At 66.6% G+C, this 56,472-nt stretch carries 49 protein-coding genes (1 of these 49 cut by a window edge); 30 read left to right on the top strand and 19 right to left on the bottom strand.

The window, feature by feature from the left end; all coding sequences use genetic code 11:
- Nucleotides 1-10: 10 nt before the first annotated feature.
- The 5 genes from GT613_RS11425 to feoB all read left to right on the top strand — a co-directional run bounded on the left by GT613_RS11425 (nt 11) and on the right by feoB (nt 8,744).
- Nucleotides 11-943: a DUF4013 domain-containing protein gene (locus tag GT613_RS11425; RefSeq protein WP_009608738.1), complete on the top strand. Its 933-nt coding sequence runs from the start codon at nt 11-13 to the stop codon at nt 941-943.
- Nucleotides 944-1,049: 106 nt separating this feature from the next.
- A complete protein-coding gene (locus GT613_RS11430; RefSeq protein ID WP_009305028.1) occupies nt 1,050-3,110 on the top strand; it encodes a YgiQ family radical SAM protein in 2,061 nt (686 codons plus the stop codon).
- 105 nt (nt 3,111-3,215) lie between these two features.
- Nucleotides 3,216-4,622 carry a uracil-xanthine permease family protein gene (locus GT613_RS11435; protein ID WP_009305027.1) on the top strand — a complete coding sequence of 469 codons (1,407 nt, stop codon included), beginning with the start codon at nt 3,216-3,218 and terminating at the stop codon, nt 4,620-4,622.
- A gap of 16 nt (nt 4,623-4,638) precedes the next feature.
- Nucleotides 4,639-5,013, top strand: coding sequence for a VOC family protein (locus GT613_RS11440; RefSeq protein ID WP_009305026.1), 375 nt, complete (start codon nt 4,639-4,641; stop codon nt 5,011-5,013).
- Between the two features lie 1,154 nt (nt 5,014-6,167).
- Complete coding sequence (feoB, locus tag GT613_RS11445) at nt 6,168-8,744, top strand: ferrous iron transport protein B (protein ID WP_009608750.1); 2,577 nt, start codon at nt 6,168-6,170, stop codon at nt 8,742-8,744.
- Here the strand turns inward: feoB and GT613_RS11450 are convergent.
- Together GT613_RS11450 and GT613_RS11455 are read right to left on the bottom strand one after the other, a co-directional pair.
- A complete protein-coding gene (locus GT613_RS11450; RefSeq protein WP_009305024.1) occupies nt 8,741-9,649 on the bottom strand; it encodes an NAD(P)/FAD-dependent oxidoreductase in 909 nt (302 codons plus the stop codon). The two genes, feoB and GT613_RS11450, sit on opposite strands and share 4 nt — an antisense overlap.
- Nucleotides 9,650-9,793: 144 nt before the next feature.
- Complete coding sequence (locus GT613_RS11455; protein WP_009305023.1) at nt 9,794-10,960, bottom strand: MFS transporter; 1,167 nt, start codon at nt 10,958-10,960, stop codon at nt 9,794-9,796.
- Between the two features lie 307 nt (nt 10,961-11,267).
- On the opposite strand from GT613_RS11455, the gene ahpC reads away from it, so the two are divergent.
- Entirely contained in the window at nt 11,268-11,831 is a 564-nt protein-coding gene (gene ahpC, locus GT613_RS11460; RefSeq protein ID WP_009305022.1) for an alkyl hydroperoxide reductase subunit C, read from the top strand.
- Nucleotides 11,832-11,917: 86 nt separating this feature from the next.
- Here ahpC and GT613_RS11465 read toward each other — a convergent pair whose 3' ends face one another.
- The 5 genes from GT613_RS11465 to GT613_RS11485 all read right to left on the bottom strand — a co-directional run bounded on the left by GT613_RS11465 (nt 11,918) and on the right by GT613_RS11485 (nt 16,677).
- Complete coding sequence (locus GT613_RS11465; RefSeq protein WP_009305021.1) at nt 11,918-12,574, bottom strand: DUF6320 domain-containing protein; 657 nt, start codon at nt 12,572-12,574, stop codon at nt 11,918-11,920.
- The gene (locus GT613_RS11470; RefSeq protein WP_009305020.1) at nt 12,571-13,953 is read right to left on the bottom strand and encodes a hypothetical protein; all 1,383 of its coding nucleotides are present in this window, start codon (nt 13,951-13,953) and stop codon (nt 12,571-12,573) included. The genes GT613_RS11465 and GT613_RS11470 overlap by 4 nt, the downstream gene beginning before the upstream one ends.
- Nucleotides 13,926-14,948, bottom strand: a complete 1,023-nt coding sequence (locus tag GT613_RS11475) for an alpha/beta hydrolase (protein WP_009608742.1) — start codon at nt 14,946-14,948, stop codon at nt 13,926-13,928. Before GT613_RS11475 ends, GT613_RS11470 begins: the two co-directional genes overlap by 28 nt.
- A gap of 115 nt (nt 14,949-15,063) precedes the next feature.
- Entirely contained in the window at nt 15,064-16,092 is a 1,029-nt protein-coding gene (locus tag GT613_RS11480; protein ID WP_009305018.1) for an LCP family protein, read from the bottom strand.
- Between the two features lie 114 nt (nt 16,093-16,206).
- The gene (locus GT613_RS11485) at nt 16,207-16,677 is read right to left on the bottom strand and encodes a C-GCAxxG-C-C family protein (protein ID WP_009305017.1); all 471 of its coding nucleotides are present in this window, start codon (nt 16,675-16,677) and stop codon (nt 16,207-16,209) included.
- Nucleotides 16,678-16,799: 122 nt separating this feature from the next.
- Between GT613_RS11485 and GT613_RS11490 the strand changes: the two genes are divergently transcribed.
- From GT613_RS11490 to GT613_RS11505, 4 genes are all read left to right on the top strand, one after another.
- Complete coding sequence (locus tag GT613_RS11490) at nt 16,800-17,513, top strand: response regulator transcription factor (protein WP_009305016.1); 714 nt, start codon at nt 16,800-16,802, stop codon at nt 17,511-17,513.
- Nucleotides 17,514-17,622: 109 nt separating this feature from the next.
- Nucleotides 17,623-18,543 carry an ABC transporter ATP-binding protein gene (locus GT613_RS11495; protein ID WP_009305015.1) on the top strand — a complete coding sequence of 307 codons (921 nt, stop codon included), beginning with the start codon at nt 17,623-17,625 and terminating at the stop codon, nt 18,541-18,543.
- Entirely contained in the window at nt 18,540-19,313 is a 774-nt protein-coding gene (locus GT613_RS11500) for an ABC transporter permease (protein WP_009305014.1), read from the top strand. The genes GT613_RS11495 and GT613_RS11500 overlap by 4 nt, the downstream gene beginning before the upstream one ends.
- 25 nt (nt 19,314-19,338) lie before the next feature.
- Nucleotides 19,339-20,268, top strand: coding sequence for a sensor histidine kinase KdpD (locus GT613_RS11505; RefSeq protein WP_009305013.1), 930 nt, complete (start codon nt 19,339-19,341; stop codon nt 20,266-20,268).
- A 128-nt stretch (nt 20,269-20,396) separates the two neighbouring features.
- Here the strand turns inward: GT613_RS11505 and GT613_RS11510 are convergent, their stop codons facing one another.
- On the bottom strand, nt 20,397-22,094 hold the full coding sequence (locus GT613_RS11510; protein WP_009305012.1) for an FAD-dependent oxidoreductase: 1,698 nt from the start codon (nt 22,092-22,094) through the stop codon (nt 20,397-20,399).
- Between the two features lie 162 nt (nt 22,095-22,256).
- A complete protein-coding gene (locus GT613_RS11515; RefSeq protein ID WP_009305011.1) occupies nt 22,257-23,738 on the bottom strand; it encodes a helix-turn-helix transcriptional regulator in 1,482 nt (493 codons plus the stop codon).
- A gap of 705 nt (nt 23,739-24,443) precedes the next feature.
- Here GT613_RS11515 and GT613_RS11520 point away from each other — a divergent pair.
- The 4 genes from GT613_RS11520 (at nt 24,444) to cysK (ending at nt 31,207) form a co-directional block, all read left to right on the top strand.
- Nucleotides 24,444-26,981 (top strand): ribonucleoside-diphosphate reductase subunit alpha, encoded by a 2,538-nt coding sequence (locus tag GT613_RS11520; protein WP_009608748.1) that lies wholly within the window; start codon nt 24,444-24,446, stop codon nt 26,979-26,981.
- Nucleotides 26,982-27,341: 360 nt separating this feature from the next.
- Nucleotides 27,342-28,385 (top strand): ribonucleotide-diphosphate reductase subunit beta, encoded by a 1,044-nt coding sequence (locus GT613_RS11525; RefSeq protein WP_009608766.1) that lies wholly within the window; start codon nt 27,342-27,344, stop codon nt 28,383-28,385.
- A gap of 429 nt (nt 28,386-28,814) precedes the next feature.
- A complete protein-coding gene (locus tag GT613_RS11530; RefSeq protein ID WP_226844104.1) occupies nt 28,815-29,927 on the top strand; it encodes a DUF3810 domain-containing protein in 1,113 nt (370 codons plus the stop codon).
- Nucleotides 29,928-30,277: 350 nt separating this feature from the next.
- On the top strand, nt 30,278-31,207 hold the full coding sequence (gene cysK, locus GT613_RS11535; RefSeq protein ID WP_009608725.1) for a cysteine synthase A: 930 nt from the start codon (nt 30,278-30,280) through the stop codon (nt 31,205-31,207).
- A gap of 61 nt (nt 31,208-31,268) precedes the next feature.
- On the opposite strand, the gene proC is transcribed toward cysK, so the two are convergent.
- Together proC and GT613_RS11545 are read right to left on the bottom strand one after the other, a co-directional pair.
- Nucleotides 31,269-32,069 carry a pyrroline-5-carboxylate reductase gene (gene proC, locus GT613_RS11540; protein WP_009305003.1) on the bottom strand — a complete coding sequence of 267 codons (801 nt, stop codon included), beginning with the start codon at nt 32,067-32,069 and terminating at the stop codon, nt 31,269-31,271.
- Nucleotides 32,070-32,275: 206 nt separating this feature from the next.
- Nucleotides 32,276-33,256 carry a bile acid:sodium symporter family protein gene (locus GT613_RS11545; RefSeq protein WP_156732838.1) on the bottom strand — a complete coding sequence of 327 codons (981 nt, stop codon included), beginning with the start codon at nt 33,254-33,256 and terminating at the stop codon, nt 32,276-32,278.
- A gap of 160 nt (nt 33,257-33,416) precedes the next feature.
- Here GT613_RS11545 and GT613_RS11550 point away from each other — a divergent pair, with 160 nt between their 5' ends.
- The 4 genes from GT613_RS11550 to GT613_RS11565 all read left to right on the top strand — a co-directional run bounded on the left by GT613_RS11550 (nt 33,417) and on the right by GT613_RS11565 (nt 37,199).
- Nucleotides 33,417-33,920 (top strand): RNA polymerase sigma factor, encoded by a 504-nt coding sequence (locus tag GT613_RS11550; RefSeq protein WP_086414803.1) that lies wholly within the window; start codon nt 33,417-33,419, stop codon nt 33,918-33,920.
- The gene (locus GT613_RS11555) at nt 33,917-34,756 is read left to right on the top strand and encodes a hypothetical protein (protein WP_086414802.1); all 840 of its coding nucleotides are present in this window, start codon (nt 33,917-33,919) and stop codon (nt 34,754-34,756) included. Before GT613_RS11550 ends, GT613_RS11555 begins: the two co-directional genes overlap by 4 nt.
- Nucleotides 34,757-34,815: 59 nt before the next feature.
- Nucleotides 34,816-35,697: an ABC transporter ATP-binding protein gene (locus GT613_RS11560; protein WP_161172627.1), complete on the top strand. Its 882-nt coding sequence runs from the start codon at nt 34,816-34,818 to the stop codon at nt 35,695-35,697.
- Between the two features lie 236 nt (nt 35,698-35,933).
- Nucleotides 35,934-37,199: an ABC transporter permease subunit gene (locus tag GT613_RS11565; protein WP_114532966.1), complete on the top strand. Its 1,266-nt coding sequence runs from the start codon at nt 35,934-35,936 to the stop codon at nt 37,197-37,199.
- 171 nt (nt 37,200-37,370) lie between these two features.
- Here the strand turns inward: GT613_RS11565 and sufU are convergent, their stop codons facing one another.
- Genes sufU through sufC form a run of 5 tightly spaced genes read right to left on the bottom strand, consistent with a single transcriptional unit; the run spans nt 37,371 to nt 42,469 of the window.
- Nucleotides 37,371-37,805: a Fe-S cluster assembly sulfur transfer protein SufU gene (gene sufU / locus GT613_RS11570; protein WP_114538234.1), complete on the bottom strand. Its 435-nt coding sequence runs from the start codon at nt 37,803-37,805 to the stop codon at nt 37,371-37,373.
- Nucleotides 37,798-39,024, bottom strand: a complete 1,227-nt coding sequence (locus tag GT613_RS11575) for an aminotransferase class V-fold PLP-dependent enzyme (RefSeq protein WP_161172628.1) — start codon at nt 39,022-39,024, stop codon at nt 37,798-37,800. The genes sufU and GT613_RS11575 overlap by 8 nt, the downstream gene beginning before the upstream one ends.
- Nucleotides 39,021-40,250 carry a SufD family Fe-S cluster assembly protein gene (locus GT613_RS11580; RefSeq protein ID WP_114513604.1) on the bottom strand — a complete coding sequence of 410 codons (1,230 nt, stop codon included), beginning with the start codon at nt 40,248-40,250 and terminating at the stop codon, nt 39,021-39,023. The genes GT613_RS11575 and GT613_RS11580 overlap by 4 nt, the downstream gene beginning before the upstream one ends.
- Nucleotides 40,250-41,665 carry a Fe-S cluster assembly protein SufB gene (sufB, locus tag GT613_RS11585; RefSeq protein ID WP_009304993.1) on the bottom strand — a complete coding sequence of 472 codons (1,416 nt, stop codon included), beginning with the start codon at nt 41,663-41,665 and terminating at the stop codon, nt 40,250-40,252. The genes GT613_RS11580 and sufB overlap by 1 nt, the downstream gene beginning before the upstream one ends.
- 9 nt (nt 41,666-41,674) lie before the next feature.
- A complete protein-coding gene (gene sufC, locus GT613_RS11590) occupies nt 41,675-42,469 on the bottom strand; it encodes a Fe-S cluster assembly ATPase SufC (RefSeq protein ID WP_114513605.1) in 795 nt (264 codons plus the stop codon).
- A gap of 227 nt (nt 42,470-42,696) precedes the next feature.
- Between sufC and GT613_RS11595 the strand changes: the two genes are divergently transcribed.
- The 10 genes from GT613_RS11595 (at nt 42,697) to GT613_RS11640 (ending at nt 52,503) form a co-directional block, all read left to right on the top strand.
- A complete protein-coding gene (locus GT613_RS11595; RefSeq protein WP_015761046.1) occupies nt 42,697-43,131 on the top strand; it encodes an Rrf2 family transcriptional regulator in 435 nt (144 codons plus the stop codon).
- A gap of 116 nt (nt 43,132-43,247) precedes the next feature.
- Complete coding sequence (locus GT613_RS11600) at nt 43,248-44,741, top strand: NAD(P)/FAD-dependent oxidoreductase (RefSeq protein ID WP_015761045.1); 1,494 nt, start codon at nt 43,248-43,250, stop codon at nt 44,739-44,741.
- Nucleotides 44,728-45,606, top strand: coding sequence for a phytoene/squalene synthase family protein (locus GT613_RS11605; RefSeq protein WP_035586218.1), 879 nt, complete (start codon nt 44,728-44,730; stop codon nt 45,604-45,606). Before GT613_RS11600 ends, GT613_RS11605 begins: the two co-directional genes overlap by 14 nt.
- A complete protein-coding gene (locus GT613_RS11610; RefSeq protein ID WP_161172629.1) occupies nt 45,603-47,153 on the top strand; it encodes a DUF92 domain-containing protein in 1,551 nt (516 codons plus the stop codon). The genes GT613_RS11605 and GT613_RS11610 overlap by 4 nt, the downstream gene beginning before the upstream one ends.
- Nucleotides 47,154-47,506: 353 nt before the next feature.
- On the top strand, nt 47,507-48,640 hold the full coding sequence (locus GT613_RS11615; RefSeq protein WP_161172630.1) for a hypothetical protein: 1,134 nt from the start codon (nt 47,507-47,509) through the stop codon (nt 48,638-48,640).
- A gap of 148 nt (nt 48,641-48,788) precedes the next feature.
- Complete coding sequence (locus GT613_RS11620) at nt 48,789-49,319, top strand: hypothetical protein (protein WP_114538241.1); 531 nt, start codon at nt 48,789-48,791, stop codon at nt 49,317-49,319.
- Nucleotides 49,320-49,554: 235 nt separating this feature from the next.
- Nucleotides 49,555-50,313 (top strand): ThiF family adenylyltransferase, encoded by a 759-nt coding sequence (locus tag GT613_RS11625; RefSeq protein WP_161172631.1) that lies wholly within the window; start codon nt 49,555-49,557, stop codon nt 50,311-50,313.
- Entirely contained in the window at nt 50,310-51,125 is an 816-nt protein-coding gene (locus tag GT613_RS11630; RefSeq protein ID WP_009608761.1) for a TatD family hydrolase, read from the top strand. Before GT613_RS11625 ends, GT613_RS11630 begins: the two co-directional genes overlap by 4 nt.
- 113 nt (nt 51,126-51,238) lie before the next feature.
- A complete protein-coding gene (locus GT613_RS11635; protein WP_009304983.1) occupies nt 51,239-51,619 on the top strand; it encodes a hypothetical protein in 381 nt (126 codons plus the stop codon).
- Nucleotides 51,616-52,503 carry a patatin family protein gene (locus GT613_RS11640; RefSeq protein ID WP_009608713.1) on the top strand — a complete coding sequence of 296 codons (888 nt, stop codon included), beginning with the start codon at nt 51,616-51,618 and terminating at the stop codon, nt 52,501-52,503. The genes GT613_RS11635 and GT613_RS11640 overlap by 4 nt, the downstream gene beginning before the upstream one ends.
- 233 nt (nt 52,504-52,736) lie before the next feature.
- On the opposite strand, the gene GT613_RS11645 is transcribed toward GT613_RS11640, so the two are convergent.
- Nucleotides 52,737-53,318 (bottom strand): hypothetical protein, encoded by a 582-nt coding sequence (locus GT613_RS11645; RefSeq protein ID WP_009304981.1) that lies wholly within the window; start codon nt 53,316-53,318, stop codon nt 52,737-52,739.
- A gap of 98 nt (nt 53,319-53,416) precedes the next feature.
- Here GT613_RS11645 and GT613_RS11650 point away from each other — a divergent pair, with 98 nt between their 5' ends.
- On the top strand, nt 53,417-54,256 hold the full coding sequence (locus GT613_RS11650) for an RNA methyltransferase (RefSeq protein ID WP_009304980.1): 840 nt from the start codon (nt 53,417-53,419) through the stop codon (nt 54,254-54,256).
- Between the two features lie 7 nt (nt 54,257-54,263).
- Here GT613_RS11650 and GT613_RS11655 read toward each other — a convergent pair whose 3' ends face one another.
- On the bottom strand, nt 54,264-55,220 hold the full coding sequence (locus tag GT613_RS11655) for an L-lactate dehydrogenase (RefSeq protein WP_009304979.1): 957 nt from the start codon (nt 55,218-55,220) through the stop codon (nt 54,264-54,266).
- A gap of 154 nt (nt 55,221-55,374) precedes the next feature.
- Between GT613_RS11655 and GT613_RS11660 the strand changes: the two genes are divergently transcribed.
- Complete coding sequence (locus GT613_RS11660; protein ID WP_009304978.1) at nt 55,375-56,358, top strand: YafY family protein; 984 nt, start codon at nt 55,375-55,377, stop codon at nt 56,356-56,358.
- A 37-nt stretch (nt 56,359-56,395) separates the two neighbouring features.
- Here the strand turns inward: GT613_RS11660 and GT613_RS11665 are convergent, their stop codons facing one another.
- Nucleotides 56,396-56,472: the final stretch of a hypothetical protein gene (locus GT613_RS11665; protein WP_009304977.1), read on the bottom strand. 430 nt of this gene lie beyond the right edge of the window; 77 of the gene's 507 nt are visible here — the last part of the coding sequence; its start codon lies beyond the right edge, outside the window; its stop codon occupies nt 56,396-56,398.

A 56,472-nucleotide genomic window follows, 5' to 3' on the forward strand; every position in this document is an offset into this window, starting at 1 on the left:
AAGGTCGCTAATGCAAACCGGTTACTTCAACGCTGCTTGGCAGGATATCAAGAACACGCCGGGGTGGTTCGGCAAGCTCATTCTGCTGTCGTTGCTCAGCTTCGTGCCCATCTTCGGCTGGCTGGTCGTGCTGGGTTACCTGTACGGATGGGCGCGCGACATCGCATGGGACGTGCACGGTCCCATGCCGAAGCGCATCTTCGGCAACGAGGACGGCAAGCTGTACAGCCGCGGCTTCTTCGCGATGGTCATCGGCTTCGTGTTCATGCTGGCTCCGTGGGTGCTGGAAGCGGTATGGGGCGGCGTCATGGGCCTGGGTACCGCATGGTCGGGCGGCAGGCACGGCGGCGTGTTTCTGTTCGTCGGACTGTCGACGATGGTATTCTCGCTGCTCATCATTGCGGCGGCGTTTTTCGCGACGCTGTTCTCATGGGTGGGTTCCATGCGCATGAGCATATACGGCCGCCTGGCCGCGGGGTTCCAGTTCGGTAAGATCTGGGCCATGATCCGTCACGATTTCGGCGGCTTGCTGCGCATTCTCGGCATGGCCCTCCTGCTGGCCATCGCCATCGGCATCGTCGCATCCGTCCTCATATTCGTTCTCGTGTTTATCGGACTGTTCGTCGGCTTCGCGATGACTGGCGGCAACCTGAACATCCAATCGGCGCATCCCGGTGCCGCCGTCTGGGCCATCGTGTTCGCCACGGGCGGCGTCGTTCTCGTGCTCGCAGTCCTGTGCGGTGTTCTGAGCGCGGGCATGTACGTGTTCGTTGAGATGATGATCGTGCGTGCGCTGGGGTACTGGACGCGTCAGTTCGACGTGCCGGCTTGGCGCGGCCAGGACGACCCCATGCCGTTCGAGCTGGCGGGAGCGGCGGGCTGCCCGCCTTCTCAGCAGCCGCCGCATGTGCCGCCCGCCGGTCAACCGCCCATGCAGGGCTGAATCCCTCTCGTTGTTGTGCGATTTTGGGCCGTCGAAGCGTTGTGCTTCGACGGCCCGTTCGTTTAAGGTAGACTCGAATCGCATACTAAACGGGAGGGTTGGTGCCATGAAAGCGGCGTTTCTGCCGGTAACGCGCGAGGAGATGCTCGAACGCGGCTGGGATCGGGTCGATTTCGTATACGTGTCGGGCGACGCCTACGTCGATCATCCTTCGTTCGGCATGGCCATCATCACGCGTCTGCTGGAGGCGAACGGCTACAAGGTGGGCGTCATCGCGCAGCCCGATTGGAACGATCCGGAAAGCGTCGCCGTGTTCGGCGAGCCGCGGTTGGCCTTCCTCGTATCGGCCGGCAACATGGACTCGATGGTGAACCACTACACGGTGGCGAAGAAGCGTCGACGCAGCGACGCGTACTCGCCGGGCGGTGAGGCGGGCCGGCGTCCGAACCACGCTGCCGTGGTGTACGGCAACCTGATCAGGCGCACGTTCAAGAAGACTCCGCTCATTCTGGGCGGCATCGAGGCCAGCCTGCGGCGGCTTTCGCACTACGACTACTGGTCGGACAAGCTGAAGCGCTCCATCCTGCTGGATTCGGGGGCCGACCTCGTGTCGTACGGCATGGGGGAGCATTCCATCATCGAGATCGCCGACGCGTTGAACGCGGGGCTGGCCATCGAGGACCTCACGTTCATCGACGGCACGGTGTACCGCGCCGCGTCGCTCGAGCACGTGTACGACGCGGTGACGTTGCCGTCGTTTCCCGCCATGCAGGATGACAAGCTGGAGTACGCGCGCAGCTTCGCCGTGCAGTACGAGAACAGCGATCCCTTCACTGGCAAGCGCCTCGTGGAGCCGTATTCCGACCACGAGTTCGTCGTGCAGAACCCTCCCGCCGCGCCGCTTACGCAAAGCGAGATGGACGCCGTGTACCGACTGCCGTACGCGCGCACGTACCACCCGATGTACGAGGCGGCCGGCGGCGTGCCCGCCATCAGCGAGGTGAAGTTCAGCCTGACCAGCAACCGCGGCTGCTTCGGGGAGTGCTCGTTCTGCGCGCTCACGTTCCACCAGGGTCGCATCGTGCAGACGCGCAGCCACGACTCGCTGGTGGACGAGGCGCGGGCCATCGTCGAGGAGCCCGACTTCAAGGGCTACATCCACGACGTGGGCGGCCCCACGGCGAACTTCCGCGCGCCCGCCTGCGCCAAGCAGCTGAAGGCGGGCGCGTGCCCGCACAAGCGCTGCCTGTACCCCGAGCCCTGCAAGCAGCTGAGGGCCGACCACTCCGACTACCTGGGTCTGCTGCGCCGGCTGCGCAAGCTGCCGGGCGTGAAGAAGGTGTTCGTGCGCTCGGGCATCCGGTTCGACTACGTGCTGGCCGATCGCGAGCACGGCGACGCGTTCTTGAACGAGCTGTGCGCCCACCACGTCAGCGGCCAGCTGAAGGTGGCGCCCGAGCACGTGTCGGATGCCGTGCTGTCGGTGATGGGCAAGCCGCGCAACCTGGTGTACCAGCGCTTCGCGCAGCGCTACGAGCAGGTCAACCGCCAGCTGGGCATGAAGCAGTTCCTGGTGCCGTACCTCATGTCGTCGCATCCGGGCTCCACGCTGGACGAGGCCGTCGAGCTGGCTGAGTACTGCCGCGATCTCGGCTACATGCCCGAGCAGGTGCAGGACTTCTATCCCACGCCCTCCACGATGTCCACGGCCATGTACTACACGGGCGTGGATCCGCGCACCATGCAGCCGGTGTACGTGCCGAAGAGCCCGCACGAGAAGGCGCTGCAGCGCGCGCTCATCCAATATCGCGATCCGAAGAACCGCGATCTGGTGCTGGAGGCGCTACGCCGCGCCGGGCGCATGGATCTGGTGGGTTATGGCCCGAAATGCCTGCTGAGACCCCAAGGCGAGGGCGGCGGCAAGGAGCGCAAGCCGGCGGCAAGCGGCAAGGGCGCCCGCACGAGAGCCGACGTGCGCGCGAAGGCGCAGTCGAAGCCGAACGACTCGGGCAAGGCGCCGTCGAAAGCGCGGCCGAGCGGGCCGGGAAAGGCTCGGCCGAAGCCGAAGCCTTCGACCGGAAAGACCTCCTCGCAAGGCGGAGGGCGGTCGGGCAAGTCGGCGGGGGAACGCCGTCCCGGGAAAAGTAAGGGGACTCGTCGGCATTGATGCCGCACGGCGGGCCGTGTTGTGGCAAAATACTACCGGTCGGTCCGCGTGCTCCAGGGGTCGGACGGGCCATCAGCCGAAGGCTCGACAGACAAGGGGTATCACGTGAGCGAGAGCAAATCGACGCCGACGATGGGGGCTCAAGACAGCCCGGAAGCGATCTACGACGCACGAAAGCTCGGCAAGCCGAAGATGGCGGTGTTCGGGCTGCAGCACATGTTCGCCATGTTCGGCGCCACCATCCTGGTGCCGACGCTGACCGGCCTGTCCGTTTCCGCGACGCTGTTGTTCGCGGGCCTGGGCACGCTGCTGTTCCATTTCGTCTCGAAGGGCAAAGTGCCCGCGTTCCTGGGCTCGTCGTTCGCGTTCATCGCGGGCTATGCGGCCATCGCGCCGAACGGCGAGGCCGATCTGCTGCCGTACGCCTGCCTGGGCGTGGCGTGCGCGGGCCTTCTGTACCTCGTGTTGTCGGCGCTGTTCAAAGTGTTCGGCGCCACGCGGGTCATGCGTTTCTTTCCGCCCGTGGTCACCGGGCCCATCGTCATCTCCATCGGGCTCATCCTGGCCAGCTCGGCCATCACGAACGCGTCCACGAACTGGCCCATCGCATTGGTGGCCATCGCCATCATCGTCATCGCCAACATCTGGGGCAAGGGCATGGTCAAGATCATTCCCATCCTCTTGGGCGTGATCGGAGCGTACCTCGTGGCTGCGGTCTCGGGACAGGTGGACTTTACGGGCGTGGCCGAGGCGGCGTGGATCGGCTTGCCGTTCGCCTGGGATCAGACGGTGTTTTCGATCGTCGGTGCGAACTTCGATGCAGGGCTGGCCATCACGGCCGTCATCACCATCATGCCGCTGGCGTTCGCCACGATGATCGAGCATATCGGCGACGTGTCGGCCATCAGCTCGACCTGCAACCGCAACTACATCGCCGAACCCGGCCTGCATCGCACGCTGCTGGGCGACGGCCTGGCCACCATCCTCGCGTCGCTGTTCGGCGCCCCTGCCAACACCACCTACGGCGAGAACACGGGTGTGCTGGCGCTGACCAGGGTGTTCGATCCGCGCGTCATCCGCATCGCGGCCTGCTTCGCCATCGCGTTCTCGTTCTGCCCGAAGTTCGCGGCCGTCATCGCGGCCATGCCGGCCTGCGTCATCGGCGGCGTGTCGCTCGTGCTGTACGGCATGATTTCGGCCGTGGGCATCCGCAACCTCGTGGAGAACCACGTCGACTTCATGAAGAGCCGCAACGTGCTGATCACCGCGCTGATCCTGGTGCTGTCGCTGGGCATCGCCTATAGCGCTGCCGGGGCCATCGTGGTGCCGGTGGGCGGCATCGTCATCTCTCTGTCGGGTCTGGCGGTGGGCTCGGTGGTGGGCATCGTGCTGAACATGATCCTGCCCGGCCACGAGGACGTTGCCGGCATGGAGGCTGCGGAAGACGAGGAGATGGACGGCCCGTTGCCGTTGGAGGGCAATCTCGAAGAGCTGAGCACGCAGAACGGCTAGAGAAAAGGAGCATGCTATGATCGACCACGTGAGCATCAAGGTGAAGGACGTCGAGCAGGCGAAGGCGTTTTACGAGGCCGCGCTCGCCCCGCTGGGGTATGCGCGCGGCATCGAGTATCCCGGCGGCATGCAGCTTCTGGTGGAGGGCGAGCCGGGCGACGTGTGGGTGGCGCCGCTGCCCGAGGGCGCCGAGGCCGTCCCGACGCATGTCGCGCTGCGCGCCGCCGATGCCGCTGCCGTGGATGCGTTCTACGAGGCGGCGCTGGCCGCCGGCGGCACGGACAACGGGGCGCCCGGCCCGCGCGATTACCATCCGGGCTACTACGCGGCGTTCGTGCACGACCCCGAAGGCAACAACATCGAGGCCGTCATTCACGACTGGGCCGAGTAGTCGCTGTCGGCGCCGCGCCGTGTCGCGCTGTGCCGCGCCGCAGGTTGCAAGTCGTCGATCCAGGTGACGACAGGGAAGGGCCGCGTCCGAGAGGGGCGCGGCCCTTTTTTCGTGCGCGCCGGGCGGCCCCGTGGGGCGGGGCGGCGTTCGGCGGCGGAGGGCGCGGTCGGCTGAGATGTGAAGGAAATGTATGCCTTGGCTAACTCGTATTGCGTCGTGACGATTGTTAGCTTAATATAACTTCCATCGAAAGCGAAGCGATCGAGCGAGCGGATCCCAAGCGGATAAGCTGTGGTTCCTCGATCATTGCAAGGCTTTCGATCACGATTCTGCTTACCCGGCGGCGGAAGCTCCTCTCGTCTGGCTATCCGTCGCGCTTGCAAGCGGAGGGAACCCCCTTTCCCTCCGCTTTTTCATTTGGCGCGAAGAAGCGCTGCGAGCGAGCCCCCCCCTCAGCCAGTCTCGGCGAGCACCGGCCCGTCCTGTCGTCCCGCCCGCAGGATGTAGGGTTCAGGTTGTCATCCTGAGCGCAGGCCGTAGGCCGGAGTCGAAGGATCCCGTGCGGCGTCAGCCGGAGGGTTTTCCTGCCGGCGCCAGCTGCGCGTCTCCGCTGCAAGGCTTCTGCCATCGAAAAGGCCCGAAAACCATCAAGTCCCCGACTTATGCGCACTTCTGCCACACCTATTCCCGCGTTTCGCGCGCTTTTGCGGGGCCGAGTTTGGCCACGCGGGATGAAGGGGTGGAGAAACGCCTGTTCAGAGGGCTGCACGGTTTTCTAAGCGTCCGCAGCGGCGAATCCAGGCTTCCTGCCATGTGCGCATAACTCGCCTACATTGTCGTTTTGCCCCCTTTTCATGGCAGAGGTGCGCATAAGTCGGGAACTTCGCCGAAGCGGTCGGGCAGTGGGGCGCCGAGACGGCTTCGACGTGCGCTCAAGATGGCGAAGAGCATGCTGCCGGTCGATCCAACGCGAATGTTCTACCTGAAATATCGCCGGGAAGCTGCACGTGCCCGGCGGTTCGGTGCGTCAATCGTTCACCATGGGAAACTTTTTCGTGCGTCACGGGTTGTTTCGCGGTACCATGTGCTTCGGACTGTAAGCGAGCAAAGCGGCAGGGCGAGGGGGTTGCCCGGCCGTTGCGAGGAGACGGGCGTTGACAACTCTGAACGATCTTCCCATCGGGAAAACCGCGACCGTGGCCGCCGTGGGCGGCGAGGGGTCGCTTCGACAGCACTTCCTGGACATGGGCATCATCCCGCTGGTCGACGTGACCATGGTGAAGCATGCCCCTATGGGCGACCCGCTGGAGGTGCGCATCCATAGCTACGAGCTAACGCTCAGGCGCGACGATGCGCGCAAGATCGAGATCGTCGACATGCGCGACGCGGCCGACGCGCAGGAGAGCCGCCCGCTCGGCAAGCCCGTCCCGCATCCCGGCCTCGGCGAGGGCGGCAAGTTCCATGACCGCTCCGAGGAGAACCCCCTGCCCGAGGGCACGCCGCTCGCGTTCGCGCTCGTGGGCAACCAGAACTGCGGCAAGACCACGCTGTTCAACCAGCTGACCGGGTCGAACCAGCACGTGGGCAACTTCCCCGGCGTCACGGTGGACCGCAAGGACGGCTGCATCAAGGGGCATCCCGAGGCATGCGTCACCGACTTGCCGGGCATCTACTCCATGTCGCCGTACTCCAGCGAAGAGGTGGTCACCCGCCGCTTCCTGCTGGACGAGAAGCCGCGCGGCATCATCAACATCGTGGACGCCACGAACGTGGAGCGCAACCTGTACCTGACGATGCAGCTCATGGAGCTGGGAATGCCCATGGTGCTGGCGCTCAACATGATGGACGAGGTGGAGGGCAACGGCGGCACCATCGACGTGAACGAGATGGAGAAGCTGCTGGGCATCCCCGTCGTTCCCATCTCGGCGTCCAAGAACGAGGGCATCGGCGAGCTGGTGGACCACGCGCTGCACGTGGCGCGGTTCCAGGAGCCGCCCGTGCGCCAGGACTTCTGCGCACCCGATGAGCACGACGGCGCCGTGCACCGGTGCCTGCACGGCATCATGGCGCTCATCGAGGACCATGCCGAGCGCGCGGGAATCCCGCCGCGGTTCGCCGCGAGCAAGCTGGCCGAGGGCGACCGATTGGTGCTGGAGCGGCTCGACCTCGACCAGAACGAGAAGGACGCGCTCGAGCACATCATCAGCCAGATGGAGGCCGAGCGCGGGCTCGACCGTTCGGCGGCCATCGCCGACATGCGGTTCGGCTTCATCGGGCGGGTGTGCGAGCGGACGGTGGTGAAGCCCGGCGAGAGTCGCGAGCATGCGCGCAGCACGGCCATCGACAAGCTGCTGACCGGCCCGTTCACGGCCATCCCCGCGTTCGTCGCCATCATGGCGCTGGTGTTCTGGCTCACGTTCAACGTGGTGGGGGCGTGGCTGTCCGAGCTGCTGGACGCGGGCATCTCCGCGCTCACGGACGTGGTGGCGTCGGGGCTTGCGGCGGCGCACGTGAACGAGGTGCTGCAGTCGCTCGTCATCGACGGTGTGTTCAACGGCGTGGGCAGCGTGCTCAGCTTCCTGCCCACCATCGTCACCCTGTTCTTCTTCCTGTCGCTTTTGGAGGACTCCGGCTACATGGCGCGCGTGGCGTTCGTGATGGACAAGCTGCTGCGGCGCATCGGGTTGTCGGGACGCAGCATCGTTCCCATGCTGGTGGGCTTCGGCTGCACGGTGCCGGCGGTCATGGCCAGCCGCACGCTGCCGTCCGAGCGCGACCGCAAGATGACCATCATGTTGACGCCGTTCATGAGCTGCTCGGCGAAGCTTCCCATCTACGCGTTCTTCACGGCGGCGTTCTTCCCGGCCAATGGCGCGGCGGTGATGGTGGGGCTGTACTTCGGCGGCATCGCGGTAGGTGTGCTGGCGGCGCTGCTCATGCGGTCGACGATGTTCTCGGGCGAGGCGGTGCCGTTCGTCATGGAGCTGCCGAACTACCGCATGCCCAGCGCGCGCAACGTGGCGCAGATGCTGTGGGAGAAGGCGAAGGACTTCCTGGAGCGGGCGTTCACCATCATCTTCTTGGCAACGATCGTCATCTGGTTCTTGCAGACGTTCGACTTCGGGCTGAACGTGGTGGCGGACTCGCAGGACAGCATGCTGGCCGTGGTGGCCGGCTGGATCGCGCCCGTGTTCGCGCCGCTGGGCTTCGACGACTGGCGCATCTCGACGGCGCTCGTGACGGGCGTGATGGCGAAGGAGAGCGTCGTGTCCACGTTGTCGGTGCTGTTCGGCAGCACGGCCAGCCTGGTGGCGGCCATCACGCCGCTGGCGGCGCTGGGTTTGCTGGTGTTCTGCCTGCTGTACACGCCGTGCGTGGCGGCCATCGCGTCGGTGAGGCGCGAGCTGGGCGGGAGATGGGCGCTGGGCATGGTGTTCGGGCAGCTGGCCGTGGCCTGGGCGGCGGCGTTCGCGGTGCGCGGCGTGGGCCTTGCGCTGGAGGACGGCGTGGCGGGCGCGGGCACGCTCGCGCTGGGCGCGGCCGTCGCGGTCCTCGTGGCGCTCGCGGTTCGGCGCATAGCGCGCAAGCGGCGCGAAGGCGGTGCGGTGTCGGGGTGCGGCGGGTCGTGCGACGGCTGCGCGGGCTGCGGCGCCATGCCGGAGGCGCCTGTCGACCGTGCCTTCGAAGGCACGCCGGAACCCGAGGAGCCTTCGGAGGCGAGCGTGCGCTAGAGGGTTGCGGCGTTGACGGCGGCGATGGCGCCGTCGGAAACGGCGGTGGCTACCTGGCGCAGCTGCTTCGCGCGGATATCGCCCGCCGCGTACACGCCCGAGATGCTCGTCTCCATGCGTTCGTTCGTGGGAATGAAACCGTTCTCGAGGCGCAGCTCTCCGGCGTAGAGGGCGGTGTTGGGCTCCGACCCGGCATAGACGAACACGCCGCAGCCGTCGTCCTCTACCGTGCGCGTTCGGCCGTCCGCCAACGACACGAGGTCGAGCGCTTCCACGCGGTCCGCGCCGTGCAGCGCTCCCACGCGCGTGGCCGGAACCACTTGGATGTTCGGCGTTGCCGCCGTCTTGCGGCGGAATTCCGCGATGCAGGCGAGTTCGTCTTCCACGCAGACGATGGACACCTGTCGGGCGAACCGGGCCAGGTAGAGAGCTTCCTTCACGGCTCCGTCGGCTCCGCCGATCACGTAAACGCTTTTGCCTTCGTACGTCGTCGCATCGCGTGCCGCGTTCAGCCCGCAGCCCTTGCCCTGCAGCTCGGCCTCGCCGGGCACGCCCAGCTTGCGCGGCGTGCTGCCGTTCGCGAGGACGACGCGTGGAGCTCGGTAAGATTCCGTGCCGGTGAACACCGTCTTAGTCTCTCCGGCAAGGGCGGCGCGCTCCACCTGGTCGTAGACGATCTCGATGCCGGCTTCCAACGCCTGGGCTTCGAGGCGGCGGGCGAAGGTGGCGCCCGTCTCGTCGTCGAGGATGCCGGCGTAGTGGGTGACGGTGGACACGCCGCCGATGATGCCGCCCACGGCCTTTTGCTCCAGGATGAGGGTTTCGAGCCCGCGGCTTGCGGCGTAGATGCCTGCGCTCACGCCGGCAGGGCCGGCGCCTACGATGACGATGTCGTACTCTTTCATGGCGTTCCTTTCGAAGATCGTCTTTCGCCGCTATTGTAGTCCTGCTCGCGGGGCGCGGTAACCGTCCGCTTGCTTATGCCCGGATAAGCAAGCGTTATGGCTGTCTTCGGGAAGCACCCTCCTTGGCGAAGCATCCGATCGGCGTCATCGGGTCGAAGGGCGGTAGCGGCGTTCGAACCTGGTGAAGAACACGGCAAGCAACACGACGGCGGCGAGCGAGCAGGGGACGCCCGCCAGGCTCGGCCAGGCATAGGACGCGCCCGCGTTGAGCACGGTTTGGCCGATCATGGCGCCGAACGCATTGCCCAGATTGAAGGCCACCTGCACGCAGGCCGAGCCGATCATCTCGCCGCCGCCGCGGCCTACCTTCACCATGAGCAGCTGCTGGGGGCTGGACACGAAGAACATGCCGAACGCGCACAGGAACATGAGCGCCGCCGCGGTGGCCGGCGTGCCCGAGAACAGGAAGATGAGCAGCAGCGCAGCGCAGCCGATGGCCTGGCCGGCCGCCGCCATCTTTCCGGGCGACGTGCGGTCGGTGAGGCGTCCGCCCACGAGCGACCCGGCCACCATGCCGAACCCAGCCAGCACGAGCAGTGCGGGCAGCGCGTCGGCCGGAAAGCCGCCAATGTCGGTCAGCCACGGCGAGACGTAGCTCCACCAGCAGAAGATGCCGGTGTTGCCCAATAACACCGCGCCGATGACCAGCCACGGACCCGGCTTCTTCAGGAAGCGGAACTGGCCGGCCAACCCCGCGTCGGGGATGGGGCGTACGGCGGGCACGAAGCGCGCGATCAGCAAAAGCGAGCCGACGGCCCATACGGCGACGAACAAAAACGTCGCGCGCCACGACAAAAGGGCTGCCAGCAGCGTGCCGCCGGGCACGCCGACCATGTTCGCCACGGTCTGTCCCAGCACCATGATGGACACGGCTTGGCCTTCGCGGCCGGGGTCGGCCAGCTCGCGCGCCACGATGGTGGCGGTGCCGAAGAACGCGCCGTGCGGCAGTCCCGACACGAAGCGCGCCGCAACCAGCGCTTCGGCGCTCGGCGCGCAGGCGGCCGCGGCGTTGCCGACGGCCACGAGCGCGACGAACCCCAGCAGCAGCCGTTTCGGCGGCACGCGCCGTCCGAACACGAGGAACAGAGTGCCCGCACACACGCCCAACGCGTAGGCGGAGATGAAATCGCCGGCATCGGGCACGCTGACGCGCAACCCCGTAGCCGTCGCGGGCAGGATGCCCATCATCACGAATTCGGCGAACCCGAGCGCGAACGATCCGGTGGCAAGGGCGAGCAGGCTTTTCTTCATAGGATGGATGGTTCCTTCGGGACGGGGAGTATCGGATTGCGGCGAGAGGAGCGCTCTTTGCCGCGCGGGTTTCTCGCGAAGCCGGCTTAGTATGCCATCGCCGCGCTTCGGGCGGGCGAAACTTGTCGAGAATATGACAAACCTTCCATCGGACGGCCTCGGAGAGCCGGCGTGCTTTTGGAGATTGTCCGGAGACGTTAGAATACGATAGCTTGTGAGTAGCAATTATGAGAAAGTTCGCTTTGGATAACAACTTGGCGAAGACGGATCCCGCCGGAAGCGTCTTCAAGAGATAGGAGCAGCAACCATGTCCATGATCAACAAGGAAATCGACGACTTCACCGTCCAGGCGTTCCATAACGACGACTTCGAAACGGTGACGAAGGACGACGTGCTGGGGAAGTGGAGCGTGTTCTTCTTCTACCCGGCCGACTTCACGTTCGTGTGCCCGACGGAGCTGGAAGACCTCGGCGCGCTGTACGACAAGTTCCAGGAGGCGAACTGCGAGATCTACGCGGTGTCGTGCGATACGCATTTCGCGCACAAGGCCTGGCACGACGCGTCCGAGAACATCAAAAACCTGCCGTATCCGATGCTGGCCGACCCCACGCACAAGCTGGCCGACATCTTCGACGTGTACATCGAGGAGGAGGGTGTGGCCGAGCGCGGCAGCTTCATCGTGAATCCTGAGGGCAAGATCGTGTGCTACGAGGTGAACGCCGGCAACATCGGCCGTAACGCCGCCGAGTTGCTGCGCCGCGTGCAGGCCAGCCAGTTCGTGGCCGAGCACGGCGACTCCGTGTGCCCCGCGCGCTGGGTGCCGGGCTCCGAGGTGCTCCATCCGGGCATCGACCTGGTGGGCAAGCTGTAAGCCTGCATCGGCCGCGCATCATTGCTCGAGCGGAACCGATCGGCGCCCGATCCCCTGCGGGGTCGGGCGTTTTCGCGCTAGCGTCCCTACGCCGAGAACAGCTTGCGGATTTCGGCTGTCAGCTGCTTGCGCGCGAATACCACCAGCCCTAGCAGGAACACGCTGGCGGTGAGCGCGCTCACGAGCGAAGGGACGTCCCACGTAGTGAGCCCCAGCGCCTGCAGCGCCAGCGGGATGAGGCCCAGCCCCACGTCGAACAGCAGGTACTTCGCGTAGCCCGAGACGAACGTGCCGCGGAACACCGCCAGCAGCACGCCGTCGAACACGAGCGCCACCAGGCAGATGCCGGGTATGACGAAGGTGGTGACCACCGGGTTGCGCGAAACGAGGAACCAGATGGCGGCGATGGCCAGCAGCACGAGGAAGTAGCGCGCCACGACGCGCAGGAAGTCGGGCGTGTGCGTGAGGATGTTGCGCACGAACAGGTAGTTCACCACGAGGCCGACGCAGACTGTGACCACGATGTCGCCCGGAAGCTGGAGCAGATGACCCAAGAACAGCATCACCAGCAAGCACGCCCCCGTGGCGAACGCCAGCACCGCCAGCGCGATGGCGCCCGACTTGCGCACCTCGTTGCGCGGGAACACCGCGGGCGACGCGTCGCCCGAAAGCTCGGCTTGGCACAACGGGCACCGGTCGAGGTCGCCCGAGAACTGCACGCCGCATTTCTCGCATCGTTTCATCGGCCGTCGTCCTCCCTCGCGTCCGTCTCGTTGTGCGCCGGCGCCTCGCTCTTCGCGCTCGCGCCTTCGCGTGCGGGGGTTTGCCCTCCCCAGCGCTTCACCGAGGCCTCGATCTTGGCTTCAAGACGGTCTTCCGCCACCTCTTCTTTTGTCTTGTTGATGTTGATGCGCCCCTCGATGCCTTGGCAGGAGAAGAACCTGCAGATGTTCTTGATGACGTCCGGGTTCGAGTACACCGTGGAGATGCCGATGCTCAGATCGTCGCCGAACGCGCACATCAGGAAGTTCAGGCTGGTGGTCGAGGTCAGGATGTTGACGTCGCGGATATAGGGGGCCAGGCGTTCGTCGATGCGGATGGGGCCGAGGTTCGACATGGTGGTGGTCACGTCGCGCGCGGCCAGGCGGTTCGCCAGCCCTAGGATGAAGTCCTTCGCGAACAGCGGCGCCAGGCGCAGAAGCGGGTTCTTCTCCAGCGCGATCATGCGGTTCATGCGGCTCTTGAGCTCTTCGGCCTGCGTGGCGGTTTTCAGCTGATCCTGCACGATGCGGGCGACCGTCTCCACCGGCTCGTCCTCGTCGCCGGGCACGTAGGATACGAACGCCAGCCCGAAGAAGTTCTTGACGGTGGTGGATTTGAAGAACTGGCGCAGGTCGACCGGCACGTCCATGCGGATGGCGCGGCTGCGGTCGCGGCGCGGCATCTCGGCACGGATGGCGCACATGATGACGGCGATCACGAGCGCGGTCACGCCTACGTCCCAGCTGCGCGCCAGGGCGAGCACGCGCTTCGCGGGGAGGTGGTACTCGAAGAACGTGGGATCGGCCTCGTCGCGCCAGCCTTTCAGCCGGTATACCTTCGGTGCCCGCGTTGCGGCGGCTTTGTCGCGTTCGAAGTATTTGTCGAAGCTGTTCTCGGACTTCTGGTGGTCTGAGCCGTCGTATTCTGCGGGCACGCCCTCCACGCCGTAGCGCTCCTCGATGTAGGCGTGCAGCAGCGCCTTGAAGAAGCTGAGCGAGCCCCGCCCGTCGGACACGATGTGCGACACCTCGAGGTTGATGCGCGCGGCGTGGTAGCTGACGCGGAACAGCACGCTTTTCGCGTGGACGTGCAGTCCGTAGCAGATGGGGAGGTTCTCCTGCTGCACGACGGGGACCTGGGCGGACTGTTCAAGGTAGTGCCAGAACATGCCGCTGCGCAGGCAGACGTTGAAGTTGGGGAAGACGCCTGCCGTCTTCTCGAGGGCATGCTGCAGCGCAGCGGGATCCACGTCGTCTTGCATGGTGGCTGCGTAGCGGAACACCGTCTGGGCCGAGCTGCCCGCCTGGGACGAGTAGAACTTGCCGACGTTGTCTAGTCGGTACCAAGTATCCCGAGCCATGCGGGTTCACCCTCCTGCGTGAGATCGTCGCCGTCCAAGAAATGCTTGATGATGCGGTACGTGTCCTTGACCAGGCTGAGCACCGACGGATACAGAAGGTAGCCGTGCACGGCGTCGAGCATGCGGTAGCACTGCACCTCCTGGTCGCCTTCCAGCTCCAACCGCGCCGCGTACGCTTCTCCCTCGTCGCGCAACGGGCAGTACTCGGCGCTGATGACCAGCGTGCGCGGTTGCCGCGACAGGTCGGGGTCGAGCAGCGGCGCGAAGTAGGGGTCGTCGAAATCGGCGGGCGCCGAGCGGTACAGGTCCATGTAGCCCTCGATGTCGCGCCAGGTGAGCAGGTAGTCCTCGCCGTTCTCGCGCACCGAGTCGAACCACGACGTGAACGGGTCGTGGTCGTTGTACGTGACGGGGTACAGCAGCATCTGCGTGCGCGGCTGGAAGTCGCCGCGGTCGCGCGCCATGAGCGACAGCACCGCCGCCAGGTTGCCGCCCGCGCTGTCGCCGAACAGCACCACGTTCTCGGGGTCGACATCCTCCAGCAGCGTGCCTGCGTACAGCTGGCGCGCCACCTCGTAGCAGTCCTCGGCCGCCTGAGGGAAGCGGTGTTCGGGTGCGCGCCGGTAGTCGACCGACACTACGCGTCGCTCCAGTTGGATGGCCATGGTGGTGCACGCGTCGATGTAGAAGTCAACCGTGCCGTTCACCCAGCCGCCGCCGTGGAAGAACAGGACGGTGCCGCGCGAGTCCTCGGATACCTTCAGCCCCTCGGCCAGCGAGAAGTCGAAGTCAAGCGGCGTGAACACGCGCAGCGGCACCTCGAAGCCGTCGGGCATCGTGGCGAAAGCCTCGTCGATGCGGCAGCGGGGGTTGGGCAGCACGAGCTTGGCGCTGACGTCCTCGGCGAGGCGCTGCGTTTTGTAGAACTCCCTGATGTCGGGCCGAAGCCGTGTTGCCGCCTTGAACGCGGCAAGAACCGCCTTGTTGATGGGCATGCATGCCGTCCTTTCTCTGAACCTCATCGTAGCATAAGCGAACCCTGCCGAGCAGGGCGTTACGCAAGGCTCATCCAGGTATCGGGCAGATGTTTTTATCTTGTCGAGAGGAGATTTACCCCAGGTCGATCACCGTGGTGACGCTGACGGGGGCTTCCGGGGATTCCGTCTCGGCGCTCCAGACGCTCACGGCGGGGGCTGGATCCTCGCCAGCGTCGACGGCCTTCATGACGGCTTTCCATTCCTCGCGGCTTTCGGGCACGAGCCATAGGCCGCCGGCTTCCTCCAGGAAATCGCCGTAGTAGGGGCCGGTGGTGCTGTGCACGGTGATCTCGTCGCCGCTTGCCAGCTCGTCCGCCCAGGCCAGCTGGTCGTCGAGCGGCACGTTCGTTTCCACGAAGCCCTGCAGAAGCGTCAGCAGGGCGCCGGTCTGCGCAGGGTCGTCGTACGCCAGCTCGATGAACCGCGTCATCATCTGGCGATCCACCACCTGTCGGATCATCTCCTGCTGGTAGCCGGTGTCGCTGTAGCCGGTGCGCGCACGTGACAGCGCCATGGCGCGCCACGGCGTGAGCGTCTGCGGCCCGGCTTCGTACACCTCGTCGGGATGGTCCTTCGTGTAGAAGTTGTACGTCAGCCCGTAGGGCAGGTCCACGTCGAGGCCGCCGAAATGCTCCACGATGCTCTGCAGTCCGTCGAAGCCGACCACCACGTACTGCGAGACGTCCACGCCGACGACGTCGGACACGGCTTGGCACTGCGCTTCGGGACCGGCGTTGGTCAGCATCTGGTTGAGCTTCGCGGTGTTGCCGTCAGGGAAAACGTAGGCGGTATCGCGAGGCACGCTGACGAGCGTGATCAGGTGCTTCTCGAAATCGAGGCGCATGAGCATCATGAGGTCGGCGTGGCCCGGCGTGTACTCTTCCCAGGAGTCGTCGCCGATGACGAGGATGTACTCGGGGTCGGGCACCGGGGGCGCCGGCGTGTCGTTCACGACGAGCGGCTCCGGCTGCGCTTGCTGCGCCTTTTCTTGCGCGGGCGGAGCAGAGCAGGCGCCGAGGGCAGCTGCGAGCGCGATGGCGGCGAGGAGCGCGACCGTCCGGAGGGTCTTAGTCAACTTGACGTTGGAAGCGATGGGGGACATGTGGACCGCCTTCTTTCCGCGTGCGTTTCGTTTCGATCTCCTCCATGATACCGGATGGCCCGTTCGCCGAGCGCGCCGTTTCGTCGGACGACGCGAACCGCGTGCATCGTCCGGCTACGCGTCGAGCGGTTTGTCGGCGGGGAGGCCGGCCAGGGCGTCCGCAGCCAGCTGGAGCGCGTCGACGATGCAGCCGTCGCAGCTGCGCAGGGGCTGCTTGGTCTTGATCCCCTTGAGCTCGGGGCACAGGGTGGAGCCGTTTTGCTCGCGGAAATCGCTCACGAGCTTCCGCACGATGCGGTACGTCGCCTGTTTGCTGGTGCGGTCGTCTTGTCCGTTGCTGTTCGCCAGGCCGATGGCCATGGCGGCGCCCGATACGGCTCCGCAGGTTTCGGTGAGGCCGCCCATGCCGCCGCCCAGTCCCTCGGCAGCGCGGAAGCACAGCTCCTCGTCGGCGCCGATCAGCGGGGCGAGCGTGCAGGCGACCGCCTGGGCGCAGTTGTACTTCATGCCGTGCAGCTCCAGCGCGCGGCGACCGAGCGCTTCGCGGTCGAAGGGGCGTTGCGTGCAGGCGTTATCGGTGGTCATGAGTCGTTCCTTTCGTTCAGTCGCAGCTATGATAGCGCGTCGCGGGCTCTCCGTGGCCGTGCGGTTCCCTTTCGGGTATCCTGAAACGGTTACGGAAGGACGGCGCCGGAAGGGGCGAGGCTGTGGACGAGCGCACCATTCTCGTCGTAGAGGACGACGCGGATATCAACGCGCTGCTGGCGAAGATCGCGGCGCGCGAGGGATTCGGCTGTGTGCAGGCGTATTCGGGCACCGAAGCGCTGCTGCAGATGGAACGCGCGGCGTTCGATCTGGTTCTGCTCGACATGATGCTGCCGGGCATGGATGGGCCGACGTTGATGGCGTGCATGCGCGACGAGCTGGCCTCGCGCGTGCCGGTGATCGTGGTGTCGGCGAAGGCGGGCTCGGCCGACAAGGTGGGCATGCTCGCGGCCGGCGCGGACGACTACGTGACGAAGCCCTTCGACCCCGACGAGGTGGCCGCGCGCATTCATGCGGTGCTGCGCCGCGCTGCGGGAGCGAGCGCGGCTGCGGGCGCGGGCGGCGTCTGCCCCGACGACGAGGCGCTTGTCCATCGCGACCTGCGGCTGGACGTCGCGCGCCGCCGCGTGACGCTCGGGGATGCCGAGGTGGCGCTGACCGCGCACGAGTTCGACATCCTGCACGTGCTCATGCGTTCGCCCGACAAGGTGTTCTCGCGCGAGCTGCTGTACGAGCTGGTGTGGAAAAACGGCTATTACGGCGAGCAGAACGCCGTCAACGTGCATGTCAGCAACATCCGCAAGAAGCTGGCGGCGGCCGGAGGGGCGGGCGACTACATCAAAACCGTGTGGGGCATCGGCTTCAAGCTGGCATGATGCGGGCCTTTACGCTTTCCTTAACCTTTCTTGAGGACTTATTTCCAGGCTGCATCGTATCGTTTCCCCAAGACGACAAGGCAAGCGGAAGAAAGGGAGAAACGATTCCATGGACACGGTGATCGAGACGAGGGGGCTGACGAAACGCTACGGCGGGGACGTCTGCGCGCTGTACGACGCGGACGTGAGCGTCCGCCGCGGCGACATATTCGGCGTGGTGGGCGACAACGGCGCGGGCAAGACGACGCTGTTCAAGCTGCTGTGCGGGCTGGCGTTTCCCACGGAGGGCGAGGTGCGCCTGTTCGGCGCGCACGAGCCGCGCGAGTTGGAGCGCCAGCGCACGCGCATCGGCTCCATCATCGAGAGCCCCGGCTTCTATCCGGGTTTGAGCGTGGAGAAGAACCTGGAATGCTGCCGCATACGCAAGGGCGTGCCGGGCAAGGACGCGGTGGCGCGCGTGCTGGACACCGTGGGGCTGGCGTATGCGAAGGATCGGCGCTGCCGCACGCTGTCCCTGGGCATGAAGCAGCGTCTTGGTTTGGCGATGGCTCTTTTGGGCGAGCCGGAGGTGCTGATCCTCGACGAGCCCACGAACGGCCTCGACCCCAGCGGCATCGTGGAGATGCGCGCGTTCCTCCAAGGGCTCAACCGCGACAAGGGCATTACCATCGTGATATCGAGCCACCACTTGGCGGAGCTCGAGCAGATGGCCACGACCTACGCGTTCCTGAAACGGGGTTGCGTGGTGGAGCAGGTGAGCGCGCGCACGCTGCAAGAGCGGTGCGCCGACTACGTGGACATCGCCGTGTCGGATGCCGCGCGCTTCACCGCGCTGCTGGAGAAGGAGCTGCGTCATGAGCGCTACCTGGTGCTGCTGGACGGCACCGTGCGCATCTTCGACCCGGCGGCGGGCATCGAGGCGTACAGCGGCCTGGCCGCCCGAGCGGGCATGGACGTGTCCAAGCTGGAGCGCAGGAAGATGTCGCTCGAGCAGTACTATCTCGAGCTGAAGGAGAAGGGGGTCGCATGATGCTGAACTACATGAAGAGCGAACTCTACCGCATCGTGCACGGCCGGGAGCTGTACCTGTTCACCGGCGTGCCGTGCGCCATCGTGCTGGCATCGAGCGTATTGCTGTGGGCGATGGCGAGCACGCCCGACTTCCCCTACGCCACCGTGCGGTTCTCGCTCAGCAATCTGATCTCGATGCTGCCCTCGCTGTTTCTGCTGGCGGGGCTGCTCGTCTGGGTGCTGTTCGCCGACGATAGGAAGGACGGCACGTTCAAGAACGCCGTCGCGGACGGCTGCTCGCGACGCGATCTGTTCGTGGGCAAGTGCCTTGTGTCCACGGGGCTGGGGCTGGCCAGCATGACGGTGATCCTGGCGGTGTACGTGGGCAGCGCCGTGCTGCTGCTGGAGGGGCCCGCGGACGCGGTGTCCATCCTGCTCAAGGGCGTGGCGGCGGCGCTGCCGTTCACCGTCGCCTGCGTTGTGCTGGGCGTTGCGGTGTGCTCCGTGCTGCCGAAGACGAGCGCTGCGTTTCTGGTGTGGTTGGCCATCGTGGCCATCGTGCCTTCGGCGCTGCACGCGGTGGGAATGGTCGTGGAGCCGGTTGGCGCGCTGGCCAGCTGGTTGCCGTACAACTTCTTCTCCAACGAGGTGGCCATCAACCAGAGCGGCCTGGCCGAGTTTCTGTGGGACACGCCGGCGGGTTTGGCGAAGTGCCTGATCGCGGGGTTCGCAGGCGTAGCGGTGTTCGGCATCGCGGGTCTGTGGCGCGCAAGCAAGACGGAGCTGTAGGGGCGCGACGGGAAAGGATGCGGCAATGACGGCAGTCCTCGGGGCGGTGGCGGTTCTGGCGCTGGGATCGGCGGTGTTCTTCGCTGTGCGCTGTGCGCTGCTCAAGCGCTCGCTTTGGCGGGCGAACGGCGAGCTGGCCGAAATCGTGCGCGGCCTCGAGGACAACCGCATCGTGAAGCTGCCGCAGCCCGACAAAGACTTGGAGGCGCTGCTGGGCACCGTGAACCAGGCGCTTGCGGCCGTGCGCGAGCAGGGGGTTGCGTACGCGCGCCACGAGGCCGAGCTGAAGGCCCAGGTGGAATCCATCAGCCACGACCTCCGCACGCCGCTGACGGCTATCGTGGGGTACTTGGCGCTTCTGGATGAAGAGGGCATGGACGCCGATACGCGCGCGTCGCTTGCCACGGTGCGCCGCAAAGCCGACGCGCTGCAGCGGCTGATCGCGCAGTTCTACGAGCTGTCACAGGCACGCAACGAGGATGCGCCGCTGGCGTGCGAGCCGGTGGAGGCGGGCCGTTTGGTGCGCGAGTCGGTGGCGGGGCGCTACCGGCTGTTCGGGGAGCGCGGTTTGGAAGTGCGCCTGCGCGTGCCCGACCGGCCGGTTCGCGTGCGGGGCGACGAGGGCGCGCTGGAGCGGGTGGTGGAGAACCTCGTGCACAACGCCGGCAAGTACGCGCGCTCGACCTTCGACGTGGAGGTGGGGGAGGCCCTCGGCGGTCGCGTGACGGTGACGTTCGCGAACGATGTCGACGCGGCGTTCTCCTGCGAGGTCGATCGGCTGTTCGAGCCCTTCTACACCGCCGACGCGGCGCGCTCGGGCGAGCGGTCGGGCCTGGGGCTGGCCATCGCGCGCTCGCTGGTCGGGCAGATGGGCGGTACGCTGGACGCGTGCCTGGAACAGCGCGGAGGCGAGCGCTGGCTGTGCTTGCGGCTGGAGCTGGCGGCGATCGGCTGACAAGAGCCTCCGGTATCGGCGGGAACCCTGTGGGTCGCGAAACGACCGCGGCCGCCCCGGAGGACGGCCGCATCGAGAAGAAGGCGGAAGAGGGAGGGGTCCCGCCTTCGTGGGTCGGTCGCTCGCGCTTAGGCGAAGTCGAGCTCGCCGATGGTCGTGTCCTTGGCGCACGCTTCGCCGACCAGCTGGCCGAACGTCACGCAGCGGCCGTGGCTGACGCCGGGGCAGTGCACCGGGTAGTCCTTGCCGAAGAAGTCGCCCTGCACGTTGCCGATGGCGAACAGGCCGGGAATCGGCTCGTCCTCGGCGGTGAGCACCTGGGAGTCGGCGTTCACGTGGAGGCCGAAGGGGATGGTCAGCGTGGAGCACACGTTCTTCGTGGCGTAGAACGGCGCGGTCTTCACGGGCGCGAGCCACTGCGCGGGCACGTCGAAGTCGACGTCCTCGCCGGCCTCGGCCATGCTGTTGTAGCGCTCGACGGTGGCCTTGAACGTGTCGGCCGGGATGTCCAGCTGCTTGGCCAGGTCATCCAGCGTGTCGGCCTTGATCAGCTTGCCGTTGCCCAGCCACTTCTCCATGACGGCGTCCAGCCCGTCGGTGAAGCGATCGTAGCGCTCGGGCTGCTGCTGCATGATGTAGGTCTCGTAGTCCGAGTCGAAGATGGACCAGGCCACGTTGCCCGGGGTGTTCATGCGGGCGTTCGTCAGCATGGGCTCGAAGGGCATCTCGGCGCCGTAGCGCTCGCCGTTGGCGTTCACGGCAAGCCAGCTCATGATGAACGAGGTCAGGTTGAACTCGAGCGTGTCCAGCGTGAACTGGTGGATCATCGGGGCGGCTTCGCTCTTCGACATGGCCGCGCCGGCCCACATGCCCATGAGCAGGCCGTCGCCGTTGTTGAACCCGGCCGGCGCGTAGCAGTTGGAGTCCGAGCGGTTCGAGATGGGACAGAACGCGTCGACCATCTCCTGGTTGCCGCCGATGTCGCCCGTGGCCAGGATCACGCCCTTCTTGGCGTTGTACTGCACGTGCTTGCCGTCCTTCGTGGTGGCGACGACGCCGGTGATGCCGCTTGCCGCGTCGCCCACCAGCTGCTCGGCGCGCGCCTCGAACACGAACTCGGCGCCGTTGTCCACGGCGGAGTTGTACACGAGCTCGCCCAGCGTCACGTTGACCGGCTGGCCGTCATCGCGCATGTCGTACGTCTCGCCGCCGCGCACGAAGGAGACGGCATCGGGATAGACGCGCCAACGGTCGGACAACGTGGACCAGTTGCCGTACTTCGCGGTGCCGGACAGCGCGGGCACCATGCTCACGCCGTTCTTGGATCCCAGATCCTCGATGTAGTCGAACACCTCGCCGGAGCGCGACGCCCACACGTAGATGAGGTCGTAGTTCGTGGTCTGGTGCGACGCCTGGTGCAGGAATCGCGCAGCCACGCGCGGGTCGAGGTCGAAACCGTTCGATTTGTGGTACTTGCTGCCGATGTGCCCCACGTCCACGCCGCGCACGGAGAACGTGGTGTTGCGCTCGATGACCACCGTCTTCGCGCCGTTGCGGGCGGCGGCTTCGGCGGCGTTGATGCCCGCCAGACCCGCGCCTACGACCACCACGTCGAAGTCCTGCGTCTCGGCGATGTCGGCGATGGGCTCGGGCGCGACTTCCCACGTGTGCTTCGCGCCGGTCGTCTCGCCGCCCTTCGACGAGCTCTTGGCGTCGGATGCGTCGGACGGCGCAGCCGGGCTGCATGCCGGAAGCGCGACGGCGGCGGCTGCGGCGGCGCCGGTGACGAGCGCGCCCTTCAAGAAATTCCTGCGGTTGATATCCATCCAGATACCCCTTCCCTCGGGACCCTTCGCGGGCCCTCTCCCTTTGCGCCCGCGGGGCGGGCTGCGCAACGGTGCGTTGCGCTGAAAGCAGGGTGCGGGAAGACGCGCGGCCGCACAACGCGCAAATGACCTTATTTGCGAATATCAGGCAGGTCCCGTGATCTAGCGGGCTTGATCACGTGGTTCGGGTGATGCCGTCTGATCAGGTGAAAGAACCGAATCTATGAATTGCTGGCGATCGTGCACGTCCGCCTTCTGGTAGATGTGGCGCACGTGGGTGCCCACAGTGTTCTCCGATATGCTGAGACGCTCGGCGATCCAGGGCTGCGTGCGGCCGTACGCCAGCAGCAGGCCGATCTCGCGCTCGCGCGCAGTGAGGCCGATGCTGTCGAACCAGGCGTCGATGCGCTCTTCCTGGGTGGCGCGGTCGTCGCCGGAAAGGCTCGGCTGCTGGCGCCCCGTCAGCATCCACATGTCCTCGCTGCTGAGCAGCAGCACGGTGGCGATGACCACGAGGTAGCCAACCACGGTGGTCTCGGCCGCCACGTTGCCGTGCATCGTCTCGCCGTTGCCTACCAGCATGATGCCCGCGACGGCGCCCACCGGGTAGCACAGCACGGCCAGCAGCCGCATGAGCGCGATGGTTTTCAGCGGGTCGCGCGACTGCGCGTAGGCGATTTGCGAGAAGGCGACCCAGATGAGCAGGTCGAGGATCGTGTAGCCGCTGATGATGATGGCGCCCGACACCCAGAACAGGTTCGTGCCGAACAGAAACGCCATCAGCATGAAGCCGGCGATCATGGCCAGGAGCCCCACGCGGTACACCGCGCTTGCCCGGCGCCGTCCCAGCACGACGATGGCGAACACGAGCACCGCCGTGACGCCGCGCGCGACTTGCACGAGGATGCCGTTGGGATAGCCGTCGCTGGCGATAGGCGAGAACGAAACGAGGTGCTGCAGGTAGCCGAACCCGGTCATGACGAGGGCCACGGCGCACAACAGCATCATCGAGGTTCCGAGGTGCGCTTTCAGGCGCGAGCGGACGCTCCGCTTCGGCAGCGGGTCGACGGGGGCGGTGCGGCGGTACGTGCGCAACTGGGGGTCGATGCTCGCGAACAACGCGCCCGAGACGAGGGGCAGCAGCGCCGAGAACACGGCGGCGGCCTCGGGTATCATGAACAGAAGCGGCGCGTCGACGACGATGGCGCAGGCGAAGCCGCCGGCCACGTAGGGCGTCGCGCTCCGCTCGCCGTCGTGGCAGTACGCAGCGCCCCATGCCAGCTGGTAGGCTGCCATGAACGCGCCGGCGCAGGTTCCGCCGGCGACGAGCGCGATCCAGTTGAGGTTGATGCCGGCAAGCAGGAGCAGCAGCGAGCCCGCCGTGCCCAGCGCGGCGAACGCGAGCGGCACGCGCTTCTTCGCCAGCAGGCCGTTGCATGCGGCCGGCTTGGCCAGCGACAGCGCGAGCCACGGCAGGCTCAGACCGAACACGGCTATAGTGGCCATCTCGGCCATGAAGCCCTCGGCCTCCGGCCGGACGAAAAACATGCTCATGAACAACGCGTCGAGCCAAGCCCAGAAAAAAGCCGAGCCGATGATGATTTTGATGCCGGTCGTCCCGTGCACCCGTTCCAGCGATTTCATGCATCCCCTTCCCACGTATGCAGGATTATACCCCAGCAGCCGAACCGCACCTTCGCGCTTGGCAAGGCGTGCACTGCTCGTGACGGTTCTCGGAGCGAGGAGGCAATCGCCCGCAGGCGCAGGAGGTGGCCGACGAGTTGGGCATCGAAACCGTCGAGCCCCTCGTGGAGGGGATGTCGTGGGGGACGGGAGCTCCGTGGAAGTGGTCGTCGGCGCCGACTAGTACGATCGCGCGAAGAAGTAGGCGACCGCCCTGCTCGGTCGGGTTGGTTTCGCGACGGGTGCGACGGTTCCGCTCGCTTGATGTGCGGCGAAATCGGGTTTTTGGCAGTCATCGGGTTTTTGTCCGGAATGCCGCGAGGAAAAACCCCAGGTCGCGTTTTCCTGCGGTTTCGAAACGGCGAAAGAAACCGGGCTCAGACTGCCAAAAGCTCGATTTCGCCGCACATCGATCCTCCGGCTCGTCGCCCGGGGTCGCGTTCCCGTCGGCTGCGCGCTGCTTTCGGCCGTGAAGCTGCAGGTTGGCGGGCGACCGTTCTGCGTCGCCTGCCGTTTTTTGCGCGCTCGGCGGGTCAGTCGCCTTCGTCGATGTGGTGGGCGTTGCCTATCCGTTCCCCAATATGTTGCGATTTTTGTAACATATTGTGATACGATGGTCGCTCTCAAAACGCACCGCAATCGGAGAACGAAGGGCGAGACGACATCATGCAGATTTCCAAGCGCAACGGCACCGTGGAAGCCTACGAGGCTGGCAAGATCAAGCGCGCCATGGGCGCGGCCTTCGCCAGCGTGGGCACGGTGCTAGATGATGACGAGGCCGACCGCCTCATCGCGCGCATCGAGCGCGCGATGGCGAGCGCGGAGCAGGGCGAAGGCGGCTCCGTCTCGGTGGAGGACGTGCAGGATCTCGTGGAGCGCGCCCTCATGGAAGCGAACCATTACGAGGAGCTGAAAAGCTACATCCTGTACCGCGAGGACCGCGCCCGCAAGCGCGCCGCGCGCGAGCGTTTGTGCGCCCAGCTGCCGAGCGTGCCCGCGCTGCCGGGCGTGCTGGCGTCGGTGCAGAAGGAGTTCCCCGGCGAGGAGTACGAGCTTGCCCACCTCAGCGCCAAGTTCCAGTCGTTCGCCAAGCCCGACGCTGCCGACGGCCAGTTGCTGGCCATGCTGGTGAAGGCGGCGGTGGAGCTGACCACGCAGGAGGCGCCGCGCTGGGAGATCATCGCCGCGCGCCTGCTGATGGTGCAGTTCGATCGCGCGTTGGCCGAGCGCCTGGCCGCCCGGCACATCGAGACGTTCGCGCAGAAGGTGGCCTTCCTTACCGAGGAGGGCCTGTACGGCGACTACATCCTGCAGCATTACACGCCCGCCGAGCTGGACGAGGCGGCCGGCTTCATCGATCTTAGCCGCAACGACCTGTTCACCTACGCCGGCCTGCAGCTTTTGCTCGACCGCTACGTCATCCGCACGCATCAGGGCGCGCCGCTGGAGTCGCCGCAGGAGATGTTCCTCGGCATCGCGCTGCACCTTGCCATGGAGGAGCGCCCCGACGAGCGCATGGGGTGGGTGCGCCGCTTTTACGACATGCTGTCCACGCTGAAAGTGACCATGGCCACGCCCACGCTGTCGAACGCGCGCAAGCCGTTCCATCAGCTGTCGTCGTGCTTCATCGACACGGTGCCCGACAGCCTGGACGGCATCTACCGCAGCATCGACAACTTCGCGAAGGTGAGCAAGTACGGCGGCGGCATGGGCCTGTACTTCGGCAAGGTGCGCGCCAGCGGCAGCGCCATCCGCGGCTTCGACGGGGCGGCCGGCGGCGTCATCCGGTGGATCCGCCTGGCCAACGACACGGCCGTGGCGGTGGACCAGCTGGGCATGCGCCAGGGCGCCGTGGCGGTGTACCTCGACGCGTGGCACCGCGACCTGCCCGAGTTCCTGGCTCTGCGCACGAACAACGGCGACGACCGCATGAAGGCGCACGACGTGTTCCCGGCCGTGTGCTATCCGGACTACTTCTGGCAGCAGGCGCGCGACAACATCGAGGGCGACTGGTACCTCATGTGCCCGCACGAGATCCTCACGGTGAAAGGCTACGCGCTGGAGGACTGCTACGGCGAGGAATGGACGCGCAAGTACCTGGAGTGCGTGGCCGACGCGCGCATCAAGAAGCGCGCGATCCCCATCAAGGACGTCATCCGCCTCATCATCAAGAGCGCCGTGGAAACGGGCACGCCGTTCACCTTCAACCGCGACGCGGTGAACCGGGCGAACCCGAACAAGCACCGAGGCATGATCTACTGCAGCAACCTGTGTACCGAGATCGCGCAGAACATGGGCGCCATCGAGCAGCTCGAGCAGCGCATCGAGGACGTGGACGGCGAGCAGGTGGTGGTCACCGTGACGAAGCCGGGCGCGTTCGTGGTGTGCAACCTGGCCAGCCTGTCGCTGGGTCATATCGACATGGGCGATCCGCACGAGCTTGCGCACGTCACCGAAAGCGCGGTACGCGCGCTGGACAACGTCATCGACCTCAACTTCTTCCCGGTGCCCTACGCCCAGATCAACAATCGGCAGTACCGTCCCATTGGCCTGGGCGTGAGCGGCTACCACCATCTGCTGGCGAAAAGCGGCATCCGGTGGGAGAGCGAAGAGCATCTGGCCTTCGCCGAGCGCGTGTTCGGCGACGTGCATTACGCGGCGGTGCGCGCCAGCTGCGCCATCGCGCGGGAGAAGGGCGCGTACGGCTTTTTCGAGGGAAGCGGCTGGCAGACGGGCGAGTACTTCCGCGACCGCGGCCTTACGGACGGGCGCTGGGCCGAGCTCGCGCGCGACGTGGCCGAGCACGGCCTGCGCAACGGCTACCTGCTGGCCGTGGCGCCCACCAGCTCCACCAGCATCATCGCCGGCACCACTGCGGGGCTCGACCCGGTGATGAACCGCTACTTTTTGGAGGAGAAGAAGAACGGCCTCATGCCGCGTGTGGCGCCCGAGCTGTCGATGGACACGTTCTGGTACTACAAGAATGCCCACCTCATCGACCAGGCGTGGTCGGTGCGCGCCTGCGGCGTGCGCCAGCGGCACATCGATCAGGCGCAGAGCATGAACCTGTACATCACGAACGAGTACACGTTCAGGCGGGTGCTGGATCTGTACCTGCTGGCCTGGGAGGAAGGCATGAAAACCATCTATTACGTGCGGTCGAAGAGCCTGGAAGTGGAAGAATGCGAAGTGTGTTCGTCGTAGGTTGAACCTGGGGGACGGGAGGGGGTCCGGCATGTTCAGTCGCTGAGCTCCACCTGCGCGACGGCAGCCGGGGTGCGGTGCCCAGTCGCCGGGTTCCACCTGTGAGATGGGGCTGGGGGCAATGCCCAGTCGCTCAGACAGTCCTCGCTTCGCTGCGGAACTCGCTTGGTGGGCACCGCCCCCAGCCCCGACGTGATGGAACTCGCTTGGTGGGCACCGCGCCCCGGCTGCCTGCAAGCAGGTCGCTTGGTGAACGCGCCGAACCCCCTCCCTGATCGTGGTTCAACCTGACGGGCGTCGCTTCGCTCGCCCTTTGCGCCATTGTTCGTCCGTAGCTGATTTTCTGGAAGGAAGAGTTTTATGAGCCAGTTGAAGAAGAAGCCGTTGTTCAACCCCCTTGGCGACACCGATGTGCTGGATCGGCGGATGATCGGGGGGAATACGACGAACCTGAACGACTTCAACAATATGAAGTACGAGTGGGTGAGCGACTGGTATCGCCAGGCTATGAACAACTTCTGGATACCCGAGGAGATCAACCTCGGGGTGGACATAAAGGACTACCGCAAGCTGCCCGCGTCTGAGCGGCGCGCCTACGACAAGATCCTGTCGTTCCTCATCTTTCTTGACAGCCTGCAATCGGCGAACCTGCCTGCCGTGGGCGAGTACATCACGGCCAACGAGGTGAACCTGTGCCTGGCCATCCAGACCTTCCAGGAGACGGTGCACAGCCAGAGCTACAGCTACATGCTGGACACCATCTGCGAACCGCAGGAGCGCAACGACGTGCTGTACCAGTGGAAGGAGGACGAGCATCTGCTGGCGCGCAACGAGTTCATCGGCAACCTGTACAACCAGTTTCAGGACGACAAGAGCCCTGAGGCGCTCGCGCGCGTGCTGGTGGCGAACTACATCCTGGAGGGCGTGTACTTCTACAGCGGCTTCATGTTCTTCTACAACCTGGGGCGCAACAACCTCATGCCGGGGTCGGTGCAGGAGATCCGCTACATCAACCGCGACGAGAACACGCACCTGTGGCTGTTCCGCAACATCCTGTTGGAACTGAAAGAGGAAGAGCCGGAGCTGTTCACGCCCGAGCTGGTGGAGGAGTACCGCGCCATGATCAAGGAGGGTTGCGAGCAAGAGATACGCTGGGGCCACTACGCCATCGGCGACGAGGTGGCCGGCCTCAACAAGCAGATGGTGACCGACTACATCCAGTACCTGGGCAACCTGCGCTGCACGCAGCTGGGCTTCGAGCCTTTGTACGAGGGCCACGAGCGCGAGCCGGAGAGCATGTCGTGGGTGAGCCAGTTCTCGAACGCGAACATGATCAAGACCGACTTCTTCGAAGCCCGCAGCACCGCCTACGCCAAGTCGAGCGCCCTGGTGGACGACTTGTAGGGTGCGAGCCGCTCCCGCTTGCGCGCCCTCGTTGGCGGGAGTTTGGGCTTGCTCTCGGGTTGCCCGTCTCGGTCTGCCGTGCACGAAAAACGCTGCGCGCTGCACAAAAAACGCCGACGTATGGCTTTGGAAGGTCTTCGCGTCTATCTCCCGCATTGCGGCTGCGAGGGCCTGCGATCCTGATCGGGCATTTTGGGGACGCGCTGTCGACGGCTCTCAGCGTTCGGCCCCTACGATATCAAACGTCGCGGGTTTTTGTGCAGAAACGCCCGGGTTTCTTGCAGCGGTCCCGTCTGCGTCTGGCGCTACCCGCTCATCGCTTTGGGTGATGCGGTGAGGATGGTGGCGGGGGAGCGGTGCGCGTGCTTCGTCGGGCTATACTGTCACCCTATGGAAACCGACGAATCGAAACGGGGCATACGGAAGTTCTTGCTCAAGAGGATGCTGTTCGTACCGCTCGGCATCGTCGCGCTTGCGGCGACCTCGTACGCGCGGCAGCATCCCGATTGGGCGGAGCACGTGTACGCCCAGGGCGTGTACCCGGCGCTGTCCAGCGTCGTGGGATTTCTGCCGTCGCTTGTGAGCTTCTCGGTGGCCGAGTGGGTTGCGGCGCTGTTCCTGCTGTTCTGCGTGGGATACGTCGTGTACTGCGTCCGCAAGCTCGTCGTGAGCAAGGGCGAGCGCGGTACGGTCGCCTACCGTGCCGTCATGGGGGCTGTGTCCATCTGCTGCGTGGTGTATTTTCTGTTCACCGCTTTGTGCGGGCTGAACTACTACCGCTACACCTTCACCCAGCACACCGGCTACGATGTGGAAGAAGCCGACGCCGACGCGGCGCAGCGCCAGGAGGAGCTCGTGCGGCTCGCGTCCTCCCTGGCCGACGACCTGGGCCAGACGCGAGCGCAGCTGGGCGACGACGCGGACCTGTTCGACGCCGAGCCCGGCCAGTTCGAGCAGTACGCGCAGGAGTCGGTGGAGGCCATGCGGAAGCTGGCCGAGCAGTACCCGGTGCTGGATCGGCCGCTGTACTCGCCGCCGAAGCCGGTGCTCGCCTCCGAGCTGATGTCGTACGCGAACATCGGCGGCATGTTCTTCCCCTTCACGATGGAGTCGAACATCAACGTGGACAACCCGTTCTTCGTCGTTCCGTGGACCATGACCCACGAGCTGGCGCATCAGTGCGGCTTCATGCGCGAGGACGAGGCGAACTTCATCGCGTATTTGGCCTGCAAGCAGTCGGACGACGCGCTGATGCGCTACAGCGGCTACTTGCTGGCGTACGACAACGCCGTATCGGCGCTGAGGAAGGTGGATCCGGAGGCGGCGAAGGCGATCGGCTCGGGGCTGTCGGCGGCGGTGCGGCGCGATCTCGCCCAGCGCGCGGAGCACTGGGCGCAGTACGAGGGCCCGATCCAAGACGTCTCCAACGCCGCCAACGACACCTACCTCAAGGCGAACGACCAGGCCGACGGCATGCGCAGCTACGGCCGCATGGTGGACCTGCTGCTGGCCGAGCAGCGAGCCGAAGGGGAGGGCGCCTAGCCCCAGAACCCCGCTGCCTCCGCTTCTTGCAGGATGACCTCGGAGGCCAGCAGCGTGGCGTCGGCATCTCCTTCATCCGGGAAGCTCGTTCTGCGCTCTCGCGTTGCGAGGGCTCGATCTCCTGTTCTTCCCGACGGGCTCCATCGAATGGAAGAGCTATAATGACCGCGGATCGGTGGAAAAGCCTCGGTTGGATGCGGAAGGCTTCGAGATCGATGCCGTCGACAGCTGCTTGACTAATACATAGTGATACAGTAGGATTTAGTGCGACACATAGGGAACCCGCCGCGCGCGGGCATCGGTCGGCGCCCGCGCGGCGCGCGATCGGAAGACGGGAAAGCAGGCACATCATGACCGTGTACAAAAGCGTATCGGAGCTGATCGGCGGCACGCCTCTGGTGGAGCTGACGAACTACGAGAAGAACAACGACCTGGACGCTATCATCGTGGGGAAGGTGGAGTCGTTCAATCCGGCCGGCTCCGTCAAGGACCGCGTCGCTAAGGCGATGATCGACGACGCGCTGGCGTCCGGCAAGATAGACGCCGACACCGTGCTCATCGAGCCTACGTCGGGCAACACCGGCATCGGCTTGGCCGCCATCGCCGCCGCGCGCGGCATGCGCCTGATCATAGCCATGCCCGAGACGATGTCCGTCGAGCGTCGCAACCTCATGAAGGCCTACGGCGCCGAGCTGGTGCTGACCGACGGCGCGCTGGGCATGAAAGGCGCCATCGCACGCGCCGAGGAGCTGGCGGCCGAGATCCCCAACTCGTTCATCGTTGGACAGTTCACGAACCCGGCGAACCCGGCCGTCCACGAGGCTACCACGGGCCCTGAGATCTGGGAGGCCACGGGCGGCGACGTGGATATCTTCGTGGCGGGCGTGGGCACGGGCGGCACGGTGAGCGGCGCGGGCGCGTACCTCAAGCGCATGAACCCCGACGTGCAGGTTGTGGCCGTAGAGCCGGCCGCGTCGCCGGTGCTGTCCGAGGGGCGCGCGGGCGCGCACAAGATCCAGGGCATCGGCGCGGGCTTCGTGCCCGACACGCTGGACACCGCGGTGTACGACGAGGTGATCACCGTCGCCGACGAGGACGCGTTCGCGGTGGGTCGCGAGCTGGCGGCGAAGGAGGGCCTGCTCGTGGGCATCTCGTCGGGCGCGGCCGTGGCCGCCGCCACCCAGCTGGCGCGCCGTCCCGAGAACAAGGGCAAGACCATCGTCGTCATCCTCCCCGACACAGGCGAGCGCTACCTGACGACGGCCATGTTCGGCTTCTAGGCGTTAAACGAAGTCGAACGGGAAGGGGGNACAACGACGTTCTATTGGGTCGTGTGACGCCCTACTCGCCTTCGATGGCGTCGATGGCGTCGATCACGCATCCGCGGAAGCCGTCCTTCTCGAGCGCGGCCACGCCCTTGATGGTGGTGCCGCCCGGCGAGCACACGGCGTCCTTCATCGCGCCGGGATGCGTGCCGGTTTCCAGATGAAGCTTGGCGGTGCCCATCATCATCTGCGCCGCGAGGCGGTAGGCGGTGGCGCGCGGCAGGCCGTGCTTCACGCCGGCGTCGCCGAGCGATTCCAGGAACATCGCGGCGAACGCGGGGCCGCAGCCGGCGATGGAGCTGGCCGTGGACAGCAGTTTGCCGTCGACCCATTCGATGAGCGCGATCCGGCCGAACAGGTTCTCGAACGTCTGCAGCTGCTCGTCGGTGAGCGAGTGGCGCTGCTCGCAGGCGATCACGCCCGCGCCCACGGCGATGGGCGTGTTGGGGATGGTGCTGAGGTGACGGCTGTTCGGAGCGAGGACGCCCTCGTAGAACGCGAAGTCGCGCCCGGCGGCCACCGAGATCACGGCCTTGTCGGCAAGCAGGTCGCGCACCGGCTCCACCACCTGTTCGATGAGGTAGGGCTTCACCGCCAGGACGACGAAGTCGCTGGCTCTCACCACCTCGGCCGCCTCGCGGTAGGCGTTCACGCCGAGCTTCTCGGCCGAGGCCTGCAGTTTGTCGAAGTGTCCCGCGCACGCGTGGATGTGCTCGCCCGAAAGCGCGCCCGAGTCCACGAGGCCCTGCGCCATCGCCTGGGCCATGTTGCCGAACCCGATGAAGCCGAGCTCGATGCTGCTTGTGGTGTCCGCCATTATGTCCTCTTTCCGTCGGGCGTGCGTTCGCCGCGCGATGCTTTTCATGCTGGATTCGATTGTACGCCAGCGGCGCCCCGGCACCAAACGCCGATTTCGTGACGCGTGGTTCGGGCGGTGGAACGAGTGGCCTGCGCCCCATGCGCTAAGCCGGCAGGCTTCGTTCGTGTGCTTCGTGCGGGCCTTCCCGCGGCAACGTGCGCCCGCTACGCGGCAGCCTGTTCGACCTCGTCCGCCTCGACGGCGTCTTTGCCGGCCGAGCGGGCGAGAATGTTCGCGTACACTGCGCCGGAGATGTTGTGCCACACGCTGAACACGGCACCGGGCACCGCGGCCAGCGGCATGGCTGCGAAGTGCACCGTGGCGAGCGAGGTGGCCAAGCCGGAGTTCTGCATGCCCACCTCGATGGACAGCGTGCGCATCTGGGCCTTCGACAGGCGCAGCGCCCGCCCGGTCAGGTATCCCAGCGCGTAACCAAGCAGGTTGTGCAGCATCACCACGGCGATGACGAGCGGCCCCACCGTCAGCAGCTTCGCCTGGTTGGCGGCCACGACCGCCATAATGATGAGCGAGATGCCGATAACCGACACGAGCGGCAGGACGGCCGACGCGGCCTGAGCCGCCTTCTCGAAGAAGTAGTTGATGAGGAAGCCCAGCGCGATGGGCACGAGCACCACCTGCACGATGGACAGGAACATGTCCACAACGTTCACGTCCACGGTCTGCCCCGCGAACAGAAGCACCAAAAGCGGCGTGACGATGGGCGCCATGACGGTGGTGCACGCGGTCATGCCCACCGACAGCGCCACGTCGCCCTTCGCCAGGTACGTCATGACGTTGGAGCTGGTGCCGCCGGGGCACGAGCCCACGAGGATCACGCCTACGGCCAGCTCGGGCGGCAGCTGGAACACCATCGTCAGCAGAAACGCCAGCACCGGCATGATGACGAACTGAGCCAGGATGCCCACGACGACGGCCTTCGGCTTCGTGAACACCACCTTGAAGTCGGCCAGCTTGAGGGTCATGCCCATGCCGAACATCACGATGCCCAAAAGGATGTTCACGTAGCTGGTCTTCACGACTGCGGACACGGGAGCGGGAAAGACCAAGGCGATAATCGCGACGGCAAGCGCGATGATCGCCATGTACTTTCCCGCGAAGTCGCTGATCTTGGCAAGCGTCTTCACGGGGAATTCCTTTCTCGAAGGTGATAGGGTTGGGAAAGTATACCGCTTCGCTGGGCAAAGCACGAGGGGCATCCGAACGAATGCGTCCGGATTTTTCAGCCGAACCCGCACCAAACGATCGTAGGATTCGTTATAGAAGATAGAGGAGGTGAAGCGGGGCTTGAAGAACGGGCTGCGAGACGGCGAGGCGTTCGATCGCTTGGTCGAAGAGCATTACGACGACGTGCTGGCGTACTGCCGACGGCATGCGCCGTCCTACGACGACGCGCCGGACGTGGCGCAGGAGGCGTTCCTGCGCTTCGTGCGCAGCGGGCGTTCGCCGCGCGAGGGCAAGCCGCTCGCGTACCTGTTCACCATCGCGCGCAACCTTTGCATCGACGCCGCGCGGGTGCGGCGGCTTCCCGTCGGGCCTCTCGACGTGGACGTGCCCGACGGCTCGCCCGACGCCGACCCGGCGATGGCGATCGGGGGCGGCGAGGTGGGCGCGCTGGTTGACGCGCTCTCCCCTGAGCTGCGCGACGTGGTGGAGCTGCGCTTCGACCAAGGGTTCAAGGTGGGCGAGATCGCGGACGTGCTGGGGGTGTCGCGGTTCGCGGTGAACCGGCGGCTCAACCGTGCGCTCGCGGAGCTGCGGCGAGGGCTGGAAGGAAAGGACGAGGCATGAGCGACGTGGGAAAGCGGGACGTGGAGCGGCTGCTGCGGGCGCACTACCGCGCCGAGCGCGGCGCGCCGGACGAGATGTCGAAGGCGGCGGCCCTCGCCGCCGTGCGCGCGGCGGTGGCGTCGGAGCAGCGGTCGAGCGCGAGCGCGGAGGCCGCGGCGGGCGCAACCGTGGGCGAGCGGAGCCGTGAGGCGACGTTCGCCGGGTTCGTCGCCGCTCAGGCGCGCTTCATTCACCCGCGCGTATGGGTGGCCCAGCTCGCGCTCATGGCCGTCATGGCGGTCCTCTGCCTCCCGTCGAGCGGCATGGCGCACGGCATCCCGGTCGTCTCGGGCATGCTGGCGGCGGCGACGGTGCTCGTGGGCCTGCCCGAGCTGCTGGCCAGCGCTGCGCACCGCGTGGCCGAACTCGAGTACGCCTGCCGCTTCGACTGCCGCGCGGTCGCGCTGGCGCGGCTCATCGTGCTGGGGTGTTCGGACGTGGTGACGGTCACCGCCATCGCGCTCGCGGCGCCTGTCATGCTCGGCGCCGATCCCTTCGCGTCGCTCGTGCACGCGTGCGTTCCCTACTTCCTCTCGTGCGCGGGCGCGCTGCTCGTGGCGCGCCGCTGCCCTTCGTCGCAGGCGCTGGCGCTGTCGTGCGCGTGGGCGCTGCTGGTGATCGTGGGCACGTATGCGGCGTTCTCCCTCGTCCCCGATGCGTACGCCCAGGCGTCGACATGGGCATGGGCGCTTGTGGCGGCGGGCTCGCTCGGCTGGGCCGCGCACGAGGTGCGCACGTGGATTCGCGGCATCGAGGGCGGCCTTGACGTGTTCGCCCCCGCGTCGGCTGCCCGATGAGCCCGGCGATGCCGGCGAATCCCGGAATTCGACGACTCTATGATGACAAGGAGCATGGCATGGACCTGACGATAGACCGCCTGACCAAGCAGTTCGGATCGAAGATCGCGGTCGACCGCGTGTCGACCCGGTTGACGCCCGGCGTGTACGGCCTTCTGGGAGCGAACGGCGCAGGCAAGACCACCCTCATGCGCATGGTGTGCGACGTGCTGCGCCCCACGTCCGGCGAGATACGCTTCGACGGCCGCGACGTGCGCCTGCTCGGCGACGAGTACCGCGCCCGGCTGGGCTACCTTCCGCAGGACTTTGGCTACTACCCCGACTTCTCGGCGCTCGACTTCATGTGCTACCTGGCGGCGCGCAAGGGGCTCGATCGCCGCGCGGCGCGCCGCCGCTCGCTCGAGCTGCTGGAAACGGTGGGCCTCGCCGACGTGGCGCGGCAGAAGGTGCGCACGTTCTCGGGAGGCATGAAGCAGCGGCTGGGCATAGCGCAGGCCGTGCTGAACGACCCGGCGGTGCTGGTGCTCGACGAGCCCACGGCCGGGCTCGACCCGAAAGAGCGCGTGCGGTTCCGCAACCTCATCGCCAGCTTCGCGCAAGACAAGATCGTCATCCTGTCCACGCACATCGTGTCGGACGTCGAGTACATCGCCGACGAAATCCTCGTCATGCGCGCGGGTGCGTTCATCATGCAGGGCGCGCCGACGGATATCGTCGCGACGGTGACGGGCAAGGTGTGGGAGTGCCATGTGGACGCGCGCCGCGCCGACGAGCTGGCGGCTGCGAGCTGCGTGAGCAACGTCCACTACGCTGCCGACGGGCACGCGGTGGTGCGCGTCGTGGCCGACGAGGCTCCGGTGGCCGGCGCGCGGGCGCTCGATCCCACGCTGGAAGATGTGTACCTGTACGTGTTCCGCGACGAGGTGGTTCCGCTGTCCTGACGGACAGCGGAACGTGCCGACGCTGCGAAGCGTCGATGCACTTGATCTCGCCTCTTTTTGCTCTGCCGCAGCGAAGCTGCGCAGAGCGCGCCCGCTCGGGCGCATAGTGTGGCACTGAACAAGCCACTGGCTTGTTCAGCACGTGCGAAGCACGCTCGGCCGCGAAACGGGGCGATCTCGAGCACCTCGACGCTTCTCGCTGACTTTTATTCAACTGGTGAGAGAAGGAATATACCATGCTTGATCTGGTGAGATTCGAACTCAAGAAGCTGCTCGTGCGCCGCACGTCGCTCATTGCCTGCGCAGGCATCCTCGTGATGCTGTGCGGCATCATGGCGCTCAACGTCGCGCAGACGAGGACGACATCGAACGCCGACGAGGTGCTGACCGGCACCGCCGCCATCGCGCATCAGAAGGAGAAGGCCGTCGCGCACGAGGGCGTGCTGGACGCCGATCGCGTGCGGGAAGAGGTGGCCGCCTACCGGGCGCTCGCGTTCTCGAAGGTGGATCCCGCCGACGTGGCCGGCCTGAGCGACGACGCGGCGTACGCGCTCATGAAGCAGGCGTACGGCGAAGACGAGTTCCGCATGCTGTACGACCCGTATTACGTCTACCTGTTCTCGCCGTGGAAGGCAGGCGCCCTCGAGCCGTACCAGGTGGCGGCGCAGCTCGACGACGGCGCCGCCGACGGGTTCTACGAAGCCATCGCGGGCAAGCTACAGCGCACGCTCGACAACGGCATGGGCGGTACGTGGACGTATTCCGATGCCGAGCGCGCGTACTGGACGGAGAAGCAGGATGGGGTGGGCGAGCCTTTGGCCTACGGGTACGCGGGCGGATGGAGCGACGTGCTGGCATGCCTCGGGTTCTTCGCCTTCGCGATGGTGGCCGTCTGCATCGCGCTCACGCCCGTGTTCTCGGGGGAGTACCAAGACCGCACCGACGCCGTGCTGCTCTCGTCGCGTTACGGCCGTTCGAAGCTGGTGGCGGCGAAGATCGTCGCCGCGCTCGCCTTCGCCACGGCCTACTTCGCGCTGGCGACGCTCATCATCATGGGCATCGCGCTCGCGTTCTTCGGCGCCGAGGGCGGGGACTTGCCGGTGCAGGTGCTGTCGCTGTCCATCCCGTACGACCTCACGATGGCCGAGGCGACCTGGACGGCGGTGGGGATAGCCTACCTCATGACGCTGGGGTTGGCGGGTCTCACGCTGCTGTTGTCGTCGAAGCTGCGCTCCCAGCTGGCCATCTTCGCCGCCTGTGCGGCGCTCATCTTCCTCACGGGCATGATCCCCTCCGGCGGCAACGCCGTGCTGCTGCACGCGCTGTACCTGTTCCCGATCAACGGCTTGAACGATCAGGTGCTGTTCAACTCGCTCGTATCGTATCCGGTCGGGTCGTTCGTAATCGACCTCATAGGTCTGCTCGCGTGCGTCTACGCCCTCGTGCTGGCGGCGTGCGTGCCCCTGGCCGCCTGCGCGTTCAGGCGGCACCAGGTGGTGTGAGCGAGCATGCGGGGCGCCCTGCGCGAAGGGCGCCCCGCGATGGGAGAGCTTACAGGTCTTCGAAGAGGTCGGCGGTTGAAACAAGAAGCAGGTCGTTGCGCAGAATAGCGTACTCACGAGTATCTGGCTCGCGAGTGCGCTATTGAGGAAGCGTTTTGCGTGGTAGAGGGGTTATGCTTGCGCCAGTTGCTGGTCCAGCAGCTTCTCCAGCGTTCTCCAGGCCAGCTCGGCGCATTTGACGCGGGCGGGCATGCGGGCGATGGATTCGAGCTCGGCGGCTTCGTCGAGGTCGGCGCGCTCCTCGTCGGTGAGCGGGCGTCCCTTGATCATGTCGAGGTAGAGGCCGCTTAAGCGGCGCGCTTCGCCCACGGTCTCGCCGGTGACGAGGTCGGCCATCATGTCGGCCGCCGCCTGGCTCACGGCGCAGCCGTGGCCGGTGAAGGCGGCCTCCTCTATACGATCGCCTCTCAGGCGCAGCGACAGCGTCAGCTCGTCGCCGCAGCTGGGGTTCACGCCGTCGTGCGTGCAGGTGGGCTCGTCCATCTGGTACTTGTAGTCGGGATGCGCGTTGTGCTCCATGAGCGCCGCGGTGTAGATGCTAGCCATTGAAGGTCCTCCAAACGCCGTCCAGGCCGTCGCCGCGCGCGTCGATGTCGCCCTCGTCGTTGTAGAACGCCAGCGACGCGCGGCAGCACGACTCCACGCCCTGCCACGCCAGCAGCGGCTGGGCGCAATGGTGCCCGGCGCGGATGGCCACGTCGTGCTCGTCGAGGATGCTGGCCACGTCGTGCGGGTGGATGCCGTCCACCTCGAAGCTGATGGCGCCGTGGTGCTGCGCCGGGTCGGGGTGGCCGATGATGCGGATGTAGGGCAGCGCCGCCAGACGTTCCATGGCGGCGCGCACGAGCGCTTGCTCGCGCGCCTGCAACGCGTCCCAGCCGATGCCCTCGAGGTAGCCCAGCGCGGCGGCCGTCGCCACGATGCCGGCGGCGTCCTGCGTGCCGGCCTCGAACTTCTCGGGCACGGGCGCCCACACGGCCCCTTCCTGCGTGACCGACGAGATCATCTCGCCGCCCGTGAGGAACGGCGGCATGGCCTCCAGCAGGTCGAGCTTGCCCCACAGCACGCCCACGCCGAAGGGCCCCAGCGCCTTGTGCGCTGAGAACGCGAAGAAGTCACAGCCGAGCTTCCGCACGTCGACGGGCAGGTGCGGCACCGATTGCGCGCCGTCAACCACCATGAAGCCGTCGTGCGCATGCACGCGCTCGGCCATGGCCTCGATGGGGTTCTCGATGCCGAGGACGTTCGACACGTGGGCGGCCGCGACGATCTTGGTGCGCGGTCCGATCTTCGCGTCCAGCTCCTCCTCGCCGATTACGCCGTCCTCGTCGGGGAACAGGTACACGAGGCGCGCGCCCGCCGCGCGGCACGCCTGCTGCCAGGGGATGAGGTTCGAGTGGTGCTCCATGATGGTGATGCATACCTCGTCGCCGGGCTCCAGCACGGTGGGAGCGAACGCTTTCGCCACGAGGTTCAGGGCCTCGCTGGCGTTGCGGCAGAACACGACCTCGCGCGCATCGGCGGCGCCGATGAAGCGCGCGACGTGGGCGCGGGCCTCGTCGATGGCCTCGGTGGCGTCCACCGACAGGCGATAAAGGCCGCGCAGGGCGTTCGCGTTCATCTTCTCGTAGAAGCGGCGCTGCGCGTCGAGGGCGACGGCAGGGCGCTGGGCCGTGGCTGCGCTGTCGAGGAAGGCGAGGCCGGGGTTGGCCGCCAGCAGGGGGAAGTCCTGCTTGTAGGGGTTCGCGGCTATGTCGATGCTCATGCGACGGCCTCCTCGATCTCGATGCCGCGGGCGGCGGCGAGGCGGGTTACGGATGCGCGGGTGCGCTGGTCGGGCGCGTTGATGGCCGCTTCCTCGAAGGAGGCGGTGATGAACAGGCGCTCGGCGTCGTCCGGCGAGATACCGCGGCTGGCCAGGTAGAACAGCTGCTCGGGACGCACATGGCCGATGGTGGCGCCGTGGTTGCCGGCCACGTCGTCCTCGTCGCAGAGGATGACGGGCACGGTGCGGTTCGCCACGCGCTCGTCGGCAAGCAGCACCGTCTCCTGCTCGGAGCCGACGGAACCCTTGCAGCCGTGCACGAGCTCGATGGTGCCGCGCAGCGTCTTCTCCGATTCGCCCGCCAGCACGCCGTTCGCGTCGAGGTTGCACACGGTGCGCCGTCCTCGCTGGTGCGCGACGTAGTTGAAGTCGCGCTGCTGGGAGGCATGCCCCAGGTAGCGCGTGTCGATGTCGAGGCGCGCGTCGTCGCCGCGCAGGTCGGCGTCGAGCCCCGTGTACGCGCGGCCCGCGCCCAGCACGGTGTGGCGCACCTGCACGCGGGCGCGCTCGCTAGCTACGATGCCCGCGTCGTCGAGCGCGATCCATCCGTCGTCGAGCGTCTGCGTGACGGCGACGTCCACCCGCGCATCGGCGCCGGCGAACACGCGCAGTCGCACGCCCACGACGCCCGCGCCCGGCGCGGGCGAATCGAGCGCGACGGCCAGCGACAGCGACGAGCCCGGAGCGGCCACGACGTCGACGGCGGCCGCGTTGGCCGCGCCGTCCACGCCTTCGACGCGCACTGTTGCGCAGGTGCGCTCGTCAGGGCGCGTGGCCAGCACGACAGGCTCGCCCGCCACGAACTCGAGGTATTCGCGCGCTTCGTCGCCCATGCCGGTGGTGAAGACGTCGGCAGGGGAGAGGTAGCGGTTCTCGAGCGCCTGAAGCTGGTAGGCTGAGAGCGCGGGAGCGTCGAGCCCCTCCATGGCAGCACCCTCCTCTGAGGCGGCTCCGCCCTCCGCGGCCATGGGGGCGCAGGCGTCCAAGGAAAGGAGTGCGCGGTCGAACGCATCCGCTTCTCCCCACAGCCCTTCCTCGCACGACACTTCCACCTGCTGGGCGGCTGCAAGGCCGCTCGGCAGCTCTATGTCCACGTCGTTGACGTGCAGGCGATGCCAGGTGGGGGCGGGCATCGCGTTCGCGTGTTCTATCGTGAGGGTTCCCATTATCCGATGGCCCCTTCCATTTCTAGCTTGATCAGGTTGTTCATCTCCACGGCGTACTCCAGCGGCAGTTCCTTCGACACGGGGTCGGCGAAGCCGTTCACGATCATCGTGCGCGCCTCTTCCTCCGACACGCCGCGGCTCATCAGGTAGAACACCTTATCGTCGCCGATGCGCCCGATGGTGGCCTCGTGGCCGATGTCCACGTGCTTGCAGCGGATGTCCATGGCCGGGATGGTGTCCGACCGGCTGATGTCGTCCAGCATAAGCGACTGGCACGACACGCTGGCGGCCGCGCCCCGCGCGTTCTCGGTGGCCACGATGGACGAGCGGAACGTGGAGGCGCCGCCGCCCTTCGAGATGGACTTCGTCTCCACGGTGGCCGACGTGTCGGGCGCGGCCAGCACCACCTTGCAGCCGGTGTCGAGGTTCTGCCCTGCGCCGGCGAACGTGATGCCGGTGAAGCTGCTGGTCGACTTGCGCCCGGCCAGGATGGACATGGGGTAGAGGTAGCCCACGTGGCTGCCGAACGACCCGCTGATCCACTCGACGGCGCCGCCCTCCTGCACCACGGCGCGCTTCGTGTTGAGGTTGTACATGTTCTTCGACCAGTTCTCGATCGTGGAATAGCGCAAGGACGCGCGCTTGCCCACGAACAGCTCCACGGCTCCGGCGTGCAGGTTCGCCACGTTGTACTTCGGCGCCGAACAGCCTTCGATGAAGTGCAGGCTGGCGTCGTCCTCCACGATGATCAGCGTGTGCTCGAACTGTCCTGCGCCCTTCGCGTTCAGGCGGAAGTAGCTTTGCAGGGGGAAGTCCAGCTTCACGCCCTTCGGCACGTAGACGAACGAGCCGCCGCTCCACACCGCGCCGTGAAGCGCGGCGAACTTGTGGTCGGTGGGCGGGATCAGCGTCATGAACTTCTCTCGGATGAGCGCCTCCCACTTCGGCTCGCGCAGCGCCTCCTCGATGCCGGAATAGACGATCCCCATGTCGGCAGCCGTTTTCTGCATGTTGTGGTACACCAGCTCGGAGTCGTACTGCGCGCCGACGCCGGCCAGGTAGGCGCGCTCGGCCTCAGGGATGCCCAGCCGGTCGAACGTGTTCTTCACATCGTCGGGGAGGCTTTCCCAATCGGCCTGCTGGTCGGTGGCGGGCTTCACGTACGTCACGATGTGATCCATGTCGAGGCCTTCGAGGCCGGGGCCCCAGTCGGGCGCCTCCATGCGCTGGTAGGTGTCGAGCGCCTTGAGGCGGAAGTCGAGCATCCAGGACGGCTCGTCCTTCTTGGCCGAGATCTCGCGGACGATGTCGGGCGTGAGGCCTGCGTCGAGCCGGAGGGACGGGTCGGTCGCGTCGCTGATGTCGTACAGCGTGCGGTCGACGTCCTCCACATAGGTTCGGAACTCTTTAGTCATGCGTGCCTCCTAGAGCGCGGCGACGGGCTCGCGCGCCGCTTCCGCACCGGCTTGCTCGAACTGCTCGAAGCCCTGCTCGTTGATCGATTCGATGAGCGAGGAGTCGCCCTCGGCCACCATGCGGCCGCGCACCATGACGTGCACGCGGTCGACGTCGAGGTGTTCGAGGATGCGCGTGTTGTGGGTGATGACGACCAGCGCGCCGCCCGTGGCGCGACGGTACGCGTCGATGCCGCGCGACACCACGCCCAGCGCGTCCACGTCGAGGCCCGAGTCCGTCTCGTCGAGGATGGCAAGCTTCGGTTCCAGCAATAGCAGCTGCAGCATCTCCAGCTTCTTCTTCTCGCCGCCCGAGAAGCCCACGCCCAGCTCGCGGTCGAGATACGACGGATCCATGTCCAGCTCGTCGGCCAGGGCGCGCACGTGCTTCTTGAACTGCTTGCCCTTGAGCTCCTTGCCGTCGCGGCCGGCGACGGTTGCGCGCAGGAAGCTTGACAGGGGCACACCGGGGATTTCGACGGGCGCCTGGAAGCTCAGGAACAGCCCCGCGCGCGAGCGCTTGTCGGGGGAGAGGTCGGTGATGTCGCGGCCGTCGAACTCGACGGAGCCGCCGTCCACGCGGTAGGCGGCATCTCCCATGACCACGTGGCCGAGCGTGGACTTGCCCGCGCCGTTCGGGCCCATGATGACGTGGGTCTCGCCGGGGCCCACGGCCAGATCGATATCGTGCAGGATGGGGGTTTCGTCAACCGAGGCGGAAAGCCCGCGGATGGTGAGGAGCGAATCGCGCTTCGTGATCGTCATGTGCGGTGCCTTTCATTAATCATATAGTTTTGCTAGGATTAAGATAGTGGCAAACGGGATATTGTCAAGACTTAATCATACAAGTTTGCTAGAATTTACGGAAAGCGGTCGGCGGCCTTCCGGTGCGAACGACTGCTTCACGCGATACGTTCGCATGGAGGGACGCGGGACTGCCGCGCGAGATCGCCATCGTGTGCGGCGCGAAACGGAAAGGAAGGGTGATCGAGATGCTCGTATCGACGAAGGGCCGTTATGCGCTGCGGCTCATGGTGTGCGTGGCGCAAGCGGGAGCGGAGGGCAAGGTTGCCCTGCGCGAGGTGTCGGAGCGCGAGGACATCTCGCTCAAGTACCTCGAGCAGCTGGCTCGTCCGCTCGTGCAGGCAGGGTTGCTTCGCAGCGTGCGCGGCAAGGGCGGCGGCTACGCGCTGGCACAGGAGCCGGCCGCTATCAGGGCGGGCGACGTGCTGCGCGCGGTGGAAGGCTCCACGGCCCCGGTGGCGTGCCTTGATTTGCAAGAGGGGATGGCCTGCCCGCGAGCGGGCGAATGCACTACCGTGCGTTTCTGGGCCGGCCTCGACGAGGTCATCGAGCGCTACGTCGACGGCGTCACGCTTGCCGATCTGGCCGGGGAACCCGGCTTGCCGTCCCTTCCTGCAATCTAACGCGGGTATGACGAGGCTCTAACGGGTTAGATCACGATGACTTTTCCGCTTCGGAAGGCCGATACGCGAGCCATACAATGACCGGACAGCGTATCGGGTTCCACCGAAGGAGTTGCATGAAACGGGTTATCGTGATCGGTGCCGGCGTTGCCGGTTTGGCGGCGGCTGCGCGCTTGCAGCATGCCGGATACGAGGTGACGCTCTTCGAGAAGGAGCCGCTTGTGGGCGGCAAGATGAACCAGATCCGCGAGGAAGGGTTCACGTTCGACGTGGGTCCCACCATCGTCATGATGCCCGAGCTGTACCGCGAGGTGTTCGAAACGTGCGGCCGCAATGCCGACGACTACATCCCCATGGAGAAGGTCGAACCGCTCATGGACATCTCCTTCGGCCCCGGCGACCGTCTGCGCTTATCGAACGATCTCGCCTCTATGACCGCCGCCGTGGAGGCCGTCGGGGAGAAAGACGCGCAGGGTTACTTCGAGTACCTGGCGCTGCTGTACAAGCGCTACCTCATCGCGAAGGACAACTTCCTGCAACGCTCGTTTCGCAAACCGATCGATTTCTACAACCCGAAAAGCTTGGTAGCCGGTCTGCGCTTGCACACGCTCGGCGACGCGTACTCGTCGGTCGCGCATCATGTGAAGGACGACCGGCTGCGCAAGGCGCTCGCGTTCCAAACGCTCTATATCGGCATCTCGCCGTTCGAAGGCCCCTCGCTGTACATGATCATCCCTATGATCGAGCTGCTGTACGGCGTGTGGTTCATGAAGGGCGGCATGTACGCGATGGCGCAGGCTATGGGCCGGCTGTTCCTCGAGCAAGGCGGCGAGCTGCGCACGTCCACGCCGGTGGAGCGCATCGTGGTGGAGAACGGCTGCGCCTGCGGCGTCGAGGCGGGAGGCGCGGTGCATTACGCCGACTACGTGGTGTGCGACGCCGACTTCCCGTACGCCATCACCCAGCTCGTCGACGAGGCCGACGCGCGCGGCAAGTACACGCCGCAGAAGATCGAGGAGATGGAGTACTCTTGCTCGTGCTTCATCCTGTACCTGGGCCTGGACAAGCGTTATCCCTCCGATGCGGTGCATTCCATCCGCTTCGCCTCCGACTTCGAGCGCAACATCGACGACATCTTCGACGACGCGCGCTTTCCCGACGATCCGTCGTTCTACTGCTACGCGCCTTCGTCGCTGGACCGCTCGCTTGCGCCTGAGGGCTGTTCGACCTTGTACGTGCTGGTGCCGGTCCCGCCGCTGTCGCCCGCATCGCCCCGCTGGTCGGACGCGGAGGTGGCCGAGTATCGCGACCGGGTGCTCGACCTCATGGAGCGCGAGACGGTGTACGAGGACGTGCGCGACCATATCGTGTTCGAGCGCGCCTACACGCCGCTCGATTTCGCCGAGCGGTTCAACGCCTACGACGGCGCGACGTTCGGCTTGCGGCCGACGCTCGGGCAGAGCAACTACTGGCGGCCGCACAACAAGGCGACCGACTGCAGCCGCCTGTACTTCTGCGGCAGCAGCGTCCATCCGGGCGCGGGCGTGCCCATCGTGCTGCTCAGCGCGAAGCTGGCGGCAGAGGAGCTGATGCGCGATGACCGCCTGTAGCCTCTTTGAAGAGCGCGCGGACGATTTCGCGTGGTGCGAGGACGTGATCAGGCGCAACTCGCATAGCTTCTACCGAGCGTTCTCGCTGCTGCCCGCTTGCAAGCGCCAGAGCGTGTACGCGCTGTACGCGTTCTGCCGCTTGGCCGACGACTGCGTCGACCGCGACGCCAGCGCGGCGAAGCTCGAGCAGGTGCAGGACGACCTTGCGCGGTTCTTCGCAGGCACCGTGGTCGACGCTCCGTTGTGGCGCGCGCTCGACGCGGTATGCTCGTCGTTCGACCTGGACGCGCAGCCCTTCTTCGACATGCTGGAAGGACAGCGTCGCGACCTGTCGTTCCGTCAGCCGGAAACGATGGGCGACCTGGAGGAATACGGCTACTACGTGGCCGGGTCGGTGGGGCTCATGCTGCTGCCCATCCTGCACGCCGCTTCTCCGGTGGACGACGGTTTGCGCGACAGCGCGGTGGCGCTGGGCGTGGCCATGCAGCTGACCAACATCCTGCGCGACGTGGGCGAGGACTTGGAGAACGGGCGCGTCTACCTGCCCGCGGAGGTGCTGGAGGCGGCGTCGTACGCGCCGGAGCGCCTGCGCGCGCACGCGGTGGACGAGGCGTTCCGCAACGCTTGGGAGACGGTGGCGCACCGCTCGGAGGAGTTGTACCGCCCCATGGAGCGCGACGTGATCGAGCTGGACGACGACAGCCGGCTTCCCACGCTGTCGTCGCTGTACCTGTACCGCGGCATCTTGGACGAGGTGCGCGCCGACGGCTACCGTTGCTTCGAGCATCGCGCCGTCGTGTCAAAGGCAACGGCGCGCGAGTTGGTGGACGAAGCGCTGGCGGCGCTCGAGGAAGGGAAGCGATGATGGGCGACGTGATGGAGAACCTGATCGGCTTGGGCGTCTCGCTCGCGTACGTGCTGGCGGTGCTGGGAGCGTCCAGCCTGGCCGCGCGGCGTGGCGCGTCGTCGGAGGCAACCCGCAAGTTCGTGCATATCGCGTTGGGCGGCTGGTGGCTCATCGCGACCCGGTTCTTCGATTCGCCTCTGTGGGCGGCGGCGCTTCCTGCTGCGTTCATCCTTGTGAACGCGTTTGCGTACCGTCGGCAGAAGCTGTCGTTCATGGGACGCGACGGCGGCGAGGACACGCCGGGCACGGTGTACTACGCGGTGTCGCTGACGGCGCTCGCGCTGTTCTCGTTCGGCATCGGCGCGCCGTACGTGGGCGCGCTCGGCTTCTTCTGCATGGCGTTCGGCGACGGGTTCGCAGCTGTGCTGGGCAAGCGGTTCGGACGGCGCGTGCTGGTGGGATGCTGCGGGAAGACGCTGGCGGGAAGCGCGACCATGCTGGCGGTGAGCTTCGCTTCCTGCGCCGTCGTGCTGATGGCGCCGCCGCCTTTCGGTGCGGGCGGCATCCTGGGCGCGCCGGGCGGCGCGTTCGCCCCGCTGGGCTCGCTCGCGGCGTCGCTTCTGGCCGCGGCCCTGCTGGCCGCGGTCGCCGCTGCCATCGAGGCGTTCTCGGTGGAGGGGCTCGACAACCTGTTCGTGCCGCTGGGCGTGTCGGCGCTGTACGCGGTGCTGTTCCTGCCCGCAGCCGCCTACACGCCCGCGCTCGCGGGATTGCTGCTGTCGGGCGCGGTGGCGCTCGCGTCGTTTCGGCTGCGGCTGCTCACCGTGGCCGGCGGCCTCGGCGCCGTGGCGGTGGGCACGCTCGCGTTCGCTATCGGCGGGTGGCCGCTGTGGCTGCTGCTCATGTGGTTCTTCGGCAACTCGAACGTCGCGTCGAAGCTGATGGCGCGTTCGGCGGTCAAGCGGAACGGCGGGGCGACCGCTTCGCGTAAGCACAGCGGCCCGCGTGCGTTGCGGCAGGTGCTGGCGAACAGCGTGCCGTTCCTCGCGTGCGCGCTGGCGTATACGGCGACGGGGGAGCCGTGGCTGCTGCTTCTGGCGTCCGGCGCTCTGGCGGCCAGCACGGCCGACACGTGGGCGTCGGAGGTGGGCGTGTACAGCCGCCGGCCGCCGGTGAACATCCTCACGCGCGAGCCCATGCAGCGCGGGCTTTCGGGCGGCGTGAGCCCGTTGGGTCTCGCGGCCACCGTGGTGGGAGCCGTAACCTCGGCGTTTCTGGCCATGCTGCTGTTCCATGCGTTCGGCTACGCGATTCCCACCGGGCCCGACGCGTTCTTCTTCATCATCGCGTGCGGCGTCGTGGGCTCGCTCGTGGACAGCGTGCTGGGCGTGGTCATGCAAGCGAAGTACCGCTGTCCGAACGACGCTGAGGGAGGGCTTGTGGAAACGCCGCCGTGCGGGGCCCAGGCCGCGCTCGTGTCCGGCTACGCCTGGGTCACGAACGATGCCGTCAACCTCATGAGCGGCATCGCCGTCGTGCTGCTCGGCCTGCTCGTAGTGGTGTAGGCGGGCGCTGGCGGTCCGAGGGCGGGTGGATTTCGTCGGGTGGCTTCCGACGATCTGGGCGCGAAACGGCACCCATGACGATGTGCGAGCGCATTCGGCGGCGGCATCGCTTCGATGACGCGCAAAGGCCCAGGTGGTGAAAATCTCCCGGATGCTTCGTCGTCCGTTTGCCTCCTCGAGATTGTCATGGGTGCCGTTTCGCGCCCGGGAGTTCGGCGCGGGATGGTTGGACGTTCTGTGGCTTGCCGGTAACGGTTGGATGGAGTGCGCACGAGCTTCATAATCCTCGGGTATGTTCAGGAAGAGAGGGCCGGCGCAGGGCCGGCGTGAGAACGACGCGAGGAGGATAGGCGATGGCGCAGGAGGCGAACAGCAGAAAGGGAAAGTTGGGCGGGCTTTTCGACGACCTTTCGATAGCCCAGGTCGTTGCGGGTGCGCTTGCTGCGGTTACGTCCATGCTGCTAGCCTCGCAAATCGGAATCTACGGTTCGGCGATCGGCGTGGGCGTGGGCTCGGTGGTGTCGGCCGTGGCATCGCAGCTGTACAAGAAGTTCCTGCAGCGCTCAGCCGACAAGCTCAAGGAGATCCATCCGGGCGAGACGCTGGTGATGGGCTCGAAGGGTTCGGCGGGATCGAAGGACGGCGCGAGTGCAGGCGGAGGCGCGGGTGCCGCAGTCGGCGCGGGGTCGGTCGCGGGCTCGCACGCTGCGGCGACCGCGAAGCTCGATGCTGCCGAGACGACGGCGCTCCCGAAAGAAGCCGCGCGCGGCCGGGCGCCGCATGCGGACACCTCGCTCGCCGGCGGCACGGTGGTGCAGCGGGCGCGCGCCGAGCGCCAGCGCAAGAAGAAGTTCAAGCGCGGCGTGGTGATCGTGTCCATCGTGTCGGCGCTGCTGGCGGTGGCGGTATCCGCCTTCGTCATCGACTTCGTGTCGGCCGGCCAGGGCGTGGGCGCGAAAACCGAGCCTATCCTGCCGTCGCGCAGCCAGCCGGTCGACGACTCCCCGGCGGCTTCCAACGGCAAGGACGCTTCGACGGGATCTTCCTCGTCCGAGGAAAGCGACGCGTCCAAGGACGGCGCGAAGGATCAAGGCGAGAGCCAGTCGGACGGCAAGGGATCGTCGGGGTCGGGCTCCGGCTCGGGAACCGATTCCGGGTCGAATTCCGGGTCGTCGTCGGGCGACCGGGGATCGTCGAACTCGGGATCCGGCTCGGGGTCGACGGACTCGAGCGGCTCTTCCGGATCGAACGGCTCTTCCGGATCGAACGGCTCGTCGGGCGGCGGCAGCGGTTCGGGCGGCGGGAGCGGCAACCTGTCGGATTCGGGCGACGGATCGAGCGGCAGTTCCGGCAGCGGCTCCGGCAGCACGGGCGCGCCGACGGGCTCCAGCGGTGCGGCCGGCTCGACCGCGGGTTCGGGGACGGCCGGCTCTGCCGGAGCGGCGCAGCTGGCGGCGAATCCGCCTGCGGCTTCCGTCGCGTCCTGACGTCGCGACGCGGGGTATACTGAGCGGCATGACTTCAACCGCCTACAGCTTCGATGCCGCGCTCGACGAGGGAGGCTGCTTGCGCGTCCGCTTCGCTAAGGACGCACTGCGCCCGCACGCTCGGTTCTCGCAGGATGCGGGGTAGCGCGTGGAATTCGGCATCACCATACCCATGCAGCGCCATGTGGGCCTGCCGCGCCCGCCGTACGGCGAGGTGGACGACCTGCTGTTCTGCTGGGAGGCGCACCGCATAGCCCTGGGAGGTTGCGATATGCTGCTGCTGGCGAACGCGAGCAACCGCTTCGCCGCGTTCGCGTGCATGCAGCCCGGGGAGTGGCGCGACTGGGAGCGCTCGGCGGTGTCGGCGCTGCGCGCGTCGCTGGCGGCATGCGGCTTCGCCGAGGGTTCGATCGACGCGTACCTGTTCTTCGGCGGGATTCCGGTCGTGACGCGCACGCACGGCCGGCGCCCCGTGGCGTTCATGAACGTGCTGGTGGACAAGCTGCTGCCGCTGGCGCTTCCCCTTCCGTCCGACGAGGGCGAGCCGTTCCCGCACGAGCTGTGCCGCCTCGCCAACGAGCATATGGCGTGCAAGGCGGCCGGCTTCGAGGGTATCGGCCTGCCGGCCGAGCGCTTCGCGGCCGACCTCGCGCGTCTGGGAATCGGGCGGGCGCGGTAGGCGTTCCGTGCTGCCGCGCATCTTCGCCCTAAAAACACGCCACAGCGCGTGAGGCGTGTTTTCGAAGCGATGATGCGTCGACGCGCATCGCAGGCGCCATGCCGCCGCGACCGCCGTCGTTCGAAACGGACGGTTCGGACTCGGAAACCGACCGCTTCGGGCGACAATGCAGCGGGCTTCTCGCGCGGCCGATCCGGCGGCCGTGCTACCATGGTCGCCGACAGAAAGGACGCGCATGACGGCAACCGGCGACACCGCCACCTCGAAACTGGAACTGATCATGGGACGCGACGGCCTGGCGCGCCTCGCGGATTCCACCGTCATGGTGCTGGGCGTGGGCGGCGTGGGCTCGAACTGCGTCGAGGCGCTGGCGCGCGGCGGCGTGGGGCGGCTCATCGTGGTGGACCACGACGTGGTGCAGGCCAGCAACATCAACCGCCAGGCCATCGCGTTTCGCAGCACCATCGGCCGTAAGAAGGTGGACGTGGCGCGCGCGATGATCGCCGACATCAACCCCGAGGCGCAGGTGGAGGCGCTCGACCGGTTCGTGCTGGCCGAGGACGTGCCCGAATTCCTGGACGCCTACGCCGACAGGGTGGACTACGTGGTGGACGCCATCGACACGATCTCGGCGAAGCTGGCCGTCGCGCAGTACGCCGATGCGCACGGCGTGCGCCTCGTCAGCAGCATGGGAGCGGCCAACAAGCTGCGGCCCGAAGCTTTCCGGTTCGCCGACGTGTTCGACACGGTGAGCTGCCCGCTGTGCCGAATCATGCGCAAGGAGGCGCGCAAACGCGGCATCCGCCGCCTGCGAGTGCTGTACTCGTGCGAGCAGCCCGTGCCGGTGCCCGTGCGCGAGGGTGCGGAGCGCCGCGAGCGGTCGAACCTGGGCACCGCCTCGTTCGTGCCGCCCATCATGGGCCAGATGATCGCCGGCGAGGTGCTGTGCGCGCTCGCAGGCGTTGGCGCGCATGCGGGGGAGGAGCACGCATGATGTCCTGTCATCCTGAGCGCAGCGCGCAGCGCGGAGTCGAAGGATCCCGTGCGGCGTCAGCCAGCGCGCTGTTCGATCTGCACTGCCACCTGGACTTCGATCCCGACGTGCGGGTTGCTGCCCAGGAGCTGGCGGAGCTCGACATGGGCGCGTTCTCTACGACGGTGACGCCGGAGGGCTACGAGTGGGCGTGCGAGCTGCTGGAGCCGTTCGGCAACGTGCGCGTGGGGCTGGGCCTGCACCCGTGGTGGATCGCCGACGGCCGCTTGGGCTCGCAGGACGTGGCGCTGTTCGAGCGGTTGGCGAAGGACGAGCGCTTCATCGGGGAAGTCGGCCTCGACTTCGGCCGCGATCGCGCCGCGACGCGCGACATGCAGGTTGCGGCGTTCGAGCGCGTCGCGCGGGCGTGCGCGAGCGGCGGCAAGGTGCTGTCGATCCATGCCGTGAAGGCTGCGGGCGAGGCGCTCGACGTGCTTGAGCGCGCGGGCGCGCTCGCGGGAAACGCCTGCATCTTCCATTGGTTCTCGGGCACGTCCGATGAGCTGCAGCGCGCCGTCCGCGCCGGCTGCTTCTTCTCGATCAATCCGCGCATGCTGGCGTCGAAGCGCGGCCGTGCCTACGCCCAGGCCGTCCCGGCCGAGCGCCTGCTGCTGGAAACCGACGCCCCGTCCCAGCCGGGCGAGCGCTACGATGCGCCCGCCGAAGCCGCTCGGCTCGCCGCCATGCTCGAAGCCCTCGCCGACCTGCGTCGCACGCCCCGCGACGACCTTGCCGCTCGTATCGCGCGGACCGGCCGCGAGCTTTTGCGCTAGCTTTTCGTCACGGCCGGTCAACGGAGCTCCCACGAGCGCCGCGCCAGCCGCTCGCGACCGACGCCTCCTCCTATAGTGCCGGTAAGGATGCGAAACCGAAAGGAGGTCGTGCGATGGAGCTGGGAACGCTGCCCGAGTGGTTCACCGCGTGCGCCGAGGTGCTGGCGGTGTGCACCGCGCTGTTCCTGCCGCAGTACACGGCGTACCGCAACCGCAAGGCGAGCTACGACCGCATGCTCCGCGTGACGTCGGGGCTGCTGCGCGACCTGGCCGACGACTTGGAACGTTGCTGCGGGTGCGATGCCTTGCAACTCGAAAGCGCCAAGGAGCTGCAACTGTACCTGCGCGTCTCGTTCTACGCTTTGAGCGAGGCCAGGGAAATCGCGCTGCGCGCCGAAGTCGAGCGCCTCTATCGGCGCCTCGTCGCGCCGCACGCCGACCTGCCCGCCCTCCGCAAGGAGATCGCCGAGATCGAAGGAGGCGGCGGGAGATGATGGCCGGCACGGTGCACGACGTGGCTCTCGTGTTCGAGGGCGGCGGGATGCGCAACTCGTATTCGGCGGGCGCGATCAGCGTCATGCTGGAGCAAGGGCTGTTCTTCGACGACGTGTACGGATTGTCGGCGGGGGCGACGAATGCGATCGACTACGTCTCGCGTGACGCGCGCCGCAACGAAGCCTCGTTCACCGCATGTCTCGACGACCTCTTGTTTCGCTGGTGGGTGATGCTGTTCGTGGACGCCGACGGCGTCGGCGCGGCGCTGCACGGCGATGCGCGCGTCCTCTCAAGCTGCGCGCTGCCCTTCGACTTCGACGCCTTCCAAGCGAACCCAGCGCGCGCCACCTTGCAGGCCATCGACCGCGACACGGGCGAGACGGTCTGTTTCACGCGCGGCGATTTTCCTACCGAGCAGACGCTCATGGAGCGCGTCCGCGCCTCGACGAGCTATCCCATCGTGCTGCCGCCGACGGTCGTCGACGGGCGTGCGCTGTACGACGGCGGCATCGGACGAGGCGGCGGCATCATGGTGCCGCGCGCGATGGACGATGGGCTGAGCAGGTTCTTCGTCGTCTGCACGCGTCCGCGCGGCTTCCGCAGACCGCTCAAGCCCAACCGCTTCTACGACGCGTTCTTCTGGCGGCGTCCGCGCATGCGGGAGGCGCTGGACACCTGGAACCGGCGCTACGACGCCGAACTCGACCGGCTCGACCGACTCGAGGCCGAGGGCCGCGCCTACGTGTTCTACGCGAACGATCAGGGCGTGAAGAACACCGAGCGCGACGCGGAGAAGCTCGCCCGCAACTACGAGCGAGGCCGCATGCAGGCTTTATCCGAATTCGACAAGTGGGAGAGGTTTCTCTCAGGGCAGGGGGTTTGAGCTTTCGGTGTTGCCATGCGCACTAATTCAGAAGCCGATGTGCGGCAAAATCCAGGTTTTGGCACGACGGACTGGCGTGCGGCTCGACAACTCAAAACCCCACCTGGGGTTTTGTCGACGCGCGCAAGCGCGATGCCCTTCCGAAGGCTCGAACCGAACGCGCGGTGTGCCAAAACCTGGATTTTGCCGCACATAGCACTTTAAAGACGTGCACGCCCGCGGTGCGTCGACCCTTAGCGGAAATCCTCTTCGTCGGCGTGCTCCCAGCCGAACAGCGCGTCGCCCACGAGGCGGAACGAAAAGGGCAGCGGCGGCTGCACGTCGCCGTTGTCGATGCGCTCCGCGACGCCTTCGAGCTCCTCCAGGAGGTCGAAGAACGACAGCTCGTCGAGCGAAGGCATGCCCTGCGCCACCTCTTCCGGCGAGATCAGCAGGATCTGCAGCACGATGTCGAGATGGCCGTCGAGGCGAGCGTTGTTATCCAGCAGCGCCTCCACGTTGTCGCGCCCGAAGAACGACTTCTCGATGCAGTACCAGCCCACGGCCTCGGGCGCATCCTCGTCGTCCAGGTAGTTGCTGAGGATGATGCCGTTGTCCTCGAGGTCGTTCACGGTGAAGCACGACACGAGCGTCTCGGGAGTCACGAGCGGTTCGTCGTTCTCGTCAAGATCGCTCATCACGTATACGAGCTCGGCTGCCAGCCCGTCTGCGCCCACGTCGAGCGCCAGCCCGTAGCAGTAGCCGGGATTGGCCTTGCGCGTGCCCCAGTAGAGCTCGCCGTGGTGTTCGAGAAGCGTTTTGACGGTAGCGGCCATGAGGATCCCCTTCGCGCGACGTGCTTGATCGGATCAGTCGAGTATAGAGCATCGTGGCGAGCGGTGGTACGATGGTCGGCGACTGAAAGGAAAACGACATGCCGATCATCCACCTCGAAGACCTCGACGACCCGCGGCTCGCCGCGTACTCGGGCATGACCGACGCGCAGTTGCGCGATTGCCCCGACAGCACGCACGGCCTGTTCATCGGTGAGTCGCGCAAGGTGATCGAGCGCGCGCTGGCCGCCGGGGTGCGGATGCGCTCGCTGTTCATGGAGGAGAAGTGGCTCGATCAGACGATGCCACTCGTCGATTCGCTGTTGGACGGCGATCCCGACTTTCCCGTGCTCGTGGCCACGCGCGAGCAGTTCCGCGCCCTGACCGGCTACGAGGTGACGCGCGGCGCGCTGGCCGCGTTCGAGCGCCCGCCCTTGCCTCGCGTGGAGGATCTGCTGGCGAGCGCGCGCCGAGTGGCTGTGTTGGAGGACGTGACGAACTACACGAACATCGGCGCCGTGTTCCGCTCGGCGGCGGCGCTGGGCATCGACGCGGTGCTGGTTACGCCGTCGTGCCACGACCCGCTGTACCGTCGCGCCGCGCGCGTGTCGATGGGGACGGTGTTCCAGGTGCCGTGGACGCGCATCGGAAGCGAGCGCGCCTGGGCGGCCGAGGGCGTGCCGCTTCTGCGCTCGCTGGGCTTCTCGACGGCCGCGCTCGCGCTGTCGGACGAGGCGATCTTCCTGCACGACGAGCGCCTGCGCGGCTGCGACAAGCTGGCGCTGGTGCTAGGCACCGAAGGCGACGGCCTCGCGCCCTCGACGATCGCGAACTGCGACTACACGGTGAAGATCCCCATGGACCACGACGTGGACTCCCTCAACGTGGCGGCGGCCAGCGCCGTGGCCTTCTGGGAGCTCCGCACGAAGTGGCGCGATTGAGCGCCGTCTACTCCAAATCCAACCCGTCGATCACTTCCCGGAGCGTGCTCGCCGACTCGTGCAGGCGCGCCAGTTCGTCGTCGGACAGCGGGGCCGGCACCTGGTACTCGATGCCGTTCTTGCCGACCACAGCCGGCATCGACAGCACCACGTCGTGCAGGCCGTGCACGCCGTTCTGGAAGTTCGACACGGGCAGGATGGGCTTCTCGTCGCGCACGATGGCCTCGCAGATGCGTTTCACCGACATGGCGATGCCGTAGTAGGTGGCCTTCTTCTTCGCGATGATCTCGTAGGCGCTGTTCTTCACGTCCTCGGCGATGCGCTGCATCGACTCGTCGTGTTCGAAATGGCCGCGCAGCTCGCAGAAGTCGTTCACCGGGATGCCCGAGATGTTCGCCGTGCTCCATGCCGCGATCTCGCTGTCGCCGTGCTCGCCGATGATGCGCGCGTGCACGTTGCGCGGGTCCACGCCGAGGTGCTCGCCCAGGATGTACTTGAAGCGCGCGGTGTCCAGCACCGTGCCCGATCCGATGACGCGGTTCTCGGGCATGCCCGACAGCTTCAGCGCCACGTGCGTGAGGATGTCCACCGGGTTCGACACCACCAGCAAGATGCCCTGGTAGTCGCGATGGGCGATTTCGGGGATGATGGACTTGAAGATGCTCACGTTCTTATGCACGAGGTCCAGGCGCGTTTCGCCGGGTTGCTGGTTCGCGCCGGCCGTGACGATGATGATGGCCGCATCGGCCGCGTCGTCGTAGTCGCCCGCGTAGATGTTCATGGGGCCGGCGAAGGGCATGCCGTGCGCGATGTCGAGCGCTTCGCCCTCGGCGCGGTCGCGGTCGACGTCGATGAGCACCATCTCGGTGAACAGCTCGCTCTGCATCAACGCGAACGCGGTTGCCGAACCCACGAATCCGCACCCTACGATGGCCACTTTCCGATCGTTGATAACGCGCTGCATACGCTTCCTTCCGTCGACATGTTCGAGTGAGAACCTACTGCATCCCGGCGAACCCGTCAAGGTCGTTCATCGATTGTCTGTACCGAAAAAAGGATAGGGCGGCTATACTGAGAGCGTGGCAGGCAAGCTGCACCGTCGTCGCCAAGGAGGGGCCATGGCCATCAATCGTCAGAAGCTCAAGCTGCTGTACCTCATGCGGATGCTCGAGGAGGAGACCGATGCCGAACGCGGCCTCACGATGGCGCAGATCATCGGGAAGCTGGAAGCGCTGGGCATCTCGGCCGAGCGCAAGTCCATCTACCGCGACATCGAGGCGCTGCGCGAGTTCGGCGTGGACGTGCGCACCTACCAGCGCGCGCCGGTGGAGTACGCCGTGGAGCACCGCGCGTTCGCGTTCGCCGAGCTGCAGCTGCTGGTGGACGCGGTGCAGAGCTCCCGCTTCCTCACGCAGCGTAAAAGCGACGCGCTGGTGGAGGGCGTGAAGCAGCTGGCCTCGCGGCGGCAGCGCGCGCTGCTGGACAAGCGCGTGCACGTGGAAGGCCGCATCAAGATGCAGAACGAGTCGGTGTTCGGCAGCGTCGACCGCATCCAGGAGGCCATCGCGCTCAAGCGCCGGATCTCGTTCGTCTACTTCAAGTACGATGCGGCGAAACGCAAGGCGCTGCAGCATAACGGCGAGCGCTACATCGAGACGCCCGTGCAGCTCGTGTACGCGGAAGGCTACTACTACCTGGTCGTGTTCAACGAGAAGCACGACGATTTCGCGAACTACCGCGTGGACCGCATGGACCGCATCGAGGTGCTGGACGAGCCCGCGCTCAAAAACGAGCGCATCGCCACGTTCGACGCGCGCGAGCTGGAAAGCCGCGCGTTCGGCATGTACAGCGGCGAGCCGGTGGCGGCCACGCTGCTGGTGGACGAGGAGGTCATGGGCGCGGTCATCGACCGGTTCGGCAAGGACGTGGAGTCGGTGCCGACGGGGGAGAGGCGGGCGCGCGTGTACGCGACGGTGATGAAGAGCCCCGTGCTGTTCGGGTGGCTGGCTCAGTTCGGCGGCCGCGTTCGCATCGAGAAGCCGACCGCGCTGGCGCAGGAGTACCGCGCCTACCTTGAGGACATCGTCGCCGCGTACGAGTAGGACGCCGCCGTTCCAGCGCCTCGGCTGTCCGCGCGCCTCACACCGCCTGCGGCATCGCCTCTTCGTCGTGCTCGCAGGCGGGTCGGCCGCCGCCGACGACCAGTCGGCCTCCGT

This window comes from Eggerthella sp. BIOML-A4, from assembly GCF_009875575.1.
Taxonomy (GTDB): Bacteria; Actinomycetota; Coriobacteriia; order Coriobacteriales; family Eggerthellaceae; genus Eggerthella; species Eggerthella lenta.

What these genes read in the sequence shown, in the direction of transcription:
- GT613_RS11660 (WP_009304978.1), top strand. Translation starts at nt 55,375, where the DNA reads ATGGCCATCAATCGTCAGAAGCTCAAGCTGCTGTACCTCATGCGGATG.
- GT613_RS11425 (WP_009608738.1), top strand. Translation starts at nt 11, where the DNA reads ATGCAAACCGGTTACTTCAACGCTGCTTGGCAGGATATCAAGAACACG.
- GT613_RS11635 (WP_009304983.1), top strand. Translation starts at nt 51,239, where the DNA reads ATGGAGCTGGGAACGCTGCCCGAGTGGTTCACCGCGTGCGCCGAGGTG.
- proC (WP_009305003.1), bottom strand. Translation starts at nt 32,069, where the DNA reads ATGGCGGACACCACAAGCAGCATCGAGCTCGGCTTCATCGGGTTCGGC.
- GT613_RS11520 (WP_009608748.1), top strand. Translation starts at nt 24,444, where the DNA reads ATGCAGATTTCCAAGCGCAACGGCACCGTGGAAGCCTACGAGGCTGGC.
- GT613_RS11595 (WP_015761046.1), top strand. Translation starts at nt 42,697, where the DNA reads ATGCTCGTATCGACGAAGGGCCGTTATGCGCTGCGGCTCATGGTGTGC.
- GT613_RS11575 (WP_161172628.1), bottom strand. Translation starts at nt 39,024, where the DNA reads ATGAGCATCGACATAGCCGCGAACCCCTACAAGCAGGACTTCCCCCTG.
- GT613_RS11580 (WP_114513604.1), bottom strand. Translation starts at nt 40,250, where the DNA reads ATGGGAACCCTCACGATAGAACACGCGAACGCGATGCCCGCCCCCACC.
- GT613_RS11600 (WP_015761045.1), top strand. Translation starts at nt 43,248, where the DNA reads ATGAAACGGGTTATCGTGATCGGTGCCGGCGTTGCCGGTTTGGCGGCG.
- GT613_RS11510 (WP_009305012.1), bottom strand. Translation starts at nt 22,094, where the DNA reads ATGGATATCAACCGCAGGAATTTCTTGAAGGGCGCGCTCGTCACCGGC.
- GT613_RS11560 (WP_161172627.1), top strand. Translation starts at nt 34,816, where the DNA reads ATGGACCTGACGATAGACCGCCTGACCAAGCAGTTCGGATCGAAGATC.
- GT613_RS11480 (WP_009305018.1), bottom strand. Translation starts at nt 16,092, where the DNA reads ATGTCCCCCATCGCTTCCAACGTCAAGTTGACTAAGACCCTCCGGACG.
- GT613_RS11500 (WP_009305014.1), top strand. Translation starts at nt 18,540, where the DNA reads ATGATGCTGAACTACATGAAGAGCGAACTCTACCGCATCGTGCACGGC.
- GT613_RS11615 (WP_161172630.1), top strand. Translation starts at nt 47,507, where the DNA reads ATGGCGCAGGAGGCGAACAGCAGAAAGGGAAAGTTGGGCGGGCTTTTC.
- sufB (WP_009304993.1), bottom strand. Translation starts at nt 41,665, where the DNA reads ATGACTAAAGAGTTCCGAACCTATGTGGAGGACGTCGACCGCACGCTG.
- GT613_RS11505 (WP_009305013.1), top strand. Translation starts at nt 19,339, where the DNA reads ATGACGGCAGTCCTCGGGGCGGTGGCGGTTCTGGCGCTGGGATCGGCG.
- GT613_RS11455 (WP_009305023.1), bottom strand. Translation starts at nt 10,960, where the DNA reads ATGAAGAAAAGCCTGCTCGCCCTTGCCACCGGATCGTTCGCGCTCGGG.
- GT613_RS11515 (WP_009305011.1), bottom strand. Translation starts at nt 23,738, where the DNA reads ATGAAATCGCTGGAACGGGTGCACGGGACGACCGGCATCAAAATCATC.
- sufC (WP_114513605.1), bottom strand. Translation starts at nt 42,469, where the DNA reads ATGACGATCACGAAGCGCGATTCGCTCCTCACCATCCGCGGGCTTTCC.
- sufU (WP_114538234.1), bottom strand. Translation starts at nt 37,805, where the DNA reads ATGGCTAGCATCTACACCGCGGCGCTCATGGAGCACAACGCGCATCCC.
- GT613_RS11430 (WP_009305028.1), top strand. Translation starts at nt 1,050, where the DNA reads ATGAAAGCGGCGTTTCTGCCGGTAACGCGCGAGGAGATGCTCGAACGC.
- GT613_RS11495 (WP_009305015.1), top strand. Translation starts at nt 17,623, where the DNA reads ATGGACACGGTGATCGAGACGAGGGGGCTGACGAAACGCTACGGCGGG.
- GT613_RS11630 (WP_009608761.1), top strand. Translation starts at nt 50,310, where the DNA reads ATGATGTCCTGTCATCCTGAGCGCAGCGCGCAGCGCGGAGTCGAAGGA.
- GT613_RS11645 (WP_009304981.1), bottom strand. Translation starts at nt 53,318, where the DNA reads ATGGCCGCTACCGTCAAAACGCTTCTCGAACACCACGGCGAGCTCTAC.
- GT613_RS11655 (WP_009304979.1), bottom strand. Translation starts at nt 55,220, where the DNA reads ATGCAGCGCGTTATCAACGATCGGAAAGTGGCCATCGTAGGGTGCGGA.
- GT613_RS11525 (WP_009608766.1), top strand. Translation starts at nt 27,342, where the DNA reads ATGAGCCAGTTGAAGAAGAAGCCGTTGTTCAACCCCCTTGGCGACACC.
- GT613_RS11640 (WP_009608713.1), top strand. Translation starts at nt 51,616, where the DNA reads ATGATGGCCGGCACGGTGCACGACGTGGCTCTCGTGTTCGAGGGCGGC.
- GT613_RS11605 (WP_035586218.1), top strand. Translation starts at nt 44,728, where the DNA reads ATGACCGCCTGTAGCCTCTTTGAAGAGCGCGCGGACGATTTCGCGTGG.
- GT613_RS11610 (WP_161172629.1), top strand. Translation starts at nt 45,603, where the DNA reads ATGATGGGCGACGTGATGGAGAACCTGATCGGCTTGGGCGTCTCGCTC.
- GT613_RS11470 (WP_009305020.1), bottom strand. Translation starts at nt 13,953, where the DNA reads ATGGCTCGGGATACTTGGTACCGACTAGACAACGTCGGCAAGTTCTAC.
- ahpC (WP_009305022.1), top strand. Translation starts at nt 11,268, where the DNA reads ATGTCCATGATCAACAAGGAAATCGACGACTTCACCGTCCAGGCGTTC.
- GT613_RS11650 (WP_009304980.1), top strand. Translation starts at nt 53,417, where the DNA reads ATGCCGATCATCCACCTCGAAGACCTCGACGACCCGCGGCTCGCCGCG.
- GT613_RS11485 (WP_009305017.1), bottom strand. Translation starts at nt 16,677, where the DNA reads ATGACCACCGATAACGCCTGCACGCAACGCCCCTTCGACCGCGAAGCG.
- GT613_RS11440 (WP_009305026.1), top strand. Translation starts at nt 4,639, where the DNA reads ATGATCGACCACGTGAGCATCAAGGTGAAGGACGTCGAGCAGGCGAAG.
- GT613_RS11465 (WP_009305021.1), bottom strand. Translation starts at nt 12,574, where the DNA reads ATGAAACGATGCGAGAAATGCGGCGTGCAGTTCTCGGGCGACCTCGAC.
- cysK (WP_009608725.1), top strand. Translation starts at nt 30,278, where the DNA reads ATGACCGTGTACAAAAGCGTATCGGAGCTGATCGGCGGCACGCCTCTG.
- GT613_RS11565 (WP_114532966.1), top strand. Translation starts at nt 35,934, where the DNA reads ATGCTTGATCTGGTGAGATTCGAACTCAAGAAGCTGCTCGTGCGCCGC.
- GT613_RS11555 (WP_086414802.1), top strand. Translation starts at nt 33,917, where the DNA reads ATGAGCGACGTGGGAAAGCGGGACGTGGAGCGGCTGCTGCGGGCGCAC.
- GT613_RS11450 (WP_009305024.1), bottom strand. Translation starts at nt 9,649, where the DNA reads ATGAAAGAGTACGACATCGTCATCGTAGGCGCCGGCCCTGCCGGCGTG.
- GT613_RS11625 (WP_161172631.1), top strand. Translation starts at nt 49,555, where the DNA reads ATGACGGCAACCGGCGACACCGCCACCTCGAAACTGGAACTGATCATG.
- GT613_RS11475 (WP_009608742.1), bottom strand. Translation starts at nt 14,948, where the DNA reads ATGCCCATCAACAAGGCGGTTCTTGCCGCGTTCAAGGCGGCAACACGG.